This is a genomic window from Methanococcoides sp. AM1 (assembly GCF_900774055.1).
Lineage (GTDB): Archaea > Halobacteriota > Methanosarcinia > Methanosarcinales > Methanosarcinaceae > Methanococcoides.
The window spans coordinates 57,672-115,342 of the sequence record NZ_CAAGSW010000003.1; the positions used below are offsets into that span (position 1 = coordinate 57,672).

Consider the following 57,671-nt stretch of genomic DNA (forward strand, 5'->3'; position numbering starts at 1 on the left):
TCCTGTCAAATACTTTTCCCATCATCTCTTCATCGACCTCGGGGAACGCGATGTCCACATGCTCTTTCAATGGCTCGGTTCCAACCTCAAGTGCTCTTGAAAGATCCGGTCGCTTTCTTTCTTTTGTGAGGAGTGAATCAATAGCATCCTTCCACTCTGATGCCCAGGGTGTGTCGGGGATATCAGTATGATTCACTTTGCTGCGTGCAACTTTTATCACATCAACAGGACAGGCATTGACACAGGCTCCACAGTAAGTGCAAAGGTCGTGTACTGCAGCGATGTTCTTTCCGTCCTCCGGGACATACCATAGGTGTGAAGGGCAGATGTTAAAACAGGCATGGCAGCCCTGCGTGTCACATTTCTCAATGTGTTCTTCAACAAGTACCAGCTCACCTTCGAATGGTTTGATCAGATCGACCGCATCATAAGGGCAGACCGCATCGCACCAGCCGCATCGTGTGCATTTATCATCATCGACCGTCACATGTCCTGAGACCACAGGCGGTTCGCAGGGACGTTCTCCTTTTACTCGAATGGCATCTTCGGGACAGATATCCTGGCAGAGCATGCAGTAGTCGCACATGTCCTCGTCAACAATAAGTTGATCAAAAGGCATGGGGTCGGTTGCTGTCGGCTCCTTTTCCAGCATGAGGAAGGCATCACAGAAAGCTGCACATATGCCGCAGAGATTGCATTTATCGGTATCTATCTCGATCTCGCCTTCAGCGTTCTCTTTTAACGGAGCTATCTCTTCCTTTTTCGGGAAGGTATATTCCAGTTCAATGGCATCCTCGGGACATGCTGCTTCACAGAGGGAGCAGGGCACGCATTTCTCGTTCATCTCAACCTTGTATTCCAGTACAGGATAGAGCTCTTCTTCAGGGAAGTCCCCTTCAGTCCTCATTTCCAGCGCTGTTACAGGGCAGAAGTTCACACACATAGAGCAAAATGTGCATTTCTCAAGGTCCATCATCACAGGTGGTGCGTCCATGCCTGTGGCTATTTCCTTGATAGGTCCGAGCTCCAGTGCCTTTGTGGGGCAGATCCTTACACAGATGCCACAGCCAACACATCTCTTGTAATCGTAATCAAGCGTCTTTTCAGACCGATCGGAGGCCAGCTTGTAAAGTACGTGGTTTCCCTGTATGTCCATCTCTCTTGAGACTTCCATGGGCTTCTCTTCATCACTCACTCCTGCACCTCCGGTAATTCGGAGCCAACAGGTCCAAGTTCGGTCAGTTCGTCGACGAAATCCTCTATGGTCTTTGCAAATTTATCTCCTTCTGCTGCGGATATCCATTGCAACTTAAGTCTTGCAGGGTTCAGACCTATCTCATCGAGAACTTCCTTTAGGTTCTCCATCCTGTGTTTTGCATCATGGTTGCCGAGGATGTAGTGACATTCATCAAGGCGGCACCCTGTAACGAGCACTCCGTCAGCACCTCCCTGCAATGCTTCCAGTACGAAATCCGGGTCTACCCGTCCGGCACACATGACCTTGATGATCCTGACGTTTGTCGGATATTGTATCCTTGATGTCCCTGCAAGGTCTGCGGAACCATAGCTGCACCAGTTGCAGAGGAACGCAATGATAAGCGGGAACTCGTCCTTTACCTCAAGGGCTGCTCTGATCTGTGCTATGATCTGCTCATCGGTGCTGTGGGGCATGTTAATGGCATCTGTAGGACATGATGCACTGCATGAACCACATGTCTGGCAGGATATCTCGTCTACCACTGCTTTCCCGTCTATTACTTTGATAGTATTGAAATTGCAGGCACTTTCACATATGCGGCATCCGATACATTTTTCCGGATCGACATGTGCACTGAAGGGGTCGTTCTCAAGCTCTCCCTTTGCCAGCAGGCGGGTGGACCTTGCAGCGGTTGCACTTCCCTGTGCAATAGATGACTGTATTTCCTTTGGTCCTGAAGCACAGCCTGCGATGAAGACACCGTTTATGTGGGCATCCACAGGTCTCATCTTCGGGTGTGCAATGGAGAGGAACCTGTCAGGTCGTTTCGAGAGGTTCAGCATCTTTGCTATCGGGTCTGAGGTAGTGCTGGCTTCGATTCCTGTTGCCAGGACTACGAGATCGTAAGGATCCTCTCGGATGGCACAATCGAGCGTGTCCTCATACCTGAGCTGCATCTGTCCTTGCGGGTCAAGCTGTACTTCGGCTACTTTGCCCCGGATGAAATTAACTCCCATTAACTGTGTGCGTACATAGTATTCCTCATACATCTCACCGGCAGCACGTATGTCAATATAGTGAATGGTAACATCGGTTTCGGGATAGCGCTCCTTTATCATCTGTGCATTTTTCATGGATGACATGCAGCAGACCCGGGAGCAGTAGGGATTACCAACGGTCTCGTCCCTGGAACCGACACACTGGATAAAAGCGACTTTCTTCGGGATCTCATGCGTGGAAGGCACGACCACTTTACCACGTGTTGGTCCTGATGCGTTGAGCAGTCTTTCCAGCTCCATATTGGTCAGGACATCCGGATAGACGCTGTAACCATACTCTTCCTTGCGTTTTGCATCGAATCCCTGGTAACCGGTTGCAACTATCACAGCTCCGACCGTAAACGAGAATTCTTCTTCCTTCAGGTTAAAGTCGATTGCATCTGCCGGGCAGGCTTGTTTGCAAAGTCCGCAACCAACGCAGTATTCATTGTTGATGTAAGCCGACTGCGGGACAGCCTGTGGGATTGGCATGTTGATGGCCTTTGTCTTACCAAGGCCGCTGTCGAATGGATTAGGTATTTCCACCGGGCAGACGTTTGAACATTGATCTATACACCCTTTGCAGCGGTCGACTATGACATACCTGGGATTCTGGACGCCTTTCACAGTAAAATTGCCTACTGAACCGGAGATCCCTGTGATCTCGGAGTAGGTCCGCATCTCAATGTTCGGATGGTTCTGCACATCTGTCATCTTCGGTGCCAGTACACATATTGAGCAGTCATTGGTGGGGAATACTTCGTTAAGCAATGCCATCTTACCGCCGATGGTCGGTTCCTTTTCCACCATGTAGACGTGTGTTCCGGCGTCTGCGAGTGTCAGGGCTGCCTCGATACCTGCAACACCACCACCGATAACAAGGACATCCTTGTTCGCCTTGAACTTGCGGATCTGCAATGGAGCCAGCAGCTTGAGCTTTGCCACGCCCATTTTGATAAGATCAAATGCTTTCTGGGTGGCCATGCTATGGTTGTGCATGTGCACCCACGAGCATTGCTCGCGGATGTTCGCGATCTCCAGAAGATAAGGATTGATCCCTGCTTTTTCGAGGACACGCTTGAAAGTGGTCTCATGGAGCTTTGGAGTGCACGCTGCTACCAATATCCTGTCGATGTTGTTTTCCTTGATGTCCTCGATCAACTGCTCCTGTCCGAAGTCAGAGCACATGAACTGGATGTCCTTTACAAGTGCAACATCCTCCATCTCCTCGATCTTCTTATGCAGTGCATCCATGTTGATGACATTGGCAATGTTCAATCCACAGTGACAGACATATACTCCGATTCGCATGCGGCAAGCTTCCTCTTTAAGGTTGGTTAATTTATGAGGTAATGAATATCTAAATTTGACTATTAATTAGTACTAACATCAATTGGCATCATTTACATTTCTTTCCAATGCCTGTGAGGGTGAACATAGTCCTGATGTCATCTGCAGTAGCAAAGTTCTCATAGGCTTCCTGCGCTTTTTCGGGACTTGGGTGCATCTGGACAAAAACACAATCAAGTTTTCCATCCTCACTGGTTGTAATGATACGCAGTTCATGGTCCCCGACCGGTATCCAGATGATGATTTGCCCCATCTCTTCATTGTAGTTGAGGTCAACTTTGAACTCTTCAAGCTGCTTGCTCTGCTGGACGATTTCAGAACTTTCGTTAGTATCGGTCATGTTACCCAAGTATGCATTACTTATTATTAATGGTTGTGATTCATTCCTGCACATCCCGTGGCCTGCACAAAAAAGCTATATACAACTAATTACATTAAGGGGTTGCACGTCCCGAATCACTTACATGATAACGGTTATTGATGTGCATTATTTGCAACAGGGGCCCGTGGTCTAGTCGGTTATGACATCGCCTTTACACGGCGGGAATCAGGAGTTCGAATCTCCTCGGGCCCACCATGTTCATTTTCTGATGATTTTCGAGATGAAGAGCTTTGATTTTTTGATTCTGGATTTCCAATTGAGGGCTCGTTTATGCTGTCAGTGAGGTGTTGAGCATAGCTCATCACCTCGTTTCGCGCTCCAGAAGTGAGATCTGGGTGTTCAAACAGAAAATATATATTTTAATAGCAAGTTTTTACTATTACTTCAACATTAAATTTATACACATGCTCAAATATTATTGCCCTTTCAAAAGCCACAGTAATTAAGACCAGGAGAAATTAAATGATACCTAACTATAATTACAAACCCGGCATCTATTATCTTTCAACTTTTATCATAACCTATGCTCTCTGGTTTGCAGGAGCATATGTAAGCTTTCAGGATGGCGGGGACGGGTTATATATGCTGCTTATGCTGCCCGGGCTAATGGCACCATTTCTTATCTCAATTGTTATGATCATCGGGTCTAAAAATGTGGATCTTAGAAGAGATTTTGTCAACAGGTTGATCAACATAAGACTTATACAGCCAAAAATTCTCCCTGTATTTATTCTGATAATGCCTCTCTCAGTGCTGGCATCGATCTTTATTTCCCTGTTGTTCGGAGGATCTACGTCACAGTTCCAGCTTGCTGAAGGCTTCTCCTTCTCTACCGGTTTTGTCCCTGTATTATTGTTGCTTTTACTTGCAGCAGGCTTTGAAGAGCTGGGGTGGCGAGGTTATGCCTTTGACAGCTTGCAGAGCCGGCACACATACTTCAAGGCATCGCTTATTTTCAGCATACTGTGGTCACTCTGGCACTTTCCGCTGATGTTTGTCAACAACTCCTATCAGTATGAGATATTCCATGAAAGTGTCTGGTATGGTGCGAACTTCTTTATCAGCATCGTCCCCATGGGAATGATAATCAGCTGGATATGCATAAAGAACAGGAAAAGTATCATGGCTGCAATTGTTTTTCACTTTATAGTGAATATGTCGCAGGAGATCCTGGATATATCCCAGACCACAAAGTGCATTGAAACCGTGGTTCTCATTATTGTGGCTGCTGCTATCATCGCATATGATCGGGAAATGTTCTTTTCCAGAGAACATCTTGCAGAAGGAGCTGACTGAGAGTTCCATGACATTTCATCAGATCAAAAATGGTAACATTCCTCCTTCAAAGTGAATTTTCAAAAGTCGAATCGACTTTTTTGTTCAAGGTAACTATATGTTTCATGTTAGATGATTATCTTTAAGGGGATATTGTGAACATTCGATACAATCGTGTGTGTCCGGCTGAGATAGCAGGCATCTTGGATAACAGAATAAGAAGATGGTTGCAGAAACCCCGGGCTATACTGGAGCCTTATGTCAAAGAAGGGATGACAGTTCTTGATCTTGGATGTGGTCCTGGGTTTTTCTCAATAGAAATAGCCCGAATGGTCGGTAGTTCCGGTCTGGTCATAGCTTCTGACCTGCAGGAGGGGATGCTCCGCAAGCTCAGAAAAAAGATACAGGCTACGGAACTAGAGAAACGTGTAATTCTACACAAATGTGAAGAGGATTTAATTGGTATCTCGGAGAATGTCGATCTCGCAATAGCGTTCTATGTGCTTCATGAGGTTGTAAACCCGGAAAAGACTCTCAATGAGCTGGCTTCCATTGTAAAGACCAACGGGTTCCTGTTCATAGCAGAACCATATATCCATGTTTCATCGAATGAATTTAAAAATACCGTCAGGATGGCTTTAGATAATGGTTTCACAATTGTGGAAAGGCCAAAGATATTTTTCAGTAGAGCAGTTGTTCTAAAAAAGGAATGATAACTATCATTCCCTGTTTTTCACAAGTCTCAGGACATCCGGATGCCGAATCACCTCGCTTCGCACTCCAGAAGCGAGATCTGGCGTGTGCAGAAACGTTATTAGTTTGCAGAAGCGAGGTTGAGCACCTTTATCATTTCGGCAAGAACATCTTGATCATGTAAACCCCCATAACCAGAACTATCAGGCTGAAGACTGCCTGCATAAGTGCCTGATACCTTGGATCGAAAAGGGCAACGATTGCCTCCTGCATACTAAAAAAGAAGGAGAACAGGGCGATGAAGATCAGAGCTACAAGAACGATCACCACTGCCACATTCACGAGTTTTTTGTAAGATTCGTCATTGTTGCTCTTTGCCGTTCTTCCTCTTGTATCCAAGTCCTCCATTGAAGGGTCTTCATCTTCCCTGCTCTTTATGTTAAGCCTGTTTTCTTCCCCTGTCATATTATCCCCTTCATTTTCTATGCTTTTTGCTGCTTAGTATTCCTCTGTTAACGATTCCGGCAACCAGCAGGACAGCTGTGAGCGTCATCAGTATCTGGAATCCGGGCATCGCATCTTCACCTGGTTCCTCTGTTGCTTCATCCTCGACCACTGGTGTACCTTCTTCAACAAGCGGATACGTTTTGGTAACATCTATCTTATAGATCTCATCCAGTTTTATCGGCTCAGGGGTTTCAGACGTAGCAATTTCCCTTCCGTTCTCTTCCACAATTACTGTAAATGTGTACTCGTCGTTCCTTGGGAGAACAAAACGCACGTTTCCCCTGACCCGGCTCGAACTTTTGAGGATCCCGAGTTCGTCACTTTCGGTATATGCTTTGTAAGGGTCAACTCTTGCGGTAACGATCATATTCAGGGATTTTGAATCCCCTCCCTCGTTATAGATACCGGGAGAGATATCTACCACTGCCTCTCTATCCGAGTTCACGAATTTGGTGATCACAAGGTTCATGTCAGTAAGCTTAATGTTAGCCGGCTGGTCAGCAGAAGGCTTTTCTTTCACGGTAACGAACGTATTCCTTGCATCCAGAAGACTGTCATCCTCAAAAAGCTGAACTTCGATCATATACTCCCCGGGCTCCGGAACTTCAAGAGATGCACTATTGTAAGCCATAGATTTGGCTTTGACATAGCCCATGTCCAGATTCTTTTCGGCAACTGTCAGCTGCGTGCTTTGGTCAATTACCTTGACCTTTACAGAAAGCATCGAACTGTCGGAACTCCGGTCATTTCTGATATATGGAGTTACTGTCATGAGAGAACCTTCTTCCTGGGGAGTGGACATCACATCGATGTCCTGGATGAATACCTCATCATACTCCCTATAAAGGTCTCCCGGAGTATCAATGCAGCCGGAAAACGATGTCAAGATCAAGCTGATGCCAATAAAAAATAAAAAGAGAGATCTTTTCGATCCTAAAATCTCTAATCCCATGGCGATCAAACCTGTTTTAAAGTTTTACTTTGAGTACAAGGGACTGGGAATCAATAAGATAATCTCCCTGCATCAGCCTTATGTACACATCAGTTTCCCCGTTAGGAGCATCGTCAAGGACCGGGATCTCAACACCACGGGTATAGGAGGTACCACCCCTTGCCATGGCCTGGGTTATGTTGAAACTTCCATTGCCTCCGATAAGCTCGTTCTCAATATCAACAAGTACAATCAGGCTATCTGCAGCGATCGTGGTCTGTCCGTTGTTTTTAACTGAGAACTTTATAGTAACATTTTCACCCTTTTCAGCTTCCCAGCTGGAAACCGGTGGAGTTGCAAGCAGATTATCTATATCTTCTACAAAACCCACGAATTGCAGTGATGCATCCGGAAGGACAACGGTCTGGACCGGAATGTTCTTTGTCTGGATCACTGGTTTTTCTTCTTCATCAAGACCTGATGCGTATGATATGGTCAACATCGTAGTATCTTCAACAGAATCAAATGCAGGAGCCTGGATCCTGGCACTAATAGTGGCTTTCTTAGTTGCAGGAATGTTTATGTCTGAGCTGTCTCCGAGGATCGTAAATGGCCCAAAAGAACTCACTCTTACGGAATCAATTGGCTGACTGGTATTGTTGTTGAGCACCAGCACGGATATGTCCTGTTCCTGAAATTCCTTCATAACTATCGGTTTTGTACTCAGGATCAGATCTTCAGACCCTACAGGCGCAATGGTTGCCGTAGATACACAACCAGACGCAAGGATCGCTAAAACGATTATTATAATACCTATATTTTTATTCATAGTACATCCTCTTAGAAATTTATTATATGTGAGGAAATTAATCTGCAATGTATATAAATGTTATCAGTTATCGACTGGTTTGGGTTTTGTACTACGTTTTAACATTCCAGAAGCGTTATCTGGGGTTGATGGGATATCGGTTTTGAATATACTATTTTTATGTCACCAATGCGTTTGACTCAAACAAATTAATTTGAATTTCTATTTAAGGGGAGTTCAGTACTTTGGATCAACCTGAAATCTGAGCTATAAGAAATGATGTAAGTGGCTGTGGTATTTTTATATATGAAATTCTATTCAAATTTCATGAAATTAAGAATTGATATAATTCTGACGTTGATTCTCGTAACTCTTGTATTTTCTGGTTGCATTGGAATTGAGGGTGGTAGTTCAATTCAAGAATCTTCAGAAGTTTCGATCAATTCATCATCCTTAGGTTCTTCATTATCTATTAACGATCCACTCCTGTTTGAGCACATATCAAACGAAGATAAGGTACATGGGAAAAACAGAACTTCTGATACTGCCGAGTTCTCGATCGTTGAAACTCCTGTAAAATATGCCTATGTTAATGGTATTGAAATTGGGTATCGGGAATTTGGCTCAGGGCAACCTCTCTTGATGATAACGCCATTTGCTTCTACAATGGACATGTGTAATGCGACCTTTGTCGAGAAACTATCTGGAAGTTACAGGGTTATCATCTTTGATAATAGGGGAATGGGATATTCATCGGACAATAATGAACAATTCTCTATATCTCTGCTTGTCAACGATACTGCAGGCCTGATGGATGTGCTTGAACTGGATTCTGCACATATATTTGGTACTTCCATGGGAGCGGTGATCGCTCAGGAATTGGCTCTTGAACACTCTGGGAGGGTGGGCTGCTTGATCCTTTCATCGGCAACCTATAGTATCGATGTTCCTCAGACTGAGATACTGAGGGACAGACTTCAATATCGGGCTTTCGATCCTGAAACCGACCCAGTGCTCAGAAAGTACGCCGAAGGAAATCTGGAGTGGAATGGTACATATGAGCGACTGCCTGAGATTCAAAACAAAATGATACTTCTCACAGGTAATGAAGACATTCTCACACCTCCGGGACTTTCCATTATGATCGCGGAACAGGTTCCTGATGCTAAGTTTGTCCTATTTGAAGACGTGGGGCATTTGGGAGAGCAATATCTTCCCGAAGAATACGCAGATACTATCCTGTGCTTCCTGGCATCAGAGTGATTGGGTAAAGTGCACAGTTTCGGGTCCAATGTTGATATTCTTTATCAGCACAAAGCTCTTTTCGGTGCACTCCGGAGCAAACTCGTCAATGCATTCTTTGCATACAAATCCTGAAAGCTCGTAAAGCACCCTGTTCGGTTTCCTTCCTTTGTTTGTCAGATTTCATTCTATGCAAAGTGGTTTTTTGTAAGTAATTATTTTTTCGATTAGTTTCTTTTTTTCCAGCTGACTAATTTGTCTTACCTGATCTTACTACTGAGTATGGGATTTCTAAATCATCGAAGAAACAATATTATATAGTATTCAATGAACCTTTATTGTGTACTTAAAAGAGGTATCATAATGCCATCAAAAGAGGATCTTCTTAGAGATGCATACGAATCATTTGTGGAAATTGATGAAAAAGGGGTCATCGAGGTCATTGAAAAGTGGTTTGAAAGTGACTATGATGTGAAGGACCTTTTAGACAGTTTCGTTGAAGCTCTTACTGAAATTGGGAGAAGGTTTGATGAAAAAGAATATTTCCTTGCCCAATTGATGAATTCAACTTCTCTTCTTGACAAAGCAAACAAGATCATGGCTGAAAAGTTGGCTAAAAGTGGGATAAAAGTCGAAAGCAAGGGCATTGTTGTTATAGGCACTGTCAAGAATGATACGCATGATCTGGGGAAGAACATTGCATCGAGTATGCTACGAATTGCAGGTTTTAAGGTGATCGACCTTGGTAAGGACCGATATGCATCAGAGTTTGTCGATGCAGCAATTGAGAATAAAGCTACCATCATTGCAGCATCCTCTATGACAAGCACGACAATGAACAATCTCAAAGATCTAATCGATCTATTAAAAGAAAAGGGAATTCGGGATGATATAAAAGTGATGATCAGTGGAGCTCCCGTTACACAGAATTATGCTGACAAGATCGGTGCTGATGCCTTTGTCAGGACTGCCACAGAGGCTGTGGAGGCTGCTGAAATTCTGATAAGATGTCATAAGAAATGACCGATCACTGTATTTCGATAGCGTTTTCCGATCGGGTTGCAATTTGTATTTGTGGATGTGGAAATAGCAATCCTTGAAATTAAAAATGAGGTTTAGATCCATGCTTTTCTACTTTTAAGATCAATATTGCTAGCTTTGGATGCTAACGATCAGTAAAAGGTTAAAAGTTCAGACCGACCTCTGAACTTTCTCGAACTCATCCTGAATTTCCTGTTCCGGCTCCTCACCAAATCTGGTGACCAGCAAGATAGCAATGCTGGAAAGCACGAATCCCGGTACGATCTCATATAGGTCAAAGATACCACCTGAGAGCTGTTTCCAGACGATGACCGTGAACCCTCCAATGAGCATTCCTGCAAGGGCTGCATTCCTTGTCATTTTCTTTGAGAACAGGGAGAAGATGATGGCAGGTCCGAAAGCTGCACCGAATCCGGCCCATGCGTAGGCCACAAGATCAAGGACCGAGCTTTCCGGGTCTAGTGCGAAGTAGTAGGCGAGCAGGGAGATGCCGATAACCGTGAAACGCCCCATCCAGACAAGTTCCCTCTGGCTGGCATCTGACTTGAAGAGCAATGTGTAGATATCCTCTGTAAAGGCAGAGGCTGCCACCAGCAACTGTGAGTCCGCTGTGCTCATTATGGCTGCCAGGATCGCTGCCAGCATTATTCCTGCAACTACCGGGTGGAAGAGGCTGTTGATCATAACCATGAAAACGGTCTCGCTTGTAGCTCCTGCAAGGAACTCGGGAACAAAGGCTCTTCCCACAAGACCTACGATCACTGCGAATGCGAGGGAGATGGTGACCCATGACATTGCGATTGCACGTGATTGCTTTATCTCCTCCGGGTTGCCGATCGCCATAAAACGTACAAGAATGTGTGGCTGTCCGAAATAGCCGAATCCCCATGCCATAAGGGAAACAACTGCCATCAGTGAGATCACACTTCCGTCTGAACCTGTAAAGGGACTCAGGAGACCTGGGTCGATGGTTCTTATTATGTCGGTGGTCGAAGAGATCCCTCCGAGTCCGTTCATGGCTGTAAGAGGTACCAGGGTAATGGCAAGGATCATAAGCAAGCCCTGGAAGAAGTCTGTCCAGCAGACTGCCATGAATCCTCCCATGAAAGTGTATGAGATGATAACAAGAACTCCGATGGTAAGTGCTGTGATATACTCGACCCCGAAGACCGTGCTGAAAAGCTTACCTCCTGCAACGAAACCGGAGGATGTGTAGAATAGGAAGAATATCAGGATGAACAGGGCTGAGATCGTTCTCAGGAGCTTGCTTTTATCCCGGAAACGATTCTCGAAATAAACCGGGAGCGTGAGGGCATCGCCTGCTTCCATTGTGTATTTACGAAGCCTCTTAGCAACGAACTTCCAGTTAAGATATGTTCCGATACCCAGACCAAGTGCGATCCATATTGCTTCCATTCCTGCAAGGTATGCATAACCGGGTAATCCCAGAAGCAGCCAGCCACTCATATCTGATGCCTGAGAACTTAAAGCGGTTACCCATTTGTTCAGTTTTCTGCCACCAAGGATATAGTCAGACAGGTTCTCGGTCCTTCTGTAGTAGTAAAAACCGATCGTCAGCATAAAAAGCAGGTATAATATGATTATGATCGCAACACTCTGGTTTCCGGATATAATTTCCATGAATATATGATCTCCTGTGGACATTGTCAAATTAATTTGTTTTGGATACAGGGTTTTTAGTTATTAATGTTATGATTTTATACAAACCTTCAATATCTTTGAATAACCTCGTTTTTTTGGAAATTACTATGCTGATTTCATAGATCAAAGAGTCATACCTATCCAAAAGCTATTTACACCAGTAGCATGTCTGACGCAATCAACCGGCTACATTTAAAAAATTGGTACCCGGTGATGGAGCCCGTGGAAATTAACGCATCAGTCATCTGATTTGCTGGATCTGGTCTTTGATAGCCACAGGTTTAGTCCATGTATCCTGAGTCATTTCTATGTCTGTATGATGCTTTTTTCGATCTCGTGTTTCATAAATCAAAAAATGAATCGATTTAAAGACTTGATCTAATGACAACTGAACATAAAATAAAAAAATACTTTGAAGAATCGTTTTTGAGCGACCTTAAAGCAGGTTTCATTACTGCGGTCGTAGCACTTCCGCTTGCAATTGCATTTGCACTGGCATCCGGGGTAGAACCTGTAATGGGACTTTATACTGCAATAATTGCAGGTGCCCTTGTCTCCTCTTTTGGCGGTTCACGTTATTCCATATCAGGACCTACAGGCGCCATGACCGTTATCATTCTCTCAACGGTCAATACTCATGGTGTGGAAGGTTTGTTGCTTGCAGGATGCTTAGCGGGTATCTTCCAGATACTGTTCGGTATAATGAACCTGGGTAAAGTGGTGAAGTATATCCCATTGCCTGTGATCTCCGGTTTTACAAGTGGTATCGGTGTGATCATCCTGATCGGCCAGCTGTCCAATTCCTTTGGTCTTGTTCTGCCTGCACGTGAGCATGTCTGGGAAACCGTTTATGATGTATTTGCAGCTCTTGGAATGGCAAACACAACAGCCGTCCTCCTCTTTGGTGGGACCATTGTCCTGATGTTATTGCTTCCAAGGATACTGTCCGGGTCAAGATACCTGAACAACGTCCCGGCATCCATTGTGACTCTGATCATTTCTGTGGTTCTTACGTATTACTTCCATCTTGAGGTTCCCATAGTAGGAGACATTCCCGGGAATATTCCACAGTTTCACATGCTGAACTTTGATCTTGAGCTCCTATATGCTGTTCTTCCTGCTGCCTTTACAATAGCTTTGCTGGGGACCATAGAATCGCTTCTATGCGCTGTGGTTTGCGATGCAATGACAACTACGAAGCATAACAGTAACAGAGAACTCATCGGTCAGGGTATCGCAAACGTGCTTCTTCCTTTCTTTGCAGGCATTCCTGCAACAGCAGCAATCGCAAGAAGTGCAGTGAATATCAGGGAAGGTGCCAGGACACGTATGTCCGGAATAATACACTCTCTTATATTATTTGCTATTCTCATATTCTTCGGACCAATTGCAAGGTACATACCAAAGGCATATCTTGCAGGTATCCTGATACTGGTCTCTATAAAAATGATCAACATCGAAGAGATCAGGACCACCATGAGGATCAGCAAGATGGATACCTTCGTCCTGCTTTCGACCTTTGCACTGACCGTGCTGACTGATCTTGTATTTGCCATTCAAGCTGGTATGTTCCTTTCCATAATCCTTCTGTTCATAAGGCTGACAAATATGATCGATATTCATACAATGGAGAACTATGACCCATCAGAAGGTATCAATGCTACGATCCTTTCTGATCCATATCTCCACGATAACGTAGCCGTATACACGATCAATGGTCCGTTCTTCTTTGGAGCGATGAACGTATTCGAGCACAAGGTCGATGAACAGATCAATATGAGAAAGAAGCATGTCGTGATAAGAATGCGTTATGTTCCTTTTATCGATACCACGGGTATAGAAAGGCTGAAAAGCTTTATTCTAAACCGTAATAAGTTGGGGGACCATGTCTATCTCACAAGCGTTCAGCCGGAAGTAATGACTGCTATCAACTCTGATACGGCTCTTAGTGAAATGGTAAAGGAAAATGAGGTACTTATATTCCAGAGGACGCAGGAAGCTCTTGTTTATCTGAGTTCCTCCGGGGAAGGTGGAAGATAAGCTTCCACCTGATCATTTGAAGATGATTATGACCTTGACATCCTGATTCAAATCCTCATCCAATGTTAGGATATTATGGTGAAATAAGGAGTATGCTCTCCTTATTCTGCCTGTTTTTTTATTGATCAGGCATTCTCGGATCTTCGAAAAGCTTTTACTTGTAACTGTATTTATGCAGGGTCTTCAAGATCAATAGGTTCTTTTTCCGATTATTTAATAACTTTAATATAATATAATAACTAAAAATCTATACTTCCAAAAAAGGAGTATAGAAATGTTACAAAAAACAATCCTGATCTTATTTTTAGCAATATTCCTGGTATCTTCCGGCTGTACGGATTCCACTGAAGACCTTGCAGGGTCTGTGGATGAGATCGCTACGGCTGCAGCAGAGGTATCAGGTGCAATAGAAGAGATAGAGGCCGAGTTGAACGATTTAGATGAAGTTAATGAACCTGTGGTAAGTGTTCCATCTGATATCGATGATACGGATCATGTGGATAATACTACAGCAACACCTGCACTTGAGGGTTCAGCATCCGATTCGGAAGATCTTCGGATAGGGGCTTTCAATATACAGGTTTTCGGTGTGACAAAGGCATCAAAACCTGATGTCATGATGGTGCTTGCAGATATCGTTCGCACATATGATATCATAGCTATTCAGGAGATCCGTGATTCCTCGCAGACTGCGCTTCCTGAACTTGTGGATCTTGTGAACAGTGATGGAGCACAATACGATTATGTTGTAAGTGAGAGGCTTGGAAGAACTTCCAGTAAGGAGCAGTATGCCTATATCTATGACTCCACCACAGTTGCAGTAACAGGCACACCTGAAACATATCCTGAGCCTGATGGCACGGATCCGTTCCACAGACAGCCTTATATCAGCTCTTTCAGTGCAGTGGATGGTGATTATGATGTGGTGCTCATGGTAATCCACACCGATCCGGACGAGGCTACAGAAGAGATCAATGCTCTTGACGATGTCCTTGAATATGCACAGATGTCCTATCCTGATGAAGGGGACTTCGTTATTATGGGTGACTTCAACGCTGATGGTAACTACTTTGATGAGGACTCTACCAGTGATCTTGATAGCTACTTCTGGCTTATCGATGATAGCCTGGATACTACCACAAAGAGTACTGACTATACTTACGATAGGATAGTTCTGACCGATGTTTCCGACCTTAGCGGTGAGAATGGAGTGTTCAGGTATGATCTTGAATACGGTCTCTCCGAAGAAATGACAGTTGCTGTGTCAGACCACTATCCGGTCTATATGGAGGTCAGCTGCTACGGTGATATCGATCTGTGAGATCCAGTGCTAAAAACCACAGGCTGATGCTATGGGATATACGATAAATGAAAATAGAAATACAAAAATAATAACTGATAAAAGCAGGCAAAAGGCTGGACCAATATCTTAAATGATATGCTTTACCATCCTTTTCTTTTTAATTTTAATTCTATAATAAGCTCAAAAGATCCAGCTATAGGTCCAATAAACTACCAATTCGGTATATATTGGTAGTTTTTGGTAGTTGATCTTCTTTGAAAGTTATTCTTACACAGTAAGGTAATTCATGATCATGCCTACGATGATCAGGACAACTGCACCCACGATCCAGAACTTGATGATCTCACCCATTGGTAATTTCATTGCTACTGGTTCCGGAATACTGCATTGTGGCATTGCCTGTGGAACCGCAGCCGGACTTGAAGTGACCGGTGTAGGTCTGGCAGCTGATGCTTGTGCAACTGGCTGGCGTGCAGTCTGTTCTCTCACAGGTGTAGCTGCCTTCTGCTCAGTCTGTTTTTTAACAACAACTGGTTCAGGTTTTGTTCTTGTGGGAGCTTCTTCCGGAACACTGGCTGGTGTTGTTGGACTAGCTGGCTGATCTTCAGTTTCGTTTAGTTCTTCTACAACGACATTTGTTTCCTGCTGGGAGAATGATGCTGCATTTGTGGTGAAGTTCTCTTCTTCCTTTTTAGCTTCATTTTCTTTTGCTATCTCAAAAATAGCCCACTTCTCGTTGTTAGAACTGGGTATCTCAATACCCTGGTCGTTTTCATTCAAAGAAGTATCAAAGCTCATACTTCCATTACTTTCAGGTGTTGAGAATGTGTTTTCCTCCACGAACTGTTCTTCCTCTTCTAGGGCCATAGTATCTGAGGTAAAACTACTGGAACCAAATGCATCGTTTTCGTTGTAGGTTCCGGGTTCTTGGGTGAACATACCGGTTGAGCCTTCAATGTCATCTGCTCTTGCACGGCTTCCCATGGCAGCATCGATCATGCCAAGCTCTTCCTGTGCATTAGCCAGATGCCTTAATGCCTGTACGTTTTCCGGCTCTATTAAGAGGCATTTTGTAAAGTACTGCACTTTTTTATCCAGGCTTTTTGTTTGCAGACCAAGGTCGAACCAGTTCTTAGCGCTCTGGTCTTTTTGTTTATCCTTTAGCTTATCAATAAAATCCATCTGATTACCTCTATAAGAGCAGCCCTCATGTCATCTCCACAGTTCATCTGCGGAAAGACCTGCCCATTATAATAATATTTGAAAGCTATAAATATATGTGCCTTAATGGAAGTTGATATTTGGTTCACTTTAGTCTAAAAATAAGATGAGTAGCCCAGTTTCAAAATAAATACAAGCAATACAAACAAATATTAAGCCGAAGAAATTAATATAATATCCATAACAGGCACAGCACCTGTGTCGGGAGATCTCTTGTGTTCGAGTTAAGCATAGCAATGCGTCATATAAACTCACGCCGGCGGCATACTCTGTTCTCTCTTATCGCCGTTGCACTGGCAGTTGCTACTATAGTTGTCCTCATGTCAATGATGTCAGGGGTTCAGGAAGAACTTATCGAGATAACCATAGAGAATGCTCCGCATATTGTCGTTAGTTCGCAATCAGGTGCTGAAGATGATCTCCATTTGTATAATCATCTAATGTATCTCATTTTGCAGAAAGAGGGGGTCGTTGCAGTGTCGCCTTATCTTTCAGGTCAGGCGGCGTTGAAATATAAGGACAATGCAGAAGGTGTCTTGCTCAAAGGTATAGAACCACATGCTGAAGAGTTGGTAATGCGAGTGGGTGACGACATTGTCTCAGGCAGTTTTGCAGACCTTGCACTTACAGGACATGGCATTGTCCTTGGTGATGAACTTGCAGACAACCTCGAAGTGCGTGTTGGTGACAACATCGAAGCTGTTTATCCGGGTTCATCTACAAGATCTTTCAAAGTTGTCGGCATTATCAACACAGGAACCGCCAGTGACGAAAGCTTAGCATATGCAAGGCTTGGAACGCTACAGGATCTCTTCCGAAAGAACGGGGTTGTTACCTCTATAGGTGTAAGGGTGCTCGATCCTTATCAGGCAGAGGCTATAGCAACCTTGATCGAGGACGAAACCGGGGTCGATGCGGTTAGCTGGACAGAGGCTAACAAGGATATCCTTGATCTGCTTAATACTCAGATGGTGTTTGTGTGGATATTCTATGGTCTTATCTATGTGATCGCAGGTTTTGGTATTGCCAATACCCTTATCACAGTAGTGATGGACAAGAAAAAAGAGATCGGTATGCTTAAAGCAATGGGTGTTTCCAGAAAAAGCATAACGTCTATCTTCCTTTTTGAGTCAGCTTTTCTTGGAGCATCCGGCGTAGTAGTGGGATGTGTAATTGGATATCTTGCATCTGTAGCAATTGGATCTTATGAGCTTGAGCTTCCAAGTGAGATGTATCTTGGCCTGACCACAATGCCAGTAAAAATAGAAGCTATCAATTTCGTTTATGCTGCAGGCTTTGCTTTTATCCTGAACCTCATTGCAGGAGTTTATCCTGCAAGACGCGCTTCGAAACTTGATCCCGTGGAAGCAATTGAGAATGACTGACCTTGCTTGTTGAAGTTGCGATTACCTTATCGGAACATATATTTGGTGATCTGTTTTTTGTGTCACGGGTCAATGCTTCTCACAAGATGTTCGTGATACCTGATATGTAAGGGATCATGCGGAAGAACATTGAACCTGAAAATATCAGTATGAACCAGATAAATGGTTCTCCGGCTGCAAAGAGGTAATTTTTGTGGTCATTTCTTGATTTGTTGACCTTTTGGAGATAGTTCTGGGAATAGAACATTACTGGTACGATCATCAGTGCCACAGGTGGAAGAACCTGTATGTATGTTTCATAAATAAGCAATATAACTGTAATGAAATTAATGGCGATCAGTGTCAAAAGCCCTTTCTTATACCCATATATTGCAGGTAATGTCCGAAGTCCTTTCTTTTTATCTCCTTCGATGTCCCTTATATCAAAAAGGATCTGGATGCCGGTCATTCTCAGGAATACAAAAGCGGACATGATCAAAGCTTCTGTTGTTATGGGATATGAATAGTACATGAACATGACGTACACAAGTATTGCCCAGACCAGTGACACAAAGATGTTCTTGAATGCTGTTATCTTTTTTGTAATGGCCTTAAAGTATGCCTGGTATGTCAATCCGAGGATCAGAATAGCAAATCCGATTAGCATATTCGGTATGTCACTATATAGTACGTAAATGAAAGCTATGGAAATAATGGACCCATATAAAATTAAGGCTAGGGTTCTTGAATTATTTTCCCGGAAATATTCTGCACGTTTTGAATTTGTTTTATGGTCATCTTCTGTTCCATTAAAATAATCGTAGAGGTAGATTATGTAGAACATAAGATAGATTATGATCAGGAAATCCCATGTGACAGGGATCACGAAAAGGATCGAACACATGAATGCTACACATATAGCACCAAAAGCAAAGATATGCCCTCCGTATATGAAGTCACGCCATAGTTCTCCTATTATACTGAAAGTTCCGCTATAATATCTGTCACTCTCTGTTATACTATGTGAAATACTCATGTTTCCTCTATAAAAAAATGATAAATGTTCATAGGACAATATCCCATGTTCATCAGATAAGTTTTATGTTAACAAAAATATAATTCATGGCGTTATAATATGAAAAACATGGACTCACCATAAGCTTTTTATAAATATCTAAAAGCAGCACATTTCCAGTTTCATCTTTTTTATTGGGATGTTGATAGGAAATAATTTAAAGATTGAATTCAATCACACCTGAAAAGGTGATCATCTCATGAAATACTGGCAGCCAAAATTTGAAACCATGAAGCACGATGAACTTCGGGAACTGCAATTGAATCGTTTGAAGAAAACGGCTGCAGCAGTCTATGATAATGTTTCTTTCTACAGGGAGAAGTTCGATGCTTTGGGTATAACTCCTGATGATATCAAGTCCGTGGATGACATTAAAAAACTGCCTATGACCCGAAAAACGGATCTGCGTGACAATTATCCATTCGGTCTTTTTGCTGTCCCAAAGAAGGACATCGTTCGTATCCATGCATCATCCGGTACAAGCGGTAAACCTACTGTGGTCGGATATACTGCCAATGATATCAACATCTGGGCAGACATGATGGCACGCAACTTCACAATGGTTGGTCTTGATGCTACTGATACTTTCCAGAATGCTGTTAACTACGGTCTTTTCACCGGTGGTCTTGGCTTCCACTACGGTATTGAGAGACTGGGTGCCATGGCAGTTCCAAGCGGAACAGGAAACACTGTCCGCCAGATCGAGATGATGGAGGATTTTGATGTTACTGCTATCCACTGTACCCCTTCCTATGGCCTTTACCTTGCGGAAACTGTCCGGGAAATGGGTGTCATTGACAAATTATCATTACGTGTTGGCTGTTTCGGTGCAGAACCGTGGTCTTCCAGCACAAGAAAAGAACTTGAATCTGCTTTTAACATAAAGGCATACGATTCTTACGGTCTTTCTGAAATGATGGGGCCCGGCATCGGTTTTGAATGTCAGGAACAAGATGGTCTTCACATCTGGAGTGATCACTACATTGTAGAGATCCTTGATGAGAATGGCGAAGAGGTTGCAGAAGGAGATAAAGGAGTTATTGTGCTTACCTCACTTACTAAGGAAGCGCTACCGGTTATCAGGTATTATACCGGAGATATTGCCAGGCGTCTGAAAAGTGAGTGTGCCTGTGGACGTACCACTGATCGTATTTCAAGGATCCTTGGAAGAGCAGATGATATGCTCATTGTAAGAGGAATCAATGTCTTTCCATCCCAGATAGAAGATGTACTTGTCAGGGTCGAAAAGATCACTGACCAGTTCGAGATATATCTTGACAGGAACAAGAAGAAGCTGGATGAGATCACTGTAAGGGTCGAACTTGATGAAGATGCTTTCACCGGTGAGATCGGGGACCTTGCAATAGTAAAGAAGGTTGTTGAAGGCGAACTCAAGAGCGTCCTTAATATCAGGGCCAATGTGGAACTTGTGGAAAAGGGTACTATTCCCAGAAGCACAGGTAAAGCCAAGAGAGTCTTTGACAGAAGGGAAGCTATCTAAATCCTTCATTTATTTCATATTATTTCAGAGGCTAAACTATGCCACATGTTATGGAGATCCTTGGGAAAACAAGGGTTGTTGTTGAGGATGGAAAGGTTGTCGAGGTTGGCGAGCCACAGCTTAAGTGGTGTCCTCTTTTTGAAAAGGCAAGAGGTATCAAAGAGATCACGTGTGAGGCTGTAAAGGAGAACATGGAGTTTCGCATAAGGGACTTCGGTCTTTTCACTGAGGACCGTAAACTTGAGATGGATGTCTTTGTGGGATTCGGTGCTTCAGAAGTGATGATGACCGGCCTGAACCGTGACATGCTGGATACTACAATAACCGTGTGCGATGGAGCAGGAACTGTAATTACGAACAATCCAACTCTTGTTCAGGGAATGGGTGCAAGGATATCAGGTCTTATAGAGACCGAACCCATTGACAAGGTGATCAACGGTATTGAGGAAAGGGGTGGCATCGTGCTCGATCCTTCAAGTGCAAAGATCGACCCTCTGGGTGGTGTTCTGAAAGCCAGTGATCTTGGCTTCAAGAGGATCGCAGTTACTGTGGTTGACCCTGCTACTGCAAGAGCCCTTCGTGAGATCGAGGAAGAAAATGACCTTGAGCTTATGATAATCGGTGCACATACAACTGGCCTTGGCAGGGAAGAAGCTCTCGAGATCATCAAGTATCTCGATATTATAACTTCCTGTGCTTCAAAGAACATAAGGGATTCAATAAAACCTCTGGTACAGGTAGGAACTGCTGTGCCTTTATTTGGACTTACTCAAAAAGGAAAGGAACTGCTGCTTGAGCGTGCCAAGGAAGTTGAAAGTCCGATCCTTGTGAACACAATGCCATTACCAATGCTTCCTGAAAAGAAGCAGCCGAAAGATCTTGTCTGATCTTCTCGGCAAAATATTTTTTATGATCCTTAACGACCACTTGTGAAACGAATGGCAAAAAAGGACAAATGTAAGATATCGGGTTTCGATATCACATATCATAAGTTGTTATTTTCTCTTCCTTTGCATCAGAGATCGTTGCAGTTATCATCTTGAACTTTGGTACTCCTGTACCATCGTCAGCGGATACAAGTGCATTTGACCATGGGCTGTTGGTCATGTAGGCAATGCCTTCATGTGCTTCTTCATATTCGGATAGCTGAACAGAAACCACGATCCTTGCAAAGCTGTTCTTCAGGATCACATGACCGTTCTCCTTGAATCCCATCTTCTTCATGTCATTTGCATCTATCTTTATGACTGCTGAACGGTTGAGGTATTCCTCTCCGCCTCTTGAGGACTCAAGGGCAGTGTTCTGGAATATATCCCTGTAGGTTATGATCTTGAGGTCATATTCAGGAGCTGCAAGAAATTGGCCAAATCCCATTATAATGCCTCCATGATGCGGCTAATTATCTCTTCATCACTCAAGTTGTCTGTATTTATCATCGGTTTGAACTCGACCTCAACACCGTCCATCCTTATGGCAGTGCCACCACATTCAGCACCACTGGTTACAGAGGCTATTGCTACCTTTGCTTTTTTAGACGTCATTGTCATGCAGGGATCTATCGTTATCACAGGGATGTCAAGAAGCTCTTTAGCAATACTTCCCGGCAGGCTTGACATTGGATCCGAACCTATTACAAGAGCTGCATCCACACTCTTTTTTCTCAATAGTTCAACAATTGAGCATTGCGGACCATGTTCGACCCCGCTTTCCTGGAATCTTGCACGATTGATATATCCCGTTTCTTCATGCAGGTTGTGGTCAAATCCACGCATATTGTACTGGCCTACCATTGGTATGAGGTGGAAGTTCGATACCTCGTTGAGCTTGTTCATTAATCTGACAAGAGGTTCAATATCCGGAACGGAATAGATCAACCCAAGACCTACACAGACGACACCGAACTTTGCTTTCTTTAACAGGTTGGCAAGTTCCAGTATCTTCTTTGGTCCCATTCCAAAGGAGACCTTCGGGACCTTTCCTGACAGTGCACTGACGAGGGCATCGAGAAGCTCTTCATCTGCCTGTGGTGGTATCTGGTAGAACTTATCTCCGCATATTATGGCGGTATCAGACTTTCTCACATCGATGCAGATAGCGGTCCTGTCTTCTTCCCAGCCACGCTGTCTTTCTTTTCCGCGAGGGAAATATGTGTATTTTGAGAGATGACGTGGATGTGAGTTCGAAGGGTCTGCACCCCAATAGACTATCACATCGGCATAGTCTTTCACTTCATCCAGCGTGCATGTCCTGATCCTGTCTCCAAGGATCGCTTCAATAACGGGTCCCTGGCAGAAAGAGGATGTATCATCAATATATGCATTTGTCCTTTTTGCCAGCTCTATAGCTTTTTTCTGGGCACCGGTAGTGGAATTACCCATGCCGAATATCAAAGGATCAGTTGCATTTTTAAGTATTCTTGCTGCTTCATTTATAGCGTCATCGATGCTAACATTGCTTCCGTCAACTTTACATTCTGCAGGCTCAGCACACTCTTTGAGGCGGGCTACACCTTTTAAGCAGGCATTGTTGATCTTTGAGAGTTTGTTATCAGTTACTTCTATTTCGATATCATCACAAAGAAGTGCACAACCTGTACAAACGTAATATTCCTGTTCCACTTATCTCACCACTACTTCAGACGAACTCTATTGCTTTTGTCGGACATGTTACTATGCAGCCGTTGCACATTATCTTATTTTTCCCAAAGCGACGGCATTGATTAACATTTGAGAGGCGTACAACACCATCCTCAACGCGCAGGATGACATTTTCATTTGTAGGAGCTTTTCCTGAACCTGCACCATAAGGGTCTTCTGCTACGTTTACAGGACAGGCGACCACACAATTACCGCAGCCAATGCATTTTTCCGTGTGGACGATCATTCCGGATTCCGAGGCCTCGCCTGAGGGTGTGATCATCTTTGAGAGCTTCTCATAGTTTTCTTTGAACTTATCCTCTTTTAAGGGCGGGCAGTCATCGATGGTAACTTCCCTTGAAAGAAGAGCAGCTCCAAAAGCCATGCATGTGGCTTTTCCACATTGCTTACAGTTCGTTTTTGGGAGAAGCTGGTATATCTCCAATGCATTTGTCATAGGTTCACCTGATAAATTATCTCATATCAATAAAAGGTCAAAAAAGAGATTTGATCTTAATCATTATCTTCATCTTTCTTTTTGAAGAACAGGTCACAATGACAGGAACCATCGTTTTCGATCTCATCTTTATGGTATATGCAGGGACAAATTATCTTTTTGTCTTCGATCTCATCACCTGTAACTATCCTGCAGGGACAATAGTTCTTTCCGTGAGTATCCTTGTTCTTTGCTATTCCTTCCAGGACAAGGTCCCTCATTTCTTCATCAGGATTAAGCATATAGCCCGCTTTATCTGCGTATCTGGAAGTCCATGCATGAACTTCTTCTTTTTTAGTTTTGCCTTCGCTCATAATTCTCACTCTGAATCAGTTATCCTTAATACATCATTCCAAAAGACTGTCAAGTTTCTCTTTCAGTTTCTCTTCTTCAACAAATCCAACTACGTTCGTCACCATTTCCCCACTTTTGAAGAATAAAAATGTTGGTACTCCCAGGATCTTGAACTGTTTAGCGATCTCTGGCGAGTTCTTGAGATCTACTTTTATGAACTTTATCTTCCCATCGTATTCCGCTGCTACCTTTTCAAACACGGGTGCCATTTTTCGGCATGGTGGGCAGGTCTTTGTAAAGCAGTCCACTACGACAGGTAAATGGGACTTTATTACTTCACTCTCGAATGCAACTGTGTTTATTTCGTAAAGGTTCGTACTGATCTCCTCTACTGCCGGTTCGTTGCTTACAGTTGCCTTTTCTTTTCCAAACAGGTTGCTGATAAAGTCTCCCAATCCCATATATTACACCTTCTTGCTCCATGTTTAATTTTAAGCTAAAGTTATTACAAATAAATTTGTCTGCAATGCATGCTAGCAGCTCTAATATACATTGATATTTCAACACTTTCCTTTATAGAGCACAAATAAAGCATATCTGAAAGTACATATCTATTTCGATACTGATCTATGAAATTATATGGTGGCATTAAGTAGCAGGCTCTCAAAGGAATTTCAAGAATTCTGTATTGTCAGTATATAGCTATTCTGACATAAACATAACTCCATGCAGACTGAACTTTTTCCGAATATGTAGCTCTTAAGGGCATCTGTGAGCTTTTATAATTCAGCAGGAGTTAGATTTCTGATCAAGTAATGATGGGATCGGATGCATAACATGCCTGATCATTGTATGGAATGTGTTTATCGGCAAAAAAATAATCTTCAGTTCATCCTGATAATATGTTTTCCTGGCAGATTCTCAAATTTTATAATTGTGAATCGATCTCTACTAAATATGACTAATCACAAGATTTGCCATACACTAATAGATTTTTCTATTTGATTATGAAATATAATAGTAAAGTATATAGCATGTAATGCTATAATTAGCAAGGTCATCATCATAATGGACTTTTAAAAATTGGAGAGAGATAAACGATACACAATGAAGAAAAAATAGTTGATATTATTTTAGATTCAATAATATCAGGTGTTGTTATCATTGATAGCAATGATCATGTTATAGTTGATCTGAACAAAACAGCTGCTAAGATGATCGGGCTGCCAAAAGAAGATATCATTGGTAACGTGTGTCATAAATTTATCTGCTCTGCTGAGATCGGACAATGTCCTGTTACTCATCCCGGGCAAAATTTAGATCGATCGGAACGTATACTTTTAAATTCTAAGGGTGAACAAATTCCAATTCTAAAAACGGTCAAGAAGTTTGAGAAAGGTGATCATCTATACTTGATCGAGAGTTTTATAGATATTTCAAACCTTAAGAAAACAGAAAAGGAACTTTTAGTAAAAGAAAAGGCTATCGATTCATCGCTGAATGCTATTTTTCTTGCTGATACTGAAGGAAATCTGACCTATGCCAATCCTTCTTTCCTGAAATTATGGGGTTATGATGATGAAAAAGAGATCCTTGGGAGATCTTCTGTAGAATTGTGGCAGGATGAAAATATAGCAGAGCAAGTAAAAAACGAATTATTATCTGAAGGTAGCTGGACAGGGGAATTACTTGCCAGAAAAAAAGATGGTACTGATTTTTCAGTAAGTTTATCATCCAACGTTGTATTTAATGAACTCGGGGATCCGGTTTGTCTGATGGCTTCTTTTGTGGATATCACTGAGATCAAAAAAGCGAATCTTCTCATCAAACGAAAGCTCGAAATTCAAAGAACGATCTCATCTGTTTCTTCTATGTTCGTGTCTCCTGAAAATATTGATGATGCTATCAATCTGGCTCTTCAAAAGATCTGTGACCTATGCGGGTGCAGCAGAAGTTACATTTTTAGATTCAGCAATGATGGGGAACGGATGAACAATACTCATGAGTACTGTCCTGAAGGTGTTACCCCACAAAAGGATAATCTTCAGGATCTTCCGGTAAGCATGTTTCCCTGGTGGATGGATAGACTCCATAAGGGTGAATCGATCCACATTACAGATGTTTCATCTTTGACAGAAGAAGCATCTGCAGAGAGATCTATCCTTGAAATGCAGGGTATTAGGTCCCTGATAGTTTTGCCTTTGTATATGAACAATGAGCTTATAGGTTACCTTGGTTTGGACAATATCCTGAATGACGGGGAATGGACAAAAGAAGATATCGACATCCTTAGTATGGTCTCTCAGATAATAGGAGCAGGGCTTGAATGCAAAAATGCTGAAGATTTGCTTATAGCTGCAAAAATATCTGCTGAAAATGCTAATCGGGCCAAGACCGAATTTATAGCAAATATGAATCATGAACTGAGAACTCCTCTCAATTCGATCATAGGATTCTCTGATGTTCTGTACAATGAGAATTTCGGAACCTTGAGTGATATTCAAAAAAAGTATTTGTCAAATGTTATTAAAAATGGTAAGCATCTTTTAGAAATAGTTAATGATCTTCTCGACATTTCAAAGATCGAAGCTGGTAAGATGGAACTTTTCCGGGAAAAGTTTGTTATCCTTGATATCATCAATGGAATAAAAGCGACAATGATGCCTCTTGCAAAAAAGAAGGATATTGACCTGAAATGTAGTATAAATATGGATGATCCCCAGATAGTGGCGGATGCATTGAAGTTCAAACAGATCCTGTATAATCTTGTAAGCAATGCGATCAAGTTCACTGACCAGGGTGGCTCTGTGACAATAGGAGTGGAAAGGTCGGATGATCTCGTTTCTGTTTTTGTAGAAGATACCGGATTTGGCATCTCACAAAAAGATCAGGATAAATTATTCTATCCTTTCATTCAGGTGGATTCATCAAACTCAAGAAAATATGGTGGCACCGGTCTTGGTCTTGCTCTGGTAAAAAATTTCGTCGAGATGCATGACGGGAATGTCTGGGTTGAAAGCGAAGTTGGAAAAGGTAGTAAGTTCACTTTTACAATACCTGTTCAAAATCAGATCACTACAAAATGATCCAAGGTTGATCGATCTTTTAATTGTGTTCCATATTGATCGAGAAATTTTAACAAATACGTATCGATATTGCATCTGTTTCATTTAAATAATATCAGTATGTTAGATGATGAATATCATGTCAATGAGCGATATTTCCAGAAGACAGGCACAATATGCCGGATACATCTTTTTCATTCTGGCCTTTATAGCAGTTGCACTCCCATTGATGGTTCCACTTGGGTTTAAGGTGCTTATCCTTATACCAATAGCTTTTAGCATTGGAATGGTAGGTTTCTGGCTGGGTGGTTTTATGCACAAAAAAATGCAGGATAAGTAATTTCAAACTGCAATATTATCATTTAATAATATCACAGTATCAGATGAAATCAGGTTCCTCAAGCTCTACATCCAGCACAGGAAGTTCAATGGGTTCCCCATCGGCATTGTAACACTGCCAGCTGTTCTCATCATAAGGCTCCCCTGCAATGATGTGATAGCTACCTGTTTTCCCGAAGAGCCGGAGATCGGCCTTTGAAGGGGTTATGTTAGGTCCGGGATGGCTATGTACAGATCCTACGGATGAGACGTTTGGCATCATGAATAACCTGATCACAGCATTCTGGTCGCTGGATTCAGTGCCTGGAAGTATAAGGACCTCAGCGATCACACCCTTCTCTACCTGCAAGAGTCCGGCGAATTCATTTGGGGCCATGGACTTACTGACACTCAGGATGAACTCCAGCGTTTCACGTGCAATGCCATTTACTTTCATGATAAGAAATTGTTTTCGAAGATGATATAGTTTTGCTGAAGTTCAATTCCGATATTAAATATATCTGCAAAGATCAGAAAAACAGAAGGTAGAGCCCTGCAGAGATAATTGCACCTATGAAGGTGGCTACAAAATTGACACCACTGTTGGACAACACTCCTCTGCTCTGGAGTGTAGCACCCAGAAGGCTGTCAACATTCGTGCCTAAGAAACCACCTACAATTGTTATTACAAGGGCTGCAGTAACATTGTCCACCATACCGAAAGCCACTGCCAGAATTGCGATGACCGCAGATCCACCTATGGAGGCCAGTTCTCCAAGCATGGTTACACCCCCATCGACGCCTGTCCTTACAGGCTTCAGGTTCGTTATCATTCTTGGCTTCTGGTTGGAGGTCGTACCGATCTCACTGGCAAGAGTATCTCCTGCAGCTGTTGCTACGGTTCCCAGGTATGCAAAGATTATCAGTTCCCCATATTGCGGGTAGATCCCGTATGCTATTGCGAGCATGAGGGCTGCTGTACTGTTGCTGAAAACGTTCTCGTAGTTTCGCACACCGCCCTTTGCTTCTGCAATGCCCATGGATTCTTTCATCTTATACTTGTACTTGGTGAACACTCCTCCAAGTATGAAGAATGTCAACAGCAGGACGAACCAGTAGATATTGCTGAATGCAATGATGAGGACACCGATCAGGGTGGCACTCAGGGATGCGGATATGTCGGCTATCTTTGCGTAATATGCAAGGTATCCCAGGAACAGTGCGAACAGAAGTGCGAATATGATCTGTTGAGCTGGTATGGAATAGCCAAATGAGACGAAAAGCCACATTGCCATTCCGGCACCAAGCGGAATGGAAATATTCTCATTGATCTTAGAAGGTATTGATTCGAAAAGTGCGGCTGTTATTGAGCCTATTACCGCTACAAAGAACACCAGATTGTAGGATATTCCGGAATCCTGCCAGTAGACTATCCAGGCACCGGCTATTGATGCAAAAATAATTCCTGTGACAAGCATTGAGATGCTTGATGGAATAAGGTTCAGGCTGTTCTGGTCGTTCCTGTATTCCTTTGAAGGGTATTTATTCTTTGTAAGATATGCATACTTCGATTTCATGTGGCAGCGAACGATGGTGGCAACACCAAGTCCGATGGTCGATATGGTTATTGTCTGTCCTATCACAAAGAGCGGATAGGTAGCAGAGAAGAAGTTCAGCACAAAACTTACCAGAAGCAGGATAAAGACCGATACTACCAGATACTGTGGCGATCTGATCTTCAGCATGGGCTCGAAACCTCCTAATGTGTGAGGTCTGTCCTCAAGGTACCTGAGTGCCAGAAGCAGACCGAAGAACAGGGCGATAAGAACCTCCCAGCTAACGAATGGGAACAGTAGGAATATGAACATGAAAGCAAAGGATAGTATCAACTGTCCATGTGCATGAGGTTCAGTCTGAATAATGTGTTCCGGTATCAGTTTCATATTCATCGTTTTTAAATTATATATGTATCAGCTCTTTAAGCTGTATTCATTTATATATGTTCTGAAATGTTAAGACCCATTACTTCATCCAGATAGCTGAAAACTTCCACCAGATCATTATATTTCCCGGTTGCATAATCATCCAGCGGAGTCGCCATATTATTAACGATCACAAGTTCCCCGCCGTTGTCAAGAGTATACAACGGAAGCGAAGCCGCCGGCTGGACCACCAGTGAAGACCCCAGCACAATGATCAGGTCAGCCTTAGAGCTCTCCTCAATGGCCTTCTCGATCACATCATGCTCAAGCATCTCCCCATAGAACACAACATCCGGCTTGATCAGCCCCCCGCACTCATTGCACATGGGAACCTCCTCCTTCTCAAGAATCCCCACAACGTCCTCAAAGGAATACTTCTTACCGCACGCAAGACACGTATGCCTTACCGGAGACCCGTGAACCTCAATAACGTTCTCAGACCCCGCCCTCTGGTGCAACATGTCGATGTTCTGCGTGATCACAGCCTTAACGATCCCTCTCCTCTCAAGCTCTGCCAGGGCCTTATGAATGATGTTCGGCTCCTTCATCTCAAGATCATATATCAGTTCCCTGGAATGCGTGTAAAAATAAGACGGGTCCTCGTTGAAGTAGTCTATTGAGAAGATGAGGTCCGCATCGAACTTGTTGTAGATGCCGTCCTTCCCTCTGAAGTCCGGGATGCCTGAAAGGGTGGATATTCCTGCGCCGGTTAGGATGACGCAGTACTTTGAGTTTTGCAGGAGGGTGAGGAGTTCTTGCATGAGTTATTTTGGGGCGGTTATGGTATTTATAGGGTGTGTGGGGGTTTAGTTCGATCTTACATTGCGATGACATTGCAATAGCAATGTCTCCGCTTGTTTTCCATTTTATGTTTCCATCTGTAGCTTCATTCTTTGCCAGCGACGATTTCCATCAGTTTGCCATAACTGCTCACAACATCGTACTTCACGTTGTCTGGAGCAATTTTACTGTTGATTTCGTCGAAGAATTTTCTGGCACATTCTATTTTTGTTTTTTCGATTTCCCTCAACTGCATCGAAGACATGGAACCTTTTGTTTCAGCTACAAAGTAGACATGCTTTACTGTTCCTTCTTTGAATGAAATTGCCCAGTCAGGATTGTAATTTCCAACTGGAGTAGGAATAGAGAATCCTTTTGGAAGTTTTGCATACACAACAACTTCGGAACTTGTATCCAGTTCTTTGACAAAAGTGCGTTCTATTTTGGAGTCCGTTATAACATAATCATAGATGTGTCTCTCGAGCGGTTCACCTGCTTTGCTGAAGTCCTGTTTAGTTTGAGCATTTGTAAATATATCGATATCGTGAGTTTCATTAATCGAATCATAGCTTAAATGTTCGATAATGACGGTCGCTTTCTGTTCATTTATTAAGCGAGTTGTTTCAGCAATGAAGCTTTCGGGATTGATCTTAAATTTTGCAAAAGTCTTTTCCTCAATACTGCCCAGAATATCTGTTACGGTTTTTCTGGTCAGTTGGACACTTTCTGCAACTTTTCCGATCAGATCATATTTAACAGCAGAATGAATTGAGTTGCTATCTTGTTCAGTTGAGGTTTCAATGATCCTAAAGCTGTCTCCTGATCTCATCCGATCATAGCTAATTCCATCATCCTGTTCACCACGTTGCACAGTGTATTGAAGAGGAGCTACATGCAGCTCTTTGTTCAAAGTCTGCACGCATTTCTCTACCAGTTCAGAACTGTCGAAGTGCACACTGTAAACCGCTTTTCGATTGATCTTGTTCCAGAGCTCTTTGAATTCTTTTTTATCAAAGTTGGCGTTCAGAGCATTTGTTTTAGTACCACGGTCATTTTCAATTTGTGGTAAGTTGGCATCGCTATATACGCTATCAATTAGTTGAAAAACCTGCTCTTTGTAAGGCTGTAAGTCTTCCGGTAATGGGGCAAGCATCTCATTTTTGACAGCTTCGTGATATCCCTGAGCAATGTTGTCATTGTCATCGGTGTAGTCATTTTTTAGAAGGTACTTATAGATCTTCTTGGCCATTTGAGGTGTCACTTCAACATTACCACCATCAATTGGCAGAGTCTTTCCAGTGAAATATGATTCATCTGCTACACGAGGTCTTTCTGAGAGGGATTCACTGATATCACGTTGCAAAGCGCCTACAAAATCTTTGTAACTTTCACTGGCAATAACCGTCAGCACATTGGTCTGATGAACAGTTGCAGGATCATCCTGTCGATCACCATGTTGGTTGACAGCAATACGAAGTCCACGTCCAACCTCTTGTCTTCGTGATATCGTGTTATCACTGTGTTTTAATGTACAGATGACAAACACATTAGGGTTATCCCATCCTTCACGTAGTGCGGAATGAGAGAATATAAATCGAGTTTCTTCTTCAAAAGAAAGAAGTCGTTCCTTGTCTTTCAGAATTAAATCGTATGCATCGACATCATCCGTCTCTGATGACTTTTTTCCAGTAGCTGGATCAATCATACGCTTACTTTTCTTGTCGATAGAAAAGTATCCATTGTGGGTGAGGTTAACTGGTATGTTGTCTAAGTATTTTCTGTAATCTTTGTGAATAGACAAATCCTCTTTCAGCTCATTAAGAGCATTCTGATACTCTTCCTCAAATATCTGAGCATATTCTCCACCTTCTTCCCCAGCATCTGTATACATACGGTATTTTGCAACTTCATCGATAAAGAAGAGGCTCAGTACCTTTATGCCCTGGTGGAAAAGCACTTGTTCTTTTTCAAAATGTGCTTTGATAGCTTCACGTATCTGGATTCGTCTTAATGAGGCTGTGTTAACATCACCTGTAGCTTCTCCAGCTTGTAATTGGTGTCCGTTTGTAAATTCAACGGTATCAGTCACTGCATTAATATCGGAGATCACAAACCCTTTATATTGATCCAACTCACCTGATAGATCGTAAAGATTGTCACCCTTGCCCAGTTTACGGATTATCCTTTTGATTCCAGTGTTCTGTTTAACTTCCAGTTCTAATCTAGCAACAGGTGACTGTTTTGATATCTCGATAGATTCCAGATAGAGATAGGCATTGGTGCCGGATAGCCCTTTAACGGAAATGCCTCTTACTGAAATTTTCTTCACAAGTTTCTGATTATAAGCATCTAATGCATCAAGTCGGTGTACTTTGTTATGTTGAGTTTTATGTGTTGCTGAGTATCGAAGAATGAAAAGGGGTTTGAATTCTTTGAGTGAATCCAGCGTCTTTGCACCTTCCATTTTTTGTGGTTCATCAAGAATAAGTACTGGACGATTGGCTTTGATCACATCAATTGGACGACGGCTCTGGAAATCATCAAGCTCCTCATAGATACGGCGATTATCCTTACCTCGTGCGTTAAATGCCTGAACATTGATCACCATGATGTTTATCCCTGCATCCGAGGAAAAACTCTCAAGGTTGTGTAGTTGCTTGGAGTTGTAGATAAAGAACTTAGCTTTCTTGTTATAGGTTTCCTGAAAATGTTCCGCCGTGATCTCAAGTGACTTGTAAATACCTTCACGGATAGCGATACTCGGGACTACAACGATGAACTTTGACCACCCAAATTGCTTGTTCATCTCGAAAATGGTCTTGATATAACAGTAAGTTTTACCTGTCCCGGTTTCCATCTCAACATCAAGATTCAGAGGCGAAACTTTGGTCTTAACGAGACTGCTCGACTGTGGAAGGTTTTGTAAACGTTGAATTTCCTGTATGTTTTCAAGAACCTGCTGATCACTCAAGACAAGATCATGATTTTTAAATCCAGATTCTTCATCTACCAAGCCTATATCAATAATAGTTTGCTGGTATGATCCGTCTGCATTTTTTATTCTAACGCCTGGATCAATACGATAGCTGATCCCCGCAGTATTTGGTTGCCCCTTAAAACAATCCACCACAGCTTCCACTGCATGAGTCTGGTAAGCCTGATTTTTAAATTTGAGTTTCATCAAAGGCCCCCTTAAATTGTCTTTATATCCGTGTGCGGACTCATGAGCTTGAATATCTGCTCAACATTGATCTTAACACTATCATCACCGAATCCTGAATCGCGGAATACCACTCGCAGAGGTTCACGCTTTGCTAGCTCTTTACAGAAATCTTCAGTAATCTGACCATCTTTCACAAAGCAGGCAGCAAGAGCATTGCCATCTACAAAAAAGACCTCAAGCTCCGCAATGGTTTCTTTTTTAATCGGAAGCGCTAAATCAACACCCCAATCCAGAAGCACCTGAAATAGCAGATCCTCAGAGGTTCGTTTCTCTTTTATGTTGTCGGTATTCTTGAAAAGTTCAGTCTGTTTTGTTTTATCAGGTGTGTAATAGACATCTGCCATATTGCTGCTGTCAACTTTAAGGACACGGAAGCCGGTATCAAAGTTTGGAGCAGTTGTAGCATTCTCTTCTTTGATCTTCTTTCCGGCACGGCGAATGCGTTCTTTGCTAATTTCTGCAATCGTTTTGTAACCAGCTTTGGAAGCTTCCGATTTTTCATTCGTTTTTTCCGGTAATTGCACCATGATAAATTTTCGTTTACCACCATCTTCGGTATTGAGCTGCATAACGGCATGGGCTGTGGTGGCTGAACCGGCAAAGAAGTCGAAGATTATAGAATCTTTATTAGCAGCCATCAGTAATAGTTGTTTTATTGTGTCTACAGACTTAGGAGACTGAAAAATTTTATTCTTCGATTGGAATAATTCATTAAAAGCGCTTGTCCTTTTTCCGTGTGAAACTGCTTTTCGGTCCAGATTGACTTAACCTGTTTTGTAGCTTCGCCATTATCACCCTCAGCATAATTTTTCCTATATATTTTCCAACTGCCTTTGACTTCTTTGGCTACAATCTCATTAATTTGATTTCTTGCTTTGTCTACTCCCCAAGTCCAACACCCTTCAAACCCATCATCCCAAATAGGATAAATCGGTATAGAACCAGGAATTTCATCCAGTGAAACTTGCCCTGTGTTACTTACATAAAATGGGTAATAAAGATTCTTTCTATTGTGTTTTCCAAACTCTCTATGTGTATTGCGTAGTTCTAGCTCACGGTATCTACCTTTTTCATCCTTTAATTTGTAATTTTTTGCTATTTCTTCGTCACTTTTAGGGATGTTTAGATCTCCTTTGTTGAGTTGTTGCTTCGAATATCCCACCAAATACTCATGGGAATTGGCAACAAATTTATCTTGCGACCGTCCTTTAGGGTTACAAAGCAAAGTGATTTGGAATAGAAGATTTGTTTCCCCGAATACTTCATCAAATATTTTTCTAATATTAACGATTTCATTTTCATCAATGGAAGCAATTATAACTCCATCGTCAGTTAACAAATTCCGGGCTAATCTTAAACGTGGATAAATCATATCTAGCCAATCTGAATGAAATCTGCCATTAGCCTCTGTATTAGCTATAAGTTTGTTTCCGCTTTCATCAACTTGATTTGATTTTTTAAGAAACTCATCTGTATTTTCTGAAAAATCATCTTCATAAACAAAATCGTTACCAGTGTTATACGGCGGATCAATATAGATCATTTTCACCTTACCGAGATATGTTTCTTGCAAGAGCTTAAGAGCATCAAGGTTATCGCCTTCAATGAAGAGGTTCTCGGTGGTGTCAAAGTCCACACTTTCTTCACGGCAAGGGCGGAGGGTCTTAGCGATAGGAGCATTGGCGGTTAACAGAGCATCTCTCTTACCTGGCCAGTTGAGAGTATAGCGTTCCTGTGGTCCTTCTACGATGTGTGTAGAAAGTTCCTGCTTTAATTGATCAAAATCGATTGATTTTTTTAGATTTCCATCTTTGTCGTTTGATTCCGTGACACAATAAGGAAACAGTGCAGCAAGTGTTGAGATGTTCTCTTCAGTAAAATTTGGGCTGTGCATCTTTAATTTATCCATTGTTAAAATCCTCTATATTTCACTTGCAATGTTTAGCTTTTAAGTTCTTCAATTTCCTGTTTTAGTTCATTAAGTGAACCGTTCATCTCAACTCTGCGATTAAACTGCTTTTCTTTTTTCATGCGGTATTCTATTTTTGTTGCATTTCTTTCTTTGATACACACGTTATCTATTCTTGCAACAAGTTCATCTAAAGATTCATTCTTCTTGAAAGGAAGTGGAATAATAGCTTTGAGAAATGATTGATAAAGTGCACCCATATTAAGGACTACTGGCAGTTTCACTTTGTCAGAACTGTCATTTATCCACTCGGTTTTAAAGTAACTACTGATAATCCATTTGTTCTTGTCAGCTTCACTTGGGCGCTTATATGCTGCTACATATTTGCTCTTATCCTTATAGCTGAGGTGGAATAAAATTGGGGATGGTATGGCTTTGTCGATAGTCTGCAAGACTTCTTCAGCTAATGTACCTGTTTTGAGAATGATCGTAATGACCTGAATCTCATGCACTCCTTCACTAACTGGAAGGTTGAGTGTTGCTGGGGATAACTTATAGGCCCAGGTCATCTTCTCCACTTCCTTGGTAAACAATTCCTTTACTTTGGAGCTTGGAGTGGAATGCTCGTAAATCTTGGTTTTGGAAAGCATCCGTCCAAAGACAGCTCTTTTTGGGAAGTCATACAAAATACTCATACCTGTTCCTCTTGAACTACAAGGAAGGAAATGAGCTCAAAATCATCCAACCCTTTAATCGTGTCAACTAAGGCCGTGGTGTTAGTTCCAGAGAATAGACTGTCAATATCGTTGTCTTCCTTTACCTCGATCATTGATCGAATAGCTTGCCCCAGCAGATCTGAATAATGGACCATTTCCCTACCGTCATTGGTATCATAATTAAACCTTTTACAAACATCGTATATTGGACTGTCCTGTCCCTTGCAACTGCTTCTTGCCAGATCAAGCAACGGTTTTACCTGCGTGTGATCTGTGATAACCTCTCCATCATTATCGATATAGACAAGATAGTAAGGGTGCAGGCGGTTATGCTGGTTAACATTGACGTCCGAATTGCGGTTACGAAGGGTAAAGATAACTCCGGGGACCAAACCTATTTCCGGGTTTGATGGCACGACTGCGTGCAGCCCGCTTGGCAGGTGGCCTAAATCCCCATTTGTTTTAATATGGTTCAGCAGGTCCATGCGGAAATCATTCAGCCCCAGATCCGTGATATTTACCCCTGTTTTCAAGTCCTCCAGTTCTATGACTTCATCCTGCAGGCGGCGGAGCTGCTCTTTTCGATAGGAAACATCATTGGCCTGTGCGGAAAGCACATTATCATCACCTGTAGCAGTAACATCAGCAATGATCATTCGGTTCTCAACACGCTCTTTCAGATTGATATATTCATCGAGAGAAATATCGGGCCAATAGTTGACCAGCTGGATCGATTCATTTTGAGAACCAATACGGTCTACACGTCCAAAGCGCTGGATAATACGTACAGGATTCCAGTGGATATCATAGTTGATAAGGTAATCACAGTCCTGAAGATTCTGTCCTTCTGAAATACAGTCCGTACCAATCAATAAATCGATTTCTCCTGGTTCATCAGGGAGGATAAGAGCTTTTTCTTTTGAGACCGGAGAGAACATCGTTAAAATAGACTGAAAATCATATCCTTTTTTCAGAGTAGTTTTCGGTGCATCTTTGCCTGTAACACGTCCGGAGTGCACATCAATTTTGAGCAACTCTTCAGACAAGTTTGCATAAAGGTAATTAGCTGTGTCTGCAAAGGCGGTGAAAATGACGACCTTTTTATTGCCCGGATTTATCGGGTTTTGAATTTTCTCCTGAATGTGTCTTTTAATGTGCTGCAGCTTTGAGTCATCCTGAGGGGTGACTTTGTTCATTTCAGAAAGGAGTTCTGTTATTACAACCAAGTCATTCTTCAGATCATATTCCCATGATGGCAGATCCATGTCTGCCAGACTTACCTGTACCTTCCCTCCGATCATGAATTCACTCAATCCTGTAAGGTCATCATCTTCATCTTCAAGGTCTCCAAGAGAATCTGCCAGATCATGAATCGAAAGATCCGAACCTGACCGCTTGAATTGCTCTATTTTGGCGAGCATATCCTTATGCTTTTCTTCCAGGACTCCAAGCGTCAGTCTGAAAGACTCAACCGAACTTTCAAGGCGCTTCAATAGATTAGTCGTCATCAGTGACTGAAGGCTTTTTTCACGATCAGCTTGACGAAGTTTACCCTTTCCACCTTCAACAGAGGTATCATAAAGTTCTTCATATTTTTTCAGTCTACTTGAAAGGATGTAGTTGATAGGTGCATAAACAGAAAGTTTCAGCAGAGAAAGCTGTGCATAAATCTCATTAAAGCTCATTACATCAGAACGGTCTGTTAAGGGGCAACGAAATGACAGGGGTTTTCGTCTTATCGGAAAATTCCCAATGTCGGTTGTATCGTAGAATGTCTCAATATGCTTTCTGGAGCGGGCTATAGTAACACTGTCCAGCAGTTCGAAAAAATCAAATTCAAGAGCATCCAGAATTGATCTGGCTGTTCGCTCTTCAGGAGGCAATTTCGACCATTGATTAAAAACAGTTTGAGCGTGGCGGAATATCTCTTCAATACTTTTATCAGTTCTCAGCTTTTGGCTCAGATTCTCAGATTCTCCTTCATACGCAAGAGCAAGTTGATTGCGAAGGTCATTGAACTGATTGTTTACCGGCGTAGCGGAAAGCATCAACACTTTCGTTTTAACGCCGTCACGGACCACTGAGTTCATCAGTTTCTGGTATCGTGTCTCTTTATCCTTGTAGGTATCGTTGTTACGGAAGTTATGAGACTCATCTATGACTACGAGGTCGTAGTTGCCCCAATTGATCTTATTCAGATCCAAGCCGGAAGATGTGCCTGTTCGGCGTGAAAGGTCCGTATGAAAAAGAACATCATAATTCAGACGGTCCTGTGCCAGTATATTTGTTTTGTAATTACTTCGATAGGTTTGCCAGTTATCCTCAAGCTTCTTTGGGCAAAGCACAAGCACAGAACGATTTCTAAGTTCATAATATTTTATGACTGCTAGTGCAGTAAATGTTTTGCCGAGGCCCACGCTATCAGCCAGAATGCATCCGTTGTAGCTTTCCAGTTTGTTGATAATGCCTGTAGCGGCATCCTGCTGAAAATTAAAGAGCTTATTCCATACAACAGTGTTCTTGTAGCCGGTCAGATCATTAGGAAGCACATCCTCGTTCAGATCTTCAAGAAATTCATTGAAGATGTTGTAAAGCATAAGGAAATAGATCTTTTCCGGTGAATTTTCTTTATAAACAGATTCAATGTGTGTACAGATACTGTCCGTCACATCCTGTAGCTTGGAATCGTCCTCCCAGATCATGTCAAAAAGATCCAGCCAGGTTTTAGTGGATATAGTATCATCAAACTTATTAATAAAATTAGAAACAGCGTCCCCTTGGCTGTACCCAAGGTCAACTGCAGTAAAACCGTGTAAGGGCATGTAAGATGTATCTTCATCATCCGTATTCAGACAGGCAAATTGCTGCATCGGAGCTTTTGTTGAATTCGAGCAAAACGTTGCTTTTCTTCGTATCCAGTCGGCACATTCTTTGGCTATTGCCCGTTGGGTAAGTTTGTTTTTGAGCTGAATTTCAAATTCACTTCCATATAGATTTTGTTCACGTTGTTTTTTAGGAATGTGAAATTCTCTACGCTCTCTAGATACTTTGTCTGTAACCTCGTTTGCTACAAAAGCTGGAGCAGTAAAGATGAACTCAAGAGACTCAATCTTTTCTAACTCTGTTTTTAAAGCTTCATAGGCATAAATGGAGAAACAAGAAGCAGCAATTTTTAGCTTCGTACCGGGCTCGAGAGTTTTTTTCAGATCATCTCCCCATAGGTCATTTATATTATCTAGTATTTGCATGCTTTTTCACCATCTATTTCTCCAAATATATTTCAGTACGTGACACACCATTTGCTTGCGATTTCATTTATAGACGTAGTTGTGAAAATCCTTTTACCTTTTTTGATATGGGATGAGACAACATTGCAATTGAGTACCCTCACAAAACGATGTTTTTCAAAAGGAATAGTAGAACCCGCTATTGCAAGTATTGATTTTACTTTTACTTCATCTTTTGCAAGGTTATAATAAAGTTTCTCTAATGAATTTCCATATTTGTAGTCGTTTAAATAGCGATATACAAGATAACCACTTCTCTGAATCTGGTCATATGGGGTATAAGATCCATCATTAAAGACATCTTGAGTATAATGATTACTCCAATTCTTTGTCTCAATTACGAATACTCCCGTAGGACCTACTACAAGGTGATCGATTTGGGCAGATTTCAAAGTTGAACCGTTAAACTTGATGTAGTCCTTCAATTCAATATACAAGTCGTTGAATAGATAATAATCATCGGAAAGTTTGCTTAAATTTTTAATAACAGCTAACTCTCCTAAAGCCCCTTTATATTCATTCGATTTCTTTATTTCTTCTATTTTACTAATTTGAGATACTAAGTGGGATAACCTAGATTCTACTTCTGCATCAGTATTATTTTCGAGATGATTAAGTCTGCTTTTTAGTAGATTTAATGATGAAAACGAATTTTCAAGTCTTTTATTTATTTCAATCTGTGTATGCGTCTCAAGATATTGTAATCTCTTGTAATAACGACGTAATTTCAATTTACTGAAAAAATAATGGAACAGGATTTTTATGTTAAATTCAATTGTTTTTAACTCTTCTGCTTCTTCTTTTAATTTCTCAGATTCTAAATCTATTTCTTTCATTATCTGAGGTTTTCGTAATTCTATAGTATTTTCGGCATCTTCTAATTTTGTATGTATGTCGTTTATTTCCAATTTAATTTGGTTAGAGATTATTGGTTTTTCTTCATTGTATTGTCTTTTAACATCTTTCGAGATAAAATCTATTTCAGTTAAATCCGATATTGGGAAACCCTTCTCTCTAGCAAGATTCATTAAATCTTTTTCTGCCCCTGACCTTCCCTATTGAATTACCACTCTTAATACTTCCTGATTGAGCTATAAATACAGAAATTAAATGCCAAATCATACATTTCTCAAATTTGAGGCTATTAATATATTTATTTTTATCTATTTTGTCATTGATTTTGAGTGTAACTTTAATTTTTGTTACAATTATGAAAATCACAGAATCAGGATAATGTCGATAAATCTTAATCAGGATTGGCATTACATCAAGAAAGATCTGTTAGAAATAATAGCATGAATATTTTAATCCCTCTCCAACCCGACTACATTCAATACCCCATCCTCTTACTTCTTGAAATCAATAGATAAACCACACTAAGAAGCAACAACACAATACACCCAATCGTCGTACTGATAATCACTGGATACTGCCCCCCAAATCCTTCAGGGGAAGTGTGCTTTAGCAATATTCCCGAGTAAGCCCAGACAATAACAAGTCCGTAGGCAACATCCCTGTTTTTCAGCATGGTCGCAAGGCCGATAACAAGTCCTAAAGCAATTACTATAACAGTCCAGGAAGCGTCACTCAAAATAAAGTCTTTCCAGCCCCAGCTGACAAGAAGTATAGTGGCATTGGCAATGGTTGCTACGGTGATCCATCCGAAGTAAACGCTAAATGGAAGCCTGATAAAGAAATATTCGTCTTTTGAAAACTGTTCCCTTCTTGTAAGCTGATTTATCAGGATCAGGCAAGTGAGGATCACGACCATCAGCAACATGGACAATGGGATTATTTCATAGTGCCATGCGAGGATCCAGGATGCATTGGCAATGGAAGATACAGAGAAGAGGATTCCAAGCTTATAGATGAGCTCGGTCCTGTCGGTGGCTGTATTTCCCTGAAAGATGCCGAGCTGGTAAAGGGTGTACCCTCCCAGTAACAGATATATGAGTCCCCAGATCGAAAAGGTTGCTCCTGCAGGGGCAAAGAGATTGGGGTAGGCTTCTGAGAGCTGGCCGGTGGTGATGTCGTTGATGGGGAGGATGTTGGCCAGTGCATTGACGGTGATCATTATCAGGAACGTTACTGCTGTGACGATTTTGATTGTTTGTTTTCTTTGGTTTGTGTTCATGATAGATTTGACCCCCGTCAATGCGAATATTACTATTGATTTAATCTGTTAATATTTCTTTAAATAATTTTTTACAAAAGTCACAACTTGTTCTGCTGGAATTTCTGTTTTTCAAGATGATGGAAGTTTAAAATCAAAAAGTTGTAATTTTCAAATAATAAGATGTACAAATAGATAAATTTATATTTACTGTACATTCTTACAATATATCTGTACTAATAATTTTATATGTTGGTAGAGGGGCACTAAATTGGTTTTAAACATAATGCAGGTTGATCAATCCGAATTAACGGATGGAGAAAAAAGGATAGCTAACAAGATAAAACAAATCTATAAGGACGCAAAATGGAATGCTTATCTCTATTATCAACCTCGCATAAAAAAGTGGAATCCAGACTTCATTTTGATTGATGAATACAAAGGCGTTTCGATTATTGAAGTCAAAGATTGGAGTTTGGATTATGTCGATGAGATGAATCCATTGAATGCAGTTGTTAATGGTAACACTAGACATAATCCCATCTACAAAGCAAATCTCTATTTCAACGCTGCAAAGAGTAGGTTACAAAACCAAGCTTCATTGCTTGATGAGAAACGCGAGTTGAAATATGGCTTATATTCAAATGTAATTCTTCCTAATATTAAGTCACAAGAACTCGAAGAATACGAGGAATGTCTATTCCAACCCCCTTCAAAGTGCATAACATCTGAAAATATAACCGATCTTACAATCAACGATCTCTTTTCTGAAGAGGTTCAGTATATTAATGAATATAATTTTTCAGTTATGAGAAGCACCTTTTTCCCAGAAATTAAAGTCAAAACTGTACAAAAGGAGCTTTGGGAATATGGCCGAAAAAATACAACTGAGAATAGTATTATCAAAACCTTGGATGTTGAACAGGAAAAATTCGCTAGAAGAATTCCATATGGACATTACATGGTTTCTGGAATTCCAGGAAGTGGGAAAACTGTTATTCTTTTGGCTAGAGCTGTACACCTTGCCAGAGAAAATCCAAATTGGAAAATTAAGATTTTAACTTACAATAATTCACTCGCAGATAAGCTGAAAAGTAAGCTAAAATCAATCCACGAAGATTTAGATCTTATGGGAGTGAAGTATCAGAATATCGAAATTTCAACATTCCACAGCCTTGCAAAGTCAATTGCAGATGTTAGCATCATACCAGATCCGCTTCCAGATAAATATTGGGAATTAATATTGCCATACAAAGCAATCGAAAAAGCGCAAAATGTCCAACCAGTTTGTGATGCAATCTTAATCGATGAATATCAAGATTTCCATGATGCATGGATGAAGCTTTGCTTGCTATTATGTGAAAAACATGATTACAATGGTCAAAAAACTGAAAACATATTTTTAGCAGGCGACAGGCTGCAGAGTATCTACAATCCCTCAACTCATAACTGGAAGAGTTTGGGAATCAATATTGTAGGACGATCTAAACTTCTAAAAACATCATATCGTTCCGGAAGTACTCATGTGAATCTGGCTTTAGATTATTTAATGGAAAATCCATCAACAAAAAAGGAAGTAGAGAACTTCTATGAAGGAAGAGATGGAATTTGTTGTAATTTTGATATTGACAACAATATAGAATTTATCAAAGGCAATTCCAAAGTCATCAATAATCTATTAGAAGATTTATTGAAAAATCCACAATACAATCCTAGTGATATTCTAGTATTGCTTCCGAACAATAATCTTCGCAACAAACTGTATCGAATGATGAATGAGAATATACAATCAAATTCTATAGCTTCAAAACATCTTGACGAAAATAAAATGAATTTTGTCACATACCACTCTGCTAAAGGTATTGAAGCTAAAGTTTGCATCCTTGTCGATGTCGATAAAGTCAAAGACAAGAAACTTTTATACGTAGGAATGACTCGTGCTTCTGAAAAATTGATAATTCACTCTCCTGATTCAGAAGGTGGACCCGTTTTTAATGAGCTGATAGAATGCTACAACCAAGTGTCGTTTGATTCATCTTTATCCTTTGAAGATGAGAAAGCATTCGAATCTGCAAAACCAGTTAACAAATTAGAAGAAAATGATAAAAAATTCAATCTCAATATGATCAGAAAAGTTTACAAAAATGCATATCAGAAATGGACTCCTGATGAAGAATCAAAATTAACCAAAATGTACACTTCTGGGAAGAAAGTTAGTGAAATTGCTTCTGAGTTGGGAAGACAGAATGGTGGAATCAAAGCAAGACTCGAGAAGTTAGGTTTAATCAAATAAAAAATGTGGATTTTAAAACGCATCTTTGATTTTCGCTTAAGTTCCACTATAAAGTGGGATGAGGATTATCTCCGAAAGATGAAGTAGCAAATCTTTTACTTGTCCTATATAAGGGTGGACAATCTGAAATGAAATAATCAGGATATTTTTACAAGAGCTACTTTTGAAAAATTATCTTCAAAACAAGACAAATTGAACCGAATATTCATTTCTCTCTTCTTCAATTACTGATACATCTCCTTCAAAGAAAATATACATCACTAACAAAAATCTATTTATTGCATAACCAGAGAGTGATATGTAGAGTTTTATTCGAGGGGGTTCTTTTTGTGGAGTGGGACAACAATGAGTTAGAAAAAGATGCTGAATTGCTTATAAATTTACTGAATGATGAAAGCAAGAATATTCGAAGGAGTGCAGCAAAGGCTCTTGGTGAAATTGGAGATGTAAATGCAGTAGAACCTCTTATAAATTTACTGAATTATGAAAGCAAGGGAGTTCGGATTAGTGCAGCAAAGGCTCTTGGAATAATTGGAGATGAAAGAGCAGTAGAACCTCTTAATAATGCGCTGAAGGATGAAAGCAAGGGAGTTCGAATTAGTGCAGCAAAGGCTCTTCGTGAAATTGAAAGTGTAAGAGAATCCGAAACTTTTATTCAAACTATGAAAGTTTCTCCATCGATAGCTCGTCGCGCTCAACCAAAAGCATTCAAAATGTTTTCTCTCCCAGAAGAGGAATTCGAAGCAAATAAACCTAGAATAAAAGTAGTGGAATTTGATAAAGCAAGATTCGAAGAGGTAATTGCGCACAAAGAGATTCCGAAACCTGAGATTAGACTTGTTGAGAAAGAAACTAGAAACCCTACTCCTCGATATGCTGATCTTACCTTTTTCCATTATAAAGGGAAAGTTCTTGGAGAAAAAATAGAAAAGGGCTATCCTCTACAAGCGGAAAAATGGCATTGTCTACAAGTTGCCGTGCGGGAAAAGCCTACTGGGATTTCATTTTTGGGAAAAAGGCAGGGAAGTATCAGGGAACCGAAACAGAAGCAAGATGTGACGGTTATGGTGACTGCGGAGGCAGAGGATGAAAATGTTATTAGAATTGAGGAACCAGTGCAATACTTGAGGCTTCCTCCTCAGGGAGATTCTACGAAGAATGCTTACTTCAAAATAAAGCCTCTCTGCAAGACTTCAAGTTCTAATAATTTAGCCAAAATTAGAGTGCGTCTGTATTATGAGTTCAACATGCTCGAGGTTGATGTAATCAGTGCCGAAGTCGTAGGGAAAATGGATGACCCTACATGCTCCCAGCTGGAGCTGGAAAATCCTGTATCTTTCAAGCAAGAAAGGCTGGAGCGGGAATACGTGGATTTTGACTCTGTCCGGCCCAGGGTCATGCATATTGACATCAGCAGACGAAGGGAAAACTACTATTTTACATTCGCTTTTTACAAAGCCTTGAAACGAAAGGTCGAATTTTCAGCCCCTGTTCCCCTCTCTGAAAATGATTTGGAATCTGATCTGGTTTGCATCAGGAAGCTCTGGTATGACATCGCGCTGAGTGATACATTTTCTAATCAGGTTGAGGGGAATAAATTTGAATTTTACAAAAACATGCAGAAGCTTGCAAAGGAAGGGCGTGGTCTCTGGACAAAGCTTTTCCGGCAGGAAACAAACAGTGCCATGTATAAAATAGGTAAGTGGCTGGAGAAACATCCCCTGGAAGAAGGGGGGATCATCCAAATTTCCATCCAGGAAGAAGCCTCTAATTTCGTCTTCCCTTGGGCTCTGCTCTATGACAGAGATGTGGCTAAGCGTGCATCCGAACTGGAATATGAAGGTTTCTGGGGTCTGCGATACTGCATCGAACAACAACCACCTGGATATTTCAGGTCTCCTATTGATGCCGAAAATCCTGTGCCTCTCAGGAAGCCTGATGAGCCTCATTCCTTCCAGAGCAGTCTTAAAATGGCTTTCATGCTATGGGAGAAGTTCAGGAATGCGAAAGAGCAAAAAACCCTTATGAAAAAGCTGGCCAAAGAAAGCAAGGGGACTTTTGAAGTTACTGGCCCTATTACAGATGAAGATAGCTGCTACGAACTCTTGGAAAACTGCAATTCCGATATACTATACTTCTACACTCATGGCTACACCCGACACAGAATGGCGGATGTAGGGGTGGGACCGAATCTGGATTTTTTTGTGAAACAATATGAAAAGCTGGATCAAGATTCACCTCTGCGCAAAACCTATAAGCTGCTCTATGATAGCATAAAAAAAGGCAGTTTTGAACCTGAACGCTCCTGGATAGGGCTAAGCTATGGGAAACTCTACCTCCGTGAACTCTATGAACATGTGAGCAATTTTTACGCCAGTCCTCTAGTAATCTTGAACATGTGTGAATCTGCCCAGGTAACACCTTCACTTTCTGATAGCTTTATCCATTTCTTCTTGGACCGGGGTGCCTGTGCAGTCTTAGGGACCGAATGTCCGATGACCGTTGAGTTTGCTCATCCATTTGCAGAAAAGTTCTTGGAAGACATACTTTCTGGAGAAGAGGTGGGCAAGGTCCTCCTTGAAGCAAGATGGCATTTTGTAAAGCTTCACAATCCGCTAGGACTTGCTTACACACTTTTCGGCCCTGCTACAGTCTGCTTTAGTCCTCCTGTGCTATTGAAATGAACTGTTTCTATGTAATTAAAACCGGAAAATTGAGAGAAACAAGTAAAGGAGTAAGAAAATGTCAGAAATGAGTGAACAGTCTGAATTGAACATAGAGGCCAGATTGGCCGTGGAGAAACTATTGAAAGCCGATGAAAACCAGCTTTATGTGGAGCTTGGCATCCGCTCTCAAGCGATCGCAAAAGATTTTGCTGTGAGTAGCGCTTTCGAGCCGGAAGTTGTTTATGAGGAAGCTGAGATGGGGTTCATTGACGACTTGAAGGAATTCGGAAAGCGAATCTATAGGCGACTGGAGCAAGAGATGTACAACCTATTTTGCAAATCTACTGCAGAGGATGAAGAAGACCTTAAAAAGTTTGCCAACGCTTTCAATATTGGAGAGACTGAGGTTGCGGCAGTCATGACTGCCCTACTTGTCACCCAGTTCGGCATGGCCCCGGCAGTTGCACCTGTAATAGCAGCACTTGTTATCAAACGTTTCTTCGACCCAGTCTACGAAGAGTTCTGCATATTCTGGGGTGAAAAAATCTCAGAAATAGACTGAAAAGGAAAAAAGAATGTCAGATTGTGGTGTTTTAAAAAGAATCATAAATTTAATTCACTATCTTTTCCTTTTTCGTTTGTCTATCTGACCATTCTTAAAGTAATTTATATATTTTGATGATTTAATTAATTGCTGTAAAATGACAATCAATCAGTGGTAATATGGGAACATGACAATTAAAAATCCAAATGGGCTTTTCCAGAGAACATTTCAAAAACAAACCTCACTCCCCTTCCCACCACTCACAGATCCCCTTAAAATCACAATAATAACAATTTGGCTCCCCATCAACCTCGAAGTCATCCTTCAAGACCCTTGCAACCACAGCATTGATCCCGTCCACCACAGCATCAATCCTCTCCTCATCTACATCCATCATCCGGAGCTCCTGGACCTCGGGGTTGACGTAAAGGAGGCCTGCTTTTACCGGGAGCTTGCCGTACATCTCCTTCACGGCCAGGCAATAGAGGGCTATCTGGACATCGTCCTTCAGCTTGTTCTTTGAGAGGGTGGTTTTGCCGGTCTTGTAGTCGATGACGATGTATTCGCCTTCCGGTGTCCGGTCTACCCTGTCGATGACTCCTCCGAAATGGGCACCGTTCAGGTCGAGGTCGAACCATTCTTCCACTGCAACGGTCTCGTTGGGATTGTCGGCTTCGAAGCGGAACCAGAAGTCCAGCATCTGCTTCATCTTGCCGTGTTCCTGTTGTTCCTGGGTTCTGGAAGGGTAGGCTGCAGGGTCCCAGATGTCATCCAGCAGCTTGTTGGCTGTGGAGATGTCAATGGATTCTCCCTTCATGTCCATTTGGGACAGTTGTTCGTAGACGGAGTGGACGTCTGTACCGACCTGGAAATAGGCCTTCTGCGGAGTGGGTATGTTGAGGACTGTCCCGTACTTGAACTTCAGCGGGCAGTCCTGGTATGTCTTGATCTTGGAAGCCGAGAATCTCATGTTCGGGTCCACAAGTGGCGGGATGTTGTTATCGATGAGGTCCTCCAGTTCCTGCGGTCCTTTCGGGTTGACCTGCAGGAAATCCTTTGCATCAAAGGCAGACAGGTTGCCTTCATCCTCGATCTCCCTCAGCTGGGCGAGGACCACAAGGGATTTCAGGGCCTGCTTTAATTGGCCCTGCTTTGAATACATGCTGAGCATCCGGAGGAACTCGTCCTTTTTCTTCATCAGGGGTGAGACATCCTCCACCTCGCTCTTCCTTTCGAACTGCTCTGCTTCGATATACTCGACCAGCGGATTTGAGGTGTACTCAAGCTGTGTGAGGAACTCGCTCGCAGAGACCTTCCGTTTGTTGCCTTCATACTTCTCAGGGAACACCAGGAAAAGCTCTTCCTTTGCCCTTGTCATGGCAACATAGGCCAGCCTTCTTTCCTCCTCAAGGTGCAGCACCTTTTCATCCACATCCCTCTGCCTGCCCTTTGAGAGCGCTTTTGGCACGGTGAAGGCCTTTCTCCTGTAGGTCAGAGGAAGATGCCTGGTGGCCATGTCGCATACGAACACCACCTTTGCTTCCTTGCCCTTGGACTGGTGGATCGTCATCACCTTAACAGTATCTTCATTACTGGACACTCCCTCGTCCAGGTCAAGCCCGAACACCAGCTCCAGATCCTCAACCACGGTTTCCAGCTCACTGCCGCCATCCACAAGCTCGAGGTCTTCTACAGTGGTGACAAGGGAGTTCAGGATGGAAATGTTCCTTCTGGATACCTGCGTATCCTCCTGCAACTGTGTCCTGTAGAAGTCGGTCTTCTCGGACAGCAGATGCTTCACAGTATCCGATGGCAGGTGGCTCTTCTTGTATTCTATCAGGTCATTGAGCCGGGACACGATGGACCTGATCAGGTCCTTCTGGCTGATGTCAAGCTCGTCAAGGTGGTAGAGCAGCACGGAATATATCCCGTCGCCTGTATCGCTGTCATCCCTGCTTATCTTCAATGCCTGGAGGTTGATCTTCTGCAGGTTGTGCTCGCTCACACCTTCCCTTGACAGTATCTTTGCAAAGGCTATCCCGTTGTTGAAAGGATCAGCTACTACATGGAGGTATGCCATTGCTTCCCTCACCACCGGGAAACGGTTCAGCTGGAGGCTACCGACAAATTCCACAGGGACCATCCTCTGCTTCAATGATTCGCTGAACTTCTTGCCGTCAGCCCTTTTCCGGGTAAGTATGAAGATCTCCCCCGGCCGGACACCGTCATTGATCATGTCCGTGATCTCTTCAGCAACCCACTCTGCCTCGCTCACATCATCAGGTGCCTTGACCACCTTTACCTCACTCTTTTCACCATTGTGGGCTGTGAGTTTCTTCTCCTGCCTCTGCGGGTTGTTCGCGATAAGCTGCTGGGAGAGCTGTACGATCTGGGAGCTTGACCTGTAGTTCTTCTCAAGCGGGATCTTCTCAAGGGAGTGGTAGTATTCCTGCAACTGCTCTATGTTGGCAAGATATGCTCCCCTGAAACGGTATATGCACTGGTCATCGTCAGCCACGCAGGTCAGGTTATTGCCATCTGCGATCAGGTGCACCAGGAACAGCTGTGCAAAGTTGGTGTCCTGGAACTCATCCACGAGAACATAGTCATACCTGGATCTTACCATGTTCCTGACAACATCATTCGTCTCAAGGAGGTTGCAGGCCATGGTGATCATATCGTCATAGTCAAGGAAACCATTGTCACTCTTGTACTGCTGGTAATGCTCATAGAATCTTGCAAGGTCGCTCAGCTTTAACAGGACATCCCTTTCACCTTCGTCGATACTCTCATCTTCCAGTTTCCTGCCTGCATATTCAGCCAGTTCTTCCGGAGATACCAGATGGTCTTTCAGCTGGGATACTCCTTCCAGCAGGCTGGTTATGAGGTCGTATGGCTGTGTAGGGATGGCAAGGTTCTGGAAATCGAAGGAATCGATGTTCTTGATCCCCCAGACGTGGGAGTGTTCCTTTGAGATCAGCTTTGCGTTCTGGTTTATGCCAAGGTACAGGGAGAACTCACGTATCAGGTCGTTGCAGAATGAGTGGAAAGTGGAGACTGTGATGCCAGATCCGACGCCTATCTTGTTCTCGATCCTCTCCTGCATCTCTCCGGCTGCTTTTTCGGAGAAGGTGAGTGCCAGTATCTTTTCCGGGGAGAGGTTGTTTTCGGTGAGATCGACCACTTTCTCTGTGATTGTGAATGTCTTTCCTGAGCCGGGGCCGGCGAGGATCAGGAGTGGGCCTTCGGTATATGTGACTGCTTTGAGTTGGTCCGGGTTGAGTTTGGTGGATGGCAAGATCGGGTACCCCTTTGTAGTTCTGGTTTGGAAAATGTTCTATAAGGGGTTACAGATTTTAGGAGTGTTATAGTTTGCTATTTTGTCTTGGGAGTTGAGTTTATTTCCAGCGTTTGATCTGTGTACCAGCTTTCATTAATATCCTCATATATGAAGCAAAATTCCAATAGTGACTACCCGTTCACTCCAAATTTACATATAAATGAAAAGTTTTAGGAAAGGCTAAATTATTACCAAAACACGTATATAAGTTAACACTGTTCATCCCGCATCTAATACCTCAGGCAACAATATAATCCTACGAGTTTTTGAAATGGAATCGAATAACATCTCCCTAAAAAATAAGATCCTTCTTTATGTCATCCTGGGTGCTTTTTTAGTGCTATCTGTATCTGCAATAGTTAGTATTTCTACAGTAATATCTCAGCAGGAGGAAATGGCATATCAGCAGTCCATAGAACTTACCAAGAACTACGCAAATTATTTCGATGGTAATACAAGAACAAACCAGGGTATTGTTAAAACGATTTCAACAACAATGAGTAATTATGAGTCAGCTGATAGGGATGAGGTGAATTATATACTAAAGGGCTTACTTTTGGAGAACCCTCAACTGGTTGGAGTTTATGTTGGCTATGAACCCAATGCTTTTGACGGGAAGGATGCTGAATTCATAGGAGCGGAAGGCCATGATGAGACCGGAAGGTTTGTACCATACTGGAACACGATAAACGGCCCGATAAGTGTTGAGCCTCTGGTAGATTATGAAACATCAGAATATTACCAGGGTCCAAAGAAACTCAAACAAAACGTGGTCACAGAACCTTACCTTTACCAGGGAATACTGATGGTAAGCTATGATTCTCCTATTCTCAGGAATGGTGAGTTTGTTGGGGTCGGCGGGGTTGATGTGTCTCTCAATTATTTTGATGAGGTCGTTTCTGATGTTGCTGCTTTTGAGAGCGGTTATGCTTTTATTACAAGTAATAGCGGAATGCTGTTGTCACATCCTGAGCATAAGGAGTGGATCGGGACAAAGACGTTAAATGACTTTGGTGTTCCGGAGTTCTCTGAGATGGCAACCGAGATCAGGGATGGTAAGAGAGGATACATCGAAACAATTGACCCTGACACAGGCAGAGAAGTTGTAATGTTCTATGAGCCTATAAATGAAGGAACCTATAGTTTTGTGCTCTGTGCTCCAAAAGATGAGATGCTTGCTGGAGCAACGATCTTGCGGGATAGGCTGATATCTATGTCACTATTTTCAATTATTCTCGTGGGTGGGATTGCTTATATGGTTGCACGCTCGACAGACCAAACCATCAAAAAAATGCTAAACGATTTTAAATTGATATCCGACAATGCATTGACCGGAAATTTTGATACAAGGGCTGATACCGATGTACAGGTCGATTTTAAGAAGATCCCTCTGAGCCTCAATCAAATACTGGACAATATGAGCAAGCTTACAAAGGACAATGAAAAAGCAATGAATGCATTGTTGTATGCAAAAATTGAAGCTGAAAATGCAAATCGTACTAAGAGTGAATTCATCTCAAATATGAGCCATGAGCTAAGAACTCCTCTTACTTTGATCATTGGTTTTTCGGATATACTTGATAGTGAAAATTATGGCTCTTTGAACGAACATCAAAAGAAATATACATCTGATGTTCTTAGAAATGCAAATCATCTTTTGGAGCTGATCAGTGATCTTTTGGATTTCTCAAATATTGAACTCGGGACGATGGAACTTCATATTAATGAATTCGTTGCACACGATGCTATTGATGAAATAGAAGCATTGATGATACCGATCGCATCAGAGAAGGATATTGACCTGAAATATAGCATCGATATTGAAGTGTCTACCATAAAAGCAGACATGATAAAATTCAAGCAGGTTCTTTACAACCTCGTGAACAATGCCATTAAGTTCACAGATCAAAGAGGAGAGGTTACTATTGGAGGAATAATCTCAGAGGACCTTGTGCATATTTATGTAAAGGACAACGGCATCGGCATTTCACCAGAGAATCAGAATAAACTGTTCAACCCTTTCTATCAGGTTGATTCTTCAAATACCAGAGAGTATGGGGGCACCGGGCTTGGCCTTGCACTTGTCAGGAAATTTGTTGAAATGCACGGTGGTAAGGTATGGGTGGAGAGTAAATTAGGCGAAGGCAGTACGTTCACATTTACAATTCCAATAGGACAAATGGTTGATGAGGATTGATGGCACGTATACCGGGTAGTTCTCTGATTTCCACTCAATATCACAAAACCCACAATTTACGCCAGGTTCATATCCTCCTGGTTTTACCTCTACAAAGTAACGGGTCGAACCGAGTTGTTCATAAAATTATGCAATTCAGACCTTATTTGCTTTTCCAGTAGTGTTGAACGTTTCATAGTTCTGATCTCCTTTATTCATTTGATAGCGGTTTAGGCAGGATCTTTACAGTGGCAGTTTTACACTTTTATTCATATATGGGTCACACCTTTTATTGCATCATATTTTACAAAAACAGAATACAAAAAATGGTGTATGTATTAACCAAAGCGTTTAAACATCGCAAATAGTATTAACTTTGAAGTAACTACAGTACACCAGAACCCTAATTAGGAGAATTAAAAAATGGTCTTAAAGACACTTCCATTCACAAAGGAACAGATACTGGAGATAAAAGGACAGTACCCGACCCCTTTCCACGTATATGACGAGAAAGCAATAAGGGAGAATGCAAGAAAGCTCAAGGATGCTTTCAGCATTCTCGAAGGATTCACAGAATTCTTTGCTGTCAAAGCATTACCAAACCCATATATTCTGAAGATACTGAAAAGCGAGGGCTTCGGTGCTGATTGCAGCTCATTACCTGAATTACTTCTTTCTGAGATGTCCGGTATCGTTGGTGAGGACATAATGTTCAGCTCAAATGACACTCCTGCAGAAGAGTTCGTCAAGGCAAAAGAGCTCGGTGCTATCATCAACCTCGATGACATCAGCCACATCGATTTCCTTGAAGAGACGGCTGGACTTCCTGAACTTGTATGTTTCAGGTTCAACCCGGGTACTCTAAAGAAAGGCAATGCCATCATTGGAAATCCGGAAGAGGCAAAATACGGTTTTACAAGGGAACAGCTCTTTGAAGGATACAGGATGCTCAAAGAGAAAGGTGTCAAGCGCTTCGGACTGCACACAATGGTAGCATCTAATGAACTGGACCCATCTTACTTTGTCGAGACCGCAAGGTTGCTTTTCGAGACAATTGTCGAGATATCAAAGGAGCTTGACATCCGCTTCGATTTCGTGAACCTTGGTGGCGGTATTGGAATACCTTACATGCCGGATCAGGAAGCTGTTCCATACGATGTCATTGCAAAGGGTGTCAAAGAGGAATATGATGCAAAGATCAAGGCCAATGGACTTGACCCGCTGAAGATCTACCTTGAGTGTGGTCGAACCATCACAGGTCCGTATGGCTACCTTGTTACTGAGGTAAGACATCTCAAGAACATCTACAAGGATTATGTAGGAACTGATGCCTGTATGGCAAACCTCATGAGGCCTGGTCTCTATGGTGCATATCATCACATAACAGTTCTTGGAAAGGAAGACCAGCCTGAAACACACAAGTATGATGTTACAGGTTCCCTTTGTGAGAACAATGATAAGTTTGCCATTGACAGGATGCTTCCCGAGATCGAGCGTGGTGACCTGCTTGCGATCCACGACACTGGTGCTCATGGTCATGCAATGGGATTCAATTACAACGGTAAGCTCCGCTCTGCTGAACTTCTGTTAAGGGAAGATGGCAGTTTTGCCCAGATAAGAAGGGCAGAAACGATCGAAGATCACTTTGTAACCCTTGACCTTGAGGGCCTCGGGGACTTCAGTTAAGAAAAGAACTTTAGTTCTGAAGCATATTTTGGAACGGAGATCTCCTTTCAAAATATGCTCTTCTTTTTTCTATAAATTGCATTCATCTTATTGCATTCTGTAGTGAAACTCTTATTAAGTTCAAAGTCTCTTTTTATTATTGATGACTGCTAAGGACGTTCCTATATTTGTGATACAGAAGCATCATGCACGCAACCTTCACTATGACCTGCGTCTTGAGATGGATGGTGTTCTCAAAAGCTGGGCGATCCCTAAGGAACCTCCGACTGTAGAAGGGGTCAAGAGGCTTGCCATACAGACCGATGATCATGCAATTGAATATGCTGACTTTGAAGGCACGATACCCGAAGGCAACTATGGTGCCGGCAAGGTCGAGATATGGGATCACGGTATCCTTGAACCAGAGATAATCAAAGAAAAAGAGATCGTTTTCAGTTTGTCAGGTGAAAAAATGAAAGGTAAGTTCGTCCTGGTAAAGACGAACTTCGGGAAAGCTAAGAATAGCTGGCTCTTCTTTAAGAAAAAAGAATAAACCTTTTATTTTCATTACTTGAGAGCTGCTTTTATACTGTTATTCTCATTGGCATCATACCATCTGTCAGGAACCTTGTATGTAATACTGGGGTCGTATTCCTGAGGCAGGAAGAACTTTGTTCCCCTGTCATCAAGTGCCTCTACAAATCCCGGATCAATAGATTCCAGTTTATTTTTCTCATTTTCTGCTGATACTGATTCTCCGATCCTGTAGTGTGCAAATCTCTTGTTATAGAGCACAGAAGTTGATCTGGGATCTATCTCCAATGCTTTTTCATAGTATCCAATTGCTCCTTCCACATCTCCGAGAATATTGGCAATAAAGCCTCGATTGTACCATGCAGAGATCGAATTGGGTTGCAGTTCAAGTGCCTTAGCATAGAAGTCTGATGATGCAACGTAACTGCTTGTCAGGTAAGCAGCAGTTCCTTTATTGTACCATGCAGCAGCATTATTTGGTTCGATCTCGAGAACCTTATCATAGTAGTACATTGCACCATTATAATCTCCGCTCATATAGAGGTCAAATCCCTTCATGCTAAGTGCTTTTGTGTCCGCAGGATCATTTGCAAGTATGCTGTCATAACAGTTGATAGCATTTCCATAAAGACCATTGTTCTCATATGCTTCCCCTAGTTTGTAAAGAGCAGCAGAGTCATTGATATTAATGGCAAGTATCAGATCATAGGATGCGATGGCATCCTCAACCTTTCCAGACTTTTCGAATGCAAGAGCCTGTGCAAATATTACTTCGACGTTCTGAGGATCGGTTTCCAGCACTTTTTCATAGGATAAGATCGCATCGTCGTAGTTCCCATTTTTATAGGATGTTTCTCCACGATAGTACCAGCCTTCAAGGTTTTCGGGTTCTAACTTCAAAAGCTCATTATAATATGTCAATGAATTATCATAAAGCTCAAGATTTTCGTATGAACGTGCTATCATGAACAATGAAGTTGCATCCTGTGGGTTGATCCTGAGAACATTATCATAGGACTCAATTGCATGGTAATGATCCCCGATGTTGCTATAATCCTGTGCAAGATAGAACCATGCATCACGGTTGTTAACATCAAGTTCAACTGCTATTCTGTAATTTTCAATAGCTTCAACTTGTCTTTTCAACATATCATATGTTCTTCCCCTCATGACCCACATATTGCTGGAATTGGGATCTATCAGGATAGCTTTATTGTATGAACTTAAAGCGGCTGAATAGTCACCGGTATTTAAAAGGGTATTTCCCTGAGCAAACCATGCATCCTCTGCATGGGGTTCAACACCTATCATATCAACATCTGAAGACTCTATACTATTGGTATCGACTGGATCGTAGTAGCCGTTCCCATTATCAAGATCCACGACACTGAACATTTCCATCAAGCCTGGTCCGACAAAATAACTTCTGACGGATGGAATGCTTGAAGAACTGTTTATCCTCTCCATTTTGCTGGTAGTTACCTGCACCTGCGTGTTTAAGGCTGAATTTGATGGTTCAAGTGTCAAAGCTTCCTGATAAATATCAATAGCTTCCTGATAATTACCATTTTTTGCCAGCACTCTTCCTTTTCTATAATAAGCATCAATAAAGTCGGGTTTCTGTTCGCTGACCATTTCATAAGCGATGATCGCTTGATCATATTCTTCGAGATGATCAAGGTCAAGTCCAAGTGCATACCATGCAAGAGTTAACTCCGGTTCGATGTCAACAGCTTTTCTGTAGCAATAGACAGCTTCGTTATACCTGTCGAGTTTATCAAGATCAAAACCCTTCTGGTACCATGCCTTTGAACACGAAGAGTCTTTTTTCAGAGCTGCAGTGTAGGATTCTATAGCTTCATCATACATACCCAATTCGTCAAGAGCAACTGCTTTGTTATACCAGACAGTGGGATGTTTTGTTTCAAGTTCAAGTGCTTTGTCAAAACTTTCAACGGCCTTTTCATATTGTCCCTGTTTTAGGTAGATCGAACCCTTATCAAACCACAATTTTGTTGAATCCATACTAAAATCGGGTGTTTGATCATAGCAGTTTTCCTCTCTGCTGGTGTTCAATTGTGCAATAGCAGGATATTGTAAGTATATCTTTGCAATGGTGTCGGGATCATTACCCAAAGCTTTATCGTAGCTAATAATGGCTTCATCATATCTTCCAAGACTGTCAAGGACAATCCCTTTGTTTTGCCAGGCTTTTGTATTGTCAGGATCAAGCTGGATCACCTGCCCGTAACTTATTAATGCATCCTGATATTTTCCAGTTGATTCGAATGCTTCACCGAGTTTTAACCATGCATCTATGTTGTAAGGGTCAAGTTCAACAACTTTCTGATACGCTTTTATTGACAGTTCAGTTTCACCAAGGATCGCATAGGCCTGTGAGGCGCTCCACCATGCATCACTGTTCTTCGGATCGAATTTACTGACCATACTATATGCTTCAATTGCCTTTTCATATTCTCCAAGGCTGTCATATGCCTGACCTTTGTGGTACCATATGGTCGTATTATCCGGATCGATCGTCAAAGCTTCATCATATAGTTCGATAGATCTGGACATCTTTCCATCTTCTGCATAATCTATAGCTTTCATATAGATGTAGGACGAGCGCTCCATTTGCAGCTCAAGGAAACTTCCATAGATCTTCATTGCTTCATCGTGTTCACCGATGCTGTCCAATGCCTTTGCCTTGTGATAAAGTACAGTTGCTTCTTCTGAGCTCATATCTTCTGTTGTCTCAGATATTGTCATGGAAGCATTTACTTTAGTGGAATTATTTGATCCACCTGGCTTTGTCAGGTATTTTTCGATCGAGACCAGTGCCTGATCATATATTGAAATAGCAGACTGGTAGTCCCCTTTTTCAGAAAATGCCATGCCTTTTTTGGTAAGCGTTGGTACATGATCAGGTTGAAGTTCCAGTATCATGTCATAATATTCTACTGCTTTATCGTACTCCCCAAGAAGGTAATATGTTGAGGCTTTA

At 42.0% G+C, this 57,671-nt stretch carries 43 protein-coding genes and 1 tRNA gene (2 of these 44 cut by a window edge); 18 read left to right on the plus strand and 26 right to left on the minus strand.

The features are described 5' to 3' along the window. The 3 genes from E7X57_RS05430 to E7X57_RS05440 all read right to left on the minus strand — a co-directional run. Positions 1–1,195 carry the 5' portion of a 4Fe-4S binding protein gene (locus tag E7X57_RS05430; protein WP_135611389.1) on the minus strand. It extends 95 nt beyond the left edge of the window, so 1,195 of the gene's 1,290 nt are visible here — the first part of the coding sequence; its start codon is at positions 1,193–1,195; its stop codon lies beyond the left edge, outside the window. Next, positions 1,192–3,546: a CoB-CoM heterodisulfide reductase HdrA2 gene (gene hdrA2, locus E7X57_RS05435; protein ID WP_135611392.1), complete on the minus strand. Its 2,355-nt coding sequence runs from the start codon at positions 3,544–3,546 to the stop codon at positions 1,192–1,194. Before hdrA2 ends, E7X57_RS05430 begins: the two co-directional genes overlap by 4 nt. Before the next feature lie 88 nt (positions 3,547–3,634). Beyond that, positions 3,635–3,925: a hypothetical protein gene (locus E7X57_RS05440; RefSeq protein WP_135611395.1), complete on the minus strand. Its 291-nt coding sequence runs from the start codon at positions 3,923–3,925 to the stop codon at positions 3,635–3,637. A gap of 160 nt (positions 3,926–4,085) precedes the next feature. Between E7X57_RS05440 and E7X57_RS05445 the strand changes: the two genes are divergently transcribed. From E7X57_RS05445 to E7X57_RS05455, 3 genes are all read left to right on the plus strand, one after another. Further along, positions 4,086–4,162, plus strand: a tRNA-Val gene (locus E7X57_RS05445). Between the two features lie 267 nt (positions 4,163–4,429). Beyond that, positions 4,430–5,263 carry an MmRce1 family CPBP family CAAX prenyl protease gene (gene mmrce1, locus E7X57_RS05450; RefSeq protein WP_135611398.1) on the plus strand — a complete coding sequence of 278 codons (834 nt, stop codon included), beginning with the start codon at positions 4,430–4,432 and terminating at the stop codon, positions 5,261–5,263. Positions 5,264–5,397: 134 nt separating this feature from the next. Beyond that, entirely contained in the window at positions 5,398–5,955 is a 558-nt protein-coding gene (locus E7X57_RS05455) for a class I SAM-dependent methyltransferase (protein WP_135611399.1), read from the plus strand. A 133-nt stretch (positions 5,956–6,088) separates the two neighbouring features. On the opposite strand, the gene E7X57_RS05460 is transcribed toward E7X57_RS05455, so the two are convergent. From E7X57_RS05460 to E7X57_RS05470, 3 genes are all read right to left on the minus strand, one after another. Further along, positions 6,089–6,400, minus strand: a complete 312-nt coding sequence (locus E7X57_RS05460) for a hypothetical protein (RefSeq protein WP_135611402.1) — start codon at positions 6,398–6,400, stop codon at positions 6,089–6,091. A gap of 10 nt (positions 6,401–6,410) precedes the next feature. Next, positions 6,411–7,328, minus strand: a complete 918-nt coding sequence (locus tag E7X57_RS05465; protein ID WP_135611403.1) for a hypothetical protein — start codon at positions 7,326–7,328, stop codon at positions 6,411–6,413. 82 nt (positions 7,329–7,410) lie between these two features. Then, the gene (locus tag E7X57_RS05470) at positions 7,411–8,202 is read right to left on the minus strand and encodes a hypothetical protein (protein ID WP_135611406.1); all 792 of its coding nucleotides are present in this window, start codon (positions 8,200–8,202) and stop codon (positions 7,411–7,413) included. Positions 8,203–8,508: 306 nt separating this feature from the next. Here E7X57_RS05470 and E7X57_RS05475 point away from each other — a divergent pair, with 306 nt between their 5' ends. Both E7X57_RS05475 and E7X57_RS05480 read left to right on the plus strand, forming a co-directional pair. Then, positions 8,509–9,444, plus strand: a complete 936-nt coding sequence (locus tag E7X57_RS05475) for an alpha/beta fold hydrolase (RefSeq protein WP_167880903.1) — start codon at positions 8,509–8,511, stop codon at positions 9,442–9,444. A 342-nt stretch (positions 9,445–9,786) separates the two neighbouring features. Then, the gene (locus E7X57_RS05480) at positions 9,787–10,446 is read left to right on the plus strand and encodes a B12-binding domain-containing protein (RefSeq protein WP_167880904.1); all 660 of its coding nucleotides are present in this window, start codon (positions 9,787–9,789) and stop codon (positions 10,444–10,446) included. 168 nt (positions 10,447–10,614) lie between these two features. Here the strand turns inward: E7X57_RS05480 and putP are convergent, their stop codons facing one another. Next, positions 10,615–12,105, minus strand: a complete 1,491-nt coding sequence (putP, locus tag E7X57_RS05485) for a sodium/proline symporter PutP (RefSeq protein ID WP_210409035.1) — start codon at positions 12,103–12,105, stop codon at positions 10,615–10,617. Between the two features lie 402 nt (positions 12,106–12,507). On the opposite strand from putP, the gene E7X57_RS05490 reads away from it, so the two are divergent. Together E7X57_RS05490 and E7X57_RS05495 are read left to right on the plus strand one after the other, a co-directional pair. After that, on the plus strand, positions 12,508–14,166 hold the full coding sequence (locus E7X57_RS05490) for a SulP family inorganic anion transporter (protein ID WP_135611414.1): 1,659 nt from the start codon (positions 12,508–12,510) through the stop codon (positions 14,164–14,166). A gap of 274 nt (positions 14,167–14,440) precedes the next feature. Next, entirely contained in the window at positions 14,441–15,487 is a 1,047-nt protein-coding gene (locus E7X57_RS05495; RefSeq protein WP_135611418.1) for an endonuclease/exonuclease/phosphatase family protein, read from the plus strand. Positions 15,488–15,736: 249 nt separating this feature from the next. On the opposite strand, the gene E7X57_RS05500 is transcribed toward E7X57_RS05495, so the two are convergent. Then, the gene (locus E7X57_RS05500) at positions 15,737–16,651 is read right to left on the minus strand and encodes a hypothetical protein (protein WP_135611421.1); all 915 of its coding nucleotides are present in this window, start codon (positions 16,649–16,651) and stop codon (positions 15,737–15,739) included. 254 nt (positions 16,652–16,905) lie between these two features. On the opposite strand from E7X57_RS05500, the gene E7X57_RS05505 reads away from it, so the two are divergent. Next, positions 16,906–18,075 (plus strand): ABC transporter permease, encoded by a 1,170-nt coding sequence (locus tag E7X57_RS05505; RefSeq protein WP_135611424.1) that lies wholly within the window; start codon positions 16,906–16,908, stop codon positions 18,073–18,075. 79 nt (positions 18,076–18,154) lie between these two features. On the opposite strand, the gene E7X57_RS05510 is transcribed toward E7X57_RS05505, so the two are convergent. Continuing rightward, positions 18,155–19,090: a UbiA family prenyltransferase gene (locus E7X57_RS05510; RefSeq protein ID WP_135611426.1), complete on the minus strand. Its 936-nt coding sequence runs from the start codon at positions 19,088–19,090 to the stop codon at positions 18,155–18,157. 238 nt (positions 19,091–19,328) lie between these two features. Between E7X57_RS05510 and E7X57_RS05515 the strand changes: the two genes are divergently transcribed. Together E7X57_RS05515 and E7X57_RS05520 are read left to right on the plus strand one after the other, a co-directional pair. Next, positions 19,329–20,630 carry a phenylacetate--CoA ligase family protein gene (locus E7X57_RS05515; protein ID WP_135611429.1) on the plus strand — a complete coding sequence of 434 codons (1,302 nt, stop codon included), beginning with the start codon at positions 19,329–19,331 and terminating at the stop codon, positions 20,628–20,630. Positions 20,631–20,668: 38 nt separating this feature from the next. Continuing rightward, positions 20,669–21,517, plus strand: coding sequence for a methanogenesis marker 8 protein (locus E7X57_RS05520; RefSeq protein WP_135611432.1), 849 nt, complete (start codon positions 20,669–20,671; stop codon positions 21,515–21,517). Positions 21,518–21,608: 91 nt separating this feature from the next. On the opposite strand, the gene E7X57_RS05525 is transcribed toward E7X57_RS05520, so the two are convergent. The 5 genes from E7X57_RS05525 to E7X57_RS05545 are packed head-to-tail and all read right to left on the minus strand — an operon-like array spanning position 21,609 to position 24,517. Then, a complete protein-coding gene (locus E7X57_RS05525; RefSeq protein WP_135611435.1) occupies positions 21,609–22,004 on the minus strand; it encodes a molybdopterin dinucleotide binding domain-containing protein in 396 nt (131 codons plus the stop codon). Next, positions 22,004–23,248 (minus strand): formylmethanofuran dehydrogenase subunit B, encoded by a 1,245-nt coding sequence (locus E7X57_RS05530; protein ID WP_135611437.1) that lies wholly within the window; start codon positions 23,246–23,248, stop codon positions 22,004–22,006. The genes E7X57_RS05525 and E7X57_RS05530 overlap by 1 nt, the downstream gene beginning before the upstream one ends. 16 nt (positions 23,249–23,264) lie before the next feature. After that, positions 23,265–23,723 carry a (Fe-S)-binding protein gene (locus E7X57_RS05535; RefSeq protein ID WP_135611440.1) on the minus strand — a complete coding sequence of 153 codons (459 nt, stop codon included), beginning with the start codon at positions 23,721–23,723 and terminating at the stop codon, positions 23,265–23,267. Between the two features lie 56 nt (positions 23,724–23,779). Then, complete coding sequence (locus E7X57_RS05540) at positions 23,780–24,076, minus strand: ferredoxin-thioredoxin reductase catalytic domain-containing protein (protein ID WP_135611443.1); 297 nt, start codon at positions 24,074–24,076, stop codon at positions 23,780–23,782. Positions 24,077–24,109: 33 nt separating this feature from the next. Continuing rightward, the gene (locus E7X57_RS05545; protein ID WP_135611446.1) at positions 24,110–24,517 is read right to left on the minus strand and encodes a co-chaperone YbbN; all 408 of its coding nucleotides are present in this window, start codon (positions 24,515–24,517) and stop codon (positions 24,110–24,112) included. Between the two features lie 669 nt (positions 24,518–25,186). Between E7X57_RS05545 and E7X57_RS05550 the strand changes: the two genes are divergently transcribed. Both E7X57_RS05550 and E7X57_RS05555 read left to right on the plus strand, forming a co-directional pair. Next, positions 25,187–27,142: an ATP-binding protein gene (locus E7X57_RS05550; RefSeq protein ID WP_256369408.1), complete on the plus strand. Its 1,956-nt coding sequence runs from the start codon at positions 25,187–25,189 to the stop codon at positions 27,140–27,142. 118 nt (positions 27,143–27,260) lie between these two features. After that, entirely contained in the window at positions 27,261–27,461 is a 201-nt protein-coding gene (locus tag E7X57_RS05555) for a hypothetical protein (protein WP_135611451.1), read from the plus strand. A 39-nt stretch (positions 27,462–27,500) separates the two neighbouring features. Here the strand turns inward: E7X57_RS05555 and E7X57_RS05560 are convergent, their stop codons facing one another. The 10 genes from E7X57_RS05560 to E7X57_RS05605 form a co-directional block, all read right to left on the minus strand. Continuing rightward, complete coding sequence (locus tag E7X57_RS05560; RefSeq protein ID WP_135611453.1) at positions 27,501–27,896, minus strand: Mov34/MPN/PAD-1 family protein; 396 nt, start codon at positions 27,894–27,896, stop codon at positions 27,501–27,503. Between the two features lie 73 nt (positions 27,897–27,969). Further along, positions 27,970–29,382 carry a TIGR00297 family protein gene (locus E7X57_RS05565; RefSeq protein ID WP_135611455.1) on the minus strand — a complete coding sequence of 471 codons (1,413 nt, stop codon included), beginning with the start codon at positions 29,380–29,382 and terminating at the stop codon, positions 27,970–27,972. Between the two features lie 50 nt (positions 29,383–29,432). Continuing rightward, positions 29,433–30,182, minus strand: coding sequence for an NAD-dependent protein deacylase (locus tag E7X57_RS05570; protein ID WP_135611457.1), 750 nt, complete (start codon positions 30,180–30,182; stop codon positions 29,433–29,435). A 125-nt stretch (positions 30,183–30,307) separates the two neighbouring features. Next, positions 30,308–33,382: a type III restriction-modification system endonuclease gene (locus E7X57_RS05575; RefSeq protein ID WP_135611460.1), complete on the minus strand. Its 3,075-nt coding sequence runs from the start codon at positions 33,380–33,382 to the stop codon at positions 30,308–30,310. Between the two features lie 11 nt (positions 33,383–33,393). Then, positions 33,394–34,182: a DNA methyltransferase gene (locus E7X57_RS05580; protein WP_135611462.1), complete on the minus strand. Its 789-nt coding sequence runs from the start codon at positions 34,180–34,182 to the stop codon at positions 33,394–33,396. After that, complete coding sequence (locus tag E7X57_RS05585) at positions 34,086–35,333, minus strand: site-specific DNA-methyltransferase (protein ID WP_167880906.1); 1,248 nt, start codon at positions 35,331–35,333, stop codon at positions 34,086–34,088. The genes E7X57_RS05580 and E7X57_RS05585 overlap by 97 nt, the downstream gene beginning before the upstream one ends. Before the next feature lie 32 nt (positions 35,334–35,365). Continuing rightward, on the minus strand, positions 35,366–36,028 hold the full coding sequence (locus E7X57_RS05590) for a DUF4391 domain-containing protein (protein ID WP_135611466.1): 663 nt from the start codon (positions 36,026–36,028) through the stop codon (positions 35,366–35,368). Then, a complete protein-coding gene (locus tag E7X57_RS05595; protein WP_135611469.1) occupies positions 36,025–39,297 on the minus strand; it encodes a helicase-related protein in 3,273 nt (1,090 codons plus the stop codon). Before E7X57_RS05595 ends, E7X57_RS05590 begins: the two co-directional genes overlap by 4 nt. A 32-nt stretch (positions 39,298–39,329) precedes the next feature. Then, positions 39,330–40,364: a nuclease-related domain-containing protein gene (locus E7X57_RS05600; RefSeq protein WP_210409036.1), complete on the minus strand. Its 1,035-nt coding sequence runs from the start codon at positions 40,362–40,364 to the stop codon at positions 39,330–39,332. Positions 40,365–40,666: 302 nt separating this feature from the next. Continuing rightward, complete coding sequence (locus E7X57_RS05605; protein ID WP_135611472.1) at positions 40,667–41,470, minus strand: tryptophan-rich sensory protein; 804 nt, start codon at positions 41,468–41,470, stop codon at positions 40,667–40,669. Between the two features lie 250 nt (positions 41,471–41,720). Here E7X57_RS05605 and E7X57_RS05610 point away from each other — a divergent pair, with 250 nt between their 5' ends. From E7X57_RS05610 to E7X57_RS05620, 3 genes are all read left to right on the plus strand, one after another. After that, positions 41,721–43,742, plus strand: a complete 2,022-nt coding sequence (locus E7X57_RS05610; RefSeq protein ID WP_135611475.1) for a nuclease-related domain-containing DEAD/DEAH box helicase — start codon at positions 41,721–41,723, stop codon at positions 43,740–43,742. 329 nt (positions 43,743–44,071) lie between these two features. After that, positions 44,072–46,426 (plus strand): HEAT repeat domain-containing protein, encoded by a 2,355-nt coding sequence (locus tag E7X57_RS05615; protein ID WP_135611479.1) that lies wholly within the window; start codon positions 44,072–44,074, stop codon positions 46,424–46,426. A gap of 58 nt (positions 46,427–46,484) precedes the next feature. Further along, entirely contained in the window at positions 46,485–46,970 is a 486-nt protein-coding gene (locus tag E7X57_RS05620; protein ID WP_135611482.1) for a hypothetical protein, read from the plus strand. 223 nt (positions 46,971–47,193) lie between these two features. Here the strand turns inward: E7X57_RS05620 and E7X57_RS05625 are convergent, their stop codons facing one another. Further along, positions 47,194–50,250 carry an ATP-dependent DNA helicase gene (locus tag E7X57_RS05625; protein ID WP_135611484.1) on the minus strand — a complete coding sequence of 1,019 codons (3,057 nt, stop codon included), beginning with the start codon at positions 50,248–50,250 and terminating at the stop codon, positions 47,194–47,196. Positions 50,251–50,629: 379 nt separating this feature from the next. On the opposite strand from E7X57_RS05625, the gene E7X57_RS05630 reads away from it, so the two are divergent. From E7X57_RS05630 to E7X57_RS05640, 3 genes are all read left to right on the plus strand, one after another. Next, on the plus strand, positions 50,630–52,489 hold the full coding sequence (locus E7X57_RS05630; RefSeq protein WP_244603610.1) for a sensor histidine kinase: 1,860 nt from the start codon (positions 50,630–50,632) through the stop codon (positions 52,487–52,489). Positions 52,490–52,891: 402 nt separating this feature from the next. Then, positions 52,892–54,154, plus strand: coding sequence for a diaminopimelate decarboxylase (locus E7X57_RS05635; RefSeq protein ID WP_135611490.1), 1,263 nt, complete (start codon positions 52,892–52,894; stop codon positions 54,152–54,154). 142 nt (positions 54,155–54,296) lie between these two features. Beyond that, positions 54,297–54,686 (plus strand): DNA polymerase ligase N-terminal domain-containing protein, encoded by a 390-nt coding sequence (locus E7X57_RS05640; RefSeq protein ID WP_135611493.1) that lies wholly within the window; start codon positions 54,297–54,299, stop codon positions 54,684–54,686. A gap of 14 nt (positions 54,687–54,700) precedes the next feature. Here the strand turns inward: E7X57_RS05640 and E7X57_RS05645 are convergent, their stop codons facing one another. Beyond that, positions 54,701–57,671, minus strand: partial view of a tetratricopeptide repeat protein gene (locus E7X57_RS05645; protein ID WP_135611496.1) — the 3' portion only. It continues 209 nt past the right edge of the window; the window shows 2,971 of its 3,180 coding nt (coding positions 210–3,180); its start codon lies off the right edge, out of view; the stop codon is at positions 54,701–54,703.

What these genes read in the sequence shown, in the direction of transcription:
- E7X57_RS05640 (WP_135611493.1), top strand. Translation starts at nt 54,297, where the DNA reads ATGACTGCTAAGGACGTTCCTATATTTGTGATACAGAAGCATCATGCA.
- mmrce1 (WP_135611398.1), top strand. Translation starts at nt 4,430, where the DNA reads ATGATACCTAACTATAATTACAAACCCGGCATCTATTATCTTTCAACT.
- E7X57_RS05495 (WP_135611418.1), top strand. Translation starts at nt 14,441, where the DNA reads ATGTTACAAAAAACAATCCTGATCTTATTTTTAGCAATATTCCTGGTA.
- E7X57_RS05490 (WP_135611414.1), top strand. Translation starts at nt 12,508, where the DNA reads ATGACAACTGAACATAAAATAAAAAAATACTTTGAAGAATCGTTTTTG.
- E7X57_RS05460 (WP_135611402.1), bottom strand. Translation starts at nt 6,400, where the DNA reads ATGACAGGGGAAGAAAACAGGCTTAACATAAAGAGCAGGGAAGATGAA.
- E7X57_RS05575 (WP_135611460.1), bottom strand. Translation starts at nt 33,382, where the DNA reads ATGAAACTCAAATTTAAAAATCAGGCTTACCAGACTCATGCAGTGGAA.
- E7X57_RS05470 (WP_135611406.1), bottom strand. Translation starts at nt 8,202, where the DNA reads ATGAATAAAAATATAGGTATTATAATAATCGTTTTAGCGATCCTTGCG.
- E7X57_RS05565 (WP_135611455.1), bottom strand. Translation starts at nt 29,382, where the DNA reads ATGAAACTGATACCGGAACACATTATTCAGACTGAACCTCATGCACAT.
- E7X57_RS05620 (WP_135611482.1), top strand. Translation starts at nt 46,485, where the DNA reads ATGTCAGAAATGAGTGAACAGTCTGAATTGAACATAGAGGCCAGATTG.
- E7X57_RS05540 (WP_135611443.1), bottom strand. Translation starts at nt 24,076, where the DNA reads ATGAGCGAAGGCAAAACTAAAAAAGAAGAAGTTCATGCATGGACTTCC.
- E7X57_RS05520 (WP_135611432.1), top strand. Translation starts at nt 20,669, where the DNA reads ATGCCACATGTTATGGAGATCCTTGGGAAAACAAGGGTTGTTGTTGAG.
- E7X57_RS05560 (WP_135611453.1), bottom strand. Translation starts at nt 27,896, where the DNA reads ATGAAAGTAAATGGCATTGCACGTGAAACGCTGGAGTTCATCCTGAGT.
- E7X57_RS05605 (WP_135611472.1), bottom strand. Translation starts at nt 41,470, where the DNA reads ATGAACACAAACCAAAGAAAACAAACAATCAAAATCGTCACAGCAGTA.
- E7X57_RS05600 (WP_210409036.1), bottom strand. Translation starts at nt 40,364, where the DNA reads ATGAATCTTGCTAGAGAGAAGGGTTTCCCAATATCGGATTTAACTGAA.
- E7X57_RS05545 (WP_135611446.1), bottom strand. Translation starts at nt 24,517, where the DNA reads ATGGGATTGGGAGACTTTATCAGCAACCTGTTTGGAAAAGAAAAGGCA.
- E7X57_RS05475 (WP_167880903.1), top strand. Translation starts at nt 8,509, where the DNA reads ATGAAATTAAGAATTGATATAATTCTGACGTTGATTCTCGTAACTCTT.
- E7X57_RS05555 (WP_135611451.1), top strand. Translation starts at nt 27,261, where the DNA reads ATGTCAATGAGCGATATTTCCAGAAGACAGGCACAATATGCCGGATAC.
- E7X57_RS05525 (WP_135611435.1), bottom strand. Translation starts at nt 22,004, where the DNA reads ATGGGATTTGGCCAATTTCTTGCAGCTCCTGAATATGACCTCAAGATC.
- E7X57_RS05440 (WP_135611395.1), bottom strand. Translation starts at nt 3,925, where the DNA reads ATGACCGATACTAACGAAAGTTCTGAAATCGTCCAGCAGAGCAAGCAG.
- hdrA2 (WP_135611392.1), bottom strand. Translation starts at nt 3,546, where the DNA reads ATGCGAATCGGAGTATATGTCTGTCACTGTGGATTGAACATTGCCAAT.
- E7X57_RS05480 (WP_167880904.1), top strand. Translation starts at nt 9,787, where the DNA reads ATGCCATCAAAAGAGGATCTTCTTAGAGATGCATACGAATCATTTGTG.
- E7X57_RS05570 (WP_135611457.1), bottom strand. Translation starts at nt 30,182, where the DNA reads ATGCAAGAACTCCTCACCCTCCTGCAAAACTCAAAGTACTGCGTCATC.
- E7X57_RS05590 (WP_135611466.1), bottom strand. Translation starts at nt 36,028, where the DNA reads ATGAGTATTTTGTATGACTTCCCAAAAAGAGCTGTCTTTGGACGGATG.
- E7X57_RS05595 (WP_135611469.1), bottom strand. Translation starts at nt 39,297, where the DNA reads ATGCAAATACTAGATAATATAAATGACCTATGGGGAGATGATCTGAAA.
- E7X57_RS05535 (WP_135611440.1), bottom strand. Translation starts at nt 23,723, where the DNA reads ATGACAAATGCATTGGAGATATACCAGCTTCTCCCAAAAACGAACTGT.
- E7X57_RS05635 (WP_135611490.1), top strand. Translation starts at nt 52,892, where the DNA reads ATGGTCTTAAAGACACTTCCATTCACAAAGGAACAGATACTGGAGATA.
- putP (WP_210409035.1), bottom strand. Translation starts at nt 12,105, where the DNA reads ATGGAAATTATATCCGGAAACCAGAGTGTTGCGATCATAATCATATTA.
- E7X57_RS05585 (WP_167880906.1), bottom strand. Translation starts at nt 35,333, where the DNA reads ATGGATAAATTAAAGATGCACAGCCCAAATTTTACTGAAGAGAACATC.
- E7X57_RS05510 (WP_135611426.1), bottom strand. Translation starts at nt 19,090, where the DNA reads ATGAGTATTTCACATAGTATAACAGAGAGTGACAGATATTATAGCGGA.
- E7X57_RS05500 (WP_135611421.1), bottom strand. Translation starts at nt 16,651, where the DNA reads ATGGATTTTATTGATAAGCTAAAGGATAAACAAAAAGACCAGAGCGCT.
- E7X57_RS05515 (WP_135611429.1), top strand. Translation starts at nt 19,329, where the DNA reads ATGAAATACTGGCAGCCAAAATTTGAAACCATGAAGCACGATGAACTT.